Origin of the sequence: Mesorhizobium sp. M0663 (genome assembly GCF_040320585.1) — a bacterium.
GTDB lineage: Bacteria > Pseudomonadota > Alphaproteobacteria > Rhizobiales > Rhizobiaceae > Mesorhizobium.
The window spans coordinates 592,399-646,164 of record NZ_JAMYPX010000001.1; the positions used below are offsets into that span (position 1 = coordinate 592,399).

A 53,766-nucleotide genomic window follows, 5' to 3' on the forward strand; every position below is an offset into this window, starting at 1 on the left:
CCAGGCGTCGGTGACCATCAGGATGCGCATGGCGGTCCCTTGGCGGCAAGCTTGATTGGCTTGCCGCGATGCCTGAACGGCGACCACGCCGCAGCTCTGGCGTCGCACCAGCGCACCCGGGCAGGCGCGGGGTCGAAATGAGGCCGCAGGGCCGAATCAATCAGGATTGCGCGCTTCATTGGCGCTCTTCACCATGGTTTCATGACGGGCCGATGAAGGCCGGGTGTCGCTGCCGTCAAGCGGGGACCTTGATCACCGCCCGAAGGCCGCCGAGCGGGCTGCGTTCGAGGACGATGTCGCCGCCATGGCTGCGGGCAATGTCACGTGCGATGGAGAGGCCAAGGCCGGTGCCGCTGGCGTCGAGGTTGCGGGCCTCGTCGAGCCGCACGAACGGCTTGAATACATCCTCCCGCTTTTCGGGCGGAATGCCCGGACCGTCATCGTCGATGGTGACGAGCAGCGAACCGCGCCCATGATTGGCATTGATCTCCACCGTCTTGGCATAGCGGAATGCATTGCCGACGACGTTGGACAGCAGCCGGGCAAAGGCATTGGGGCGCACGTGCACATGCGGATCGCCGACAAGCACGGTCGACAGCTTGCGCTTGCGCAGCGCGGCTTCCTCGCGAAGCTTGTCGAAGAAGGCTTCGAGATCGAACTGACCTGCGTCTTCCGAAGCTTCGCCGCGTGCAAAGGCAAGGTAGCCTTCCAGCATCGACTGCATGTCGTCGATGTCTTGGTCGAGTGCCTGGGTATCGGCCGCCTTGGTCCCGGCAAGCGCCAATTGCAGTTTGAAGCGGGTGAGGATGGTCCTCAGATCGTGGCTGACGCCGCTCAGCATGGCGGTACGCTGCTCGAGCTGGCGTTCGATGCGTTCGCGCATCTGTATGAAGGCAAAGCCGGCGCGGCGGACTTCCTCGGCTCCGCGCGGGCGAAAATCGCGCGGCATCGGCCGGCCCTTGCCGAAGCTCTCGGCCGCCTCGGCCAGCGTCAGAATCGGCCGGATCTGGTTGCGCAGGAAGGGAATGGCGATCATCAGCAGCACCAGCGAGGTGCCGACCATCCAGATCAGGAAAATATGGGTGTTCGATGCATAGGCCTGGCTGCGGCGCACGAAGACGCGCAGCACCTTGTTCTCGAGCTGGACGCGGACCTCGACGATATTGGAATTGCCGACCGTATCGATCCAGAACGGACGGTTGATCTGGCGGGTGATCTCGGACGAAAGGATCTCGTCGAGGATCGAGAAGAACGGCTTTGGCCCGGGAGGCGGCAGCGGGTCGGGCGGCAGGAGGTCGACCTTCAGCTGCATGCGATCCTGGGCGATGCGGATGACGTTGGCGTAGTCGGCGTCGTGAGGATAGGTCTCTATCAGGTCGATGATGGCGGCGATGTCGCGCACCGTGGCCTGCGACAGGCGCTGCGTCACGGTCTGCCAGTGGCGCTCCATGAAGACAAAGGCGACGACCGACTGCAGCATGATCATCGGCGCGATGACGATGATCAGCGAACGGGCATAGAGCCGCTTCGGCATGTAAAGCGACACCAGGCGCCAGAAACGGTTCCAGGCGCGCGGCACGGCCTTGAGCGCCCGCGTCGCGCGAGCGCTCAAGCCGCCATCTCCCGGCCGTTCGAGTTGCGTGGTCGCCATTCGTCTTTTCGCTCACCGGCGGCCCGGCAAAGGACCGCTGTCGGCGACATTCTATTCCACGCTGAGCCGATACCCAATACCGCGCACTGTCTGCAGCCAGACCGGATTGGACGGATCGCGTTCGATCTTGCGGCGGAGCCGATTGATCTGGACGTCGATCGTGCGCTCGCCGACCTCGGATTCATCGCCGACAAGCTCATGCCGCGGTATCGTTTCGCCGGCACGCGCAGCGAAGATCGCCAGGATTTCCTGCTCGCGGTCGGTCAGCTTGAGCGCCTCGCCGCCGCGCTTCAGCTCACGCCTGGCGATCTGGAACGTATAGGGGCCAAAGACCAGCTGTTCGACCTTAGGCGTTGTCGCGGGGCCGCCGCGGCGCAGGATATTGTTGATACGCAGGATCAGCTCGCGCGGGTCGAACGGTTTAGGCAGATAGTCGTCGGCGCCGGCCTCGAGCCCGGTGATCCGGCTGTCGGTTTCGGACAGTGCGGTGAGCATCAGGATCGGCACGTTTTTCTCCGCCCGCAGCGCCTTGGTGAGGTCGACGCCACTTTCACCCGGCATCATGACGTCGAGCACGATCAGATCGAAGTCGAGGCCGGCGAGCTTGCGCCGCGCCTCGCCGGAATTTCCGGCGACGGTGACGCGAAAGCCGTTTTCGGTCAGATACTGTTTCAGAAGATTGCGGATACGGGTGTCGTCGTCGACCACCAGCAGATGCGGCGCGTCGTCTTCCGGTGCTGTCGGATGATCAACCCTCTCAATGGTCTCCATGGTTTTTCCCTGACATCTTTGCGGGCACAATGTCGATCTGCGCCCTTAGTTCCGGATTGACCATCGCTTCAAGGAACCGTTCGATAACGGCGCGTTCGGTGGCTCCGGAATCTTCCAATGCAGCATGGATGCGGCGCGACTGTGGCCGCGCCAGCGCCAGCGCCAGGGCACGGCCCTTGGCCGTCGGGTAGAGTTCGCGCTGGCGGCGGTCGCGAGGGCCCTGCAATTGCACGATATGGTCGGTGTCGATCAGTTGCTTGAGCACGCGCGCCAGGCTCTGCTTGGTGATCTTGAGCACGTCGAGGAGCTCGGCGACCGTCAGCCCGGGCCGGCGATTGACGAAATGCAGAACCCGGTGATGGGCACGGCCAAAACCGTATTCGGCCAGGATCTGGTCCGGATCGGAGGTAAAGTCGCGATAGGCGAAGAAAAACAACTCGATGATGGCGAAATCGATGCCGTCCTCGTCGGTGATCGCCGTCCTGATCGGTTCTGCGGCTGCGTGGCTCGTCATCTTTTCTCCGTGTGAAGCAGGAAATTATGTCAGCACTATTGACGTATTTTCCGCGCGATGGTAATTTTTGGCAAGCTTTTCGGCGGATTGCGAACGAAAAGGCAAGCGAAGCCGTTTTTTCCGGAACTTCCTGAGTTTGCCAGACCTTAAATATCCGCCTACGCTTTGACACAATGGCCGCCCGCAGCGGCCGAGGCGAAACACGCAACGACACAATGATGTGCGGGCTGCCGCCCGCGGGAGGTTACCATGGCATCCGTTCCCTTCGACCAACTGGACGGCTTTATCTGGATGAACGGCGAGTTCGTCAAATGGGCCGACGCCAAGATCCACGTCTTGACCCACGGGCTGCACTACGCCAGCGCGGTATTCGAGGGCGAGCGCGCTTATGGCGGCGAAATTTTCAAGCTGACCGACCACACCGAACGCCTGCATGAATCGGCGCGCCTGCTTGGCTTCAAGATACCCTACTCGGTCGCCGAGATCGACGACGCCTGCCGCACGCTGTTGAAGAAGCAAGGTTTCCAGGACGCCTATGTCCGGCCGATCGCGTGGCGCGGCAGTGAACAGATGGGCGTTTCCGCACAGAACAGCCGGATCAACTGCGCCATCGCCATCTGGCAGTGGCCAAGCTATTTCGACCCGGCGCAGAAGCTCAAGGGCATCCGGCTCGACATGGCCGAATGGCGCCGCCCCGACCCGCGCACCGCACCGTCGAAATCGAAGGCGGCCGGCCTCTACATGATCTGCACCATGTCCAAGCATGCCGCCGAGGCCAAGGGCTATGCCGACGCCATGATGCTCGACTGGCGTGGCCAGGTGGCGGAAGCGACAGGCGCCAACATCTTCTTCGTCAAGGACGGCAAGATCCATACGCCCAAGCCTGATTGCTTCCTCGACGGCATCACCCGCCGCACGGTCATCGACCTTGCCAAGGACCGCGGTTTGGAGGTGATCGAGCGCGCCATCATGCCGGAGGAGCTTGAAGGCTTCCACCAGTGCTTCCTCACCGGCACGGCGGCCGAGGTGACACCGGTTTCGGAGATCGGTCCGTACCGATTCGAGGTCGGCGATATCGCCAAGACATTGATGAACGACTATTCTGCGGCGGTTCAACCCAACCACGCGATTGCTGCAGAATAACGAAAGTCACAGGTTTTTTATCAAGTAGGGGCGGTTTTCGGGCCGCCCCTTTTATTTAAGCGTTTGCGCATTTGACTTTCATTCAATTCGGCGTCTCATGATGGCGTCGGCCTGGGAGGCTGGCAGCTATGGAGGGACTGGAAATATGGATATGAACACGCTTCTTCCGATCATTATTCAGGTGATTACGGGCATCATCGGTGGCCAGGCGGTGGGTGCGGCTATCAAGAGTGCGGCGATGGGGCAGCTTACCAAAATCCTGGGTGGCGCTGTCGGCGGCGTCGGCGGTGCGGCCATCCTCAACAGTCTGCTGGGTGGCGCGGTCGATCCGGCAGCAGCCGCCACGGCGGCAGGGGCCGGCAGCGCGTTGAACATTTCAAATATCGTTGGCGGTGCCGGCGGCGGCGCCATCCTGACCGGCATCATCGGTGCGGTCATGAACGCGATGAAGAAATAAGCTTCGACGTTTCAGGTTTTCAAATGGGCGGCTTCGGCCGCCCATTTCGTTTGCCGTTTGTGGGAGCGGTGGACGCCGTTCGCGTGTGTCTCTACATCAGGGCCTGGTTCAAGGTTGGAGCTCTCCTGACGCGTTCGAGGGGACGCGCAGCACTCCGACAGCGTGAAAGGACGAATATGGGTCAGCTCAACGCCGGCATCGTGCCGGTCACGCTGTTCCAGCAGAACTGCACCATCCTCTTCGACATGGACGACAGACAAGGCGTTGTCGTCGATCCGGGCGGTGACATCGACAAGGTGCTGGCGGCGCTCGAGGACAATGCGATCACTGCCGGCGCGATCTGGATTACCCATGGCCATATCGACCATGCCGGCGGGGCCATGGAACTGAAGGAGGCGCTCGGTATCGAGATCATCGGTCCGCATGCCGCCGACCGGCCGCTGCTCGCCAATCTCGAGAACCAGGCAAAGCGCTACGGCATCACCGATCCCGTGCGCAACTGTGTCCCCGACCGGTTCCTTGCCGAAGGCGAGACCGTTTCGTTCGGCTCACACGAGTTCGAGGTGCTCCATTGTCCGGGCCACGCACCCGGCCACGTCGTCTACTATAACCGGGCGGCGAAGTTCGCGCATGTCGGCGACGTGCTGTTCCGCGGTTCGGTCGGCCGCACCGACCTGCCGGGCGGCGACCACGCCGCGCTGATCGCCTCGATCAAGGAGAAGCTTTTGCCGTTGGGCGACGACATCGGCTTTATCTGCGGCCATGGTCCCGGCGGCCGTTTTGGTGAGGAGCGGCGGAGCAATCCTTTTCTGGTCTGAAACCGCTTGCCGGAAACAAAAAGCGCGGCCTGTGCGACCGCGCTTTTTTCCGACGGGAAACTGCCTCCGCTAATTGGCGGTGCAGAAATGCTGTTCGCCGTCATAGCCGGTGAACGTGCCGGTACGGGCGTTGAAGCTCCGGTAGCGGTCCGAGCAGTATTCGTACCAGCCGCGGGTCCACGGCTCCGCATAGCTTTCGGCATAGGCCACTCGCGGCTGCACGTAATAACGGCGTACCGGGGCAGGCCTGTAGTATTCATCATCATAGGCCGGGTCGTAATAGCGGGGCTGCGGGTTGGCGAGAGCACCGCCGATCAGGGCACCGGCCGCAAGGCCGAGCACGCCGGCCGCAACGGCGTCGCCGTGGCCGTGGTGGCGGCGGTGATGGCGCCATTCGTCGGCATTGGCCGCGGGCAAGGTCGCAAGCGTGGTCGCAACGACCGCGGCGGACAGGATGGCAGTCTTGAAAATTCGGTTCATGTCGGTCTCCTTCGTGCCGGCCCGGGTCGTTTTCGGGGGATGCGGTCCGGCTTTAACGAAGATTAATATGCGACCGTGGCTGAACGGGGGCTGAACGAAATTTGACCAGGCGGTTCATCTAACTGGGCGGTTCAAGCGTGCGGCAAACACCGCAGGCCAGACCGGCCCACGTCCATTCTGTCCGGGGGTGGTTCAGCCGATCGACAGGTTGACGGCTTTCGGACCCTTGCCGCGCTTGTCCGGCTCGGTGTCGAATGTCACTTTCTGCCCATCCTCAAGACCGGGAAGACCCGACGCCTGCACGGCCGAAATATGGACGAAGACATCCTTTGCCCCGTCGTCCGGCGTGATGAAGCCGAAGCCCTTGGCGTGATTGAAGAATTTGACGGTGCCGGTCTGCGGCATGGGAAGCTCCTTTGATCCCACAAGTCCAGTCTCGGGCCGGCAAATGCCCGGACGGAAATTTGTCCTTTATTTTAGTGCCATCGGCAAGAGAAAGTTTTGCGGGTGCGGGCAAGCATCCCGGAACACAAAAGGCGCGACGAAAACCGCCGCGCCTTTACAGAATTCAAGTTCACTCCAAAAGCCTTGCAGCATCCTCACACCCCGAAAGGACGCGCGGCACGCTGTGGTTTCAGGCAGCGCGGAGATTGACCGCTTTCGGACCCTTGCCCATACGGTCGGGCTCGACATCGAAGGTGACCTTCTGACCGTCGACAAGCGTGCGCAGCCCGGAAGCCTCGATCGCCGAGATGTGGACGAACACATCCTTGGCGCCGCCATCGGGCGTGATGAAGCCGAAGCCTTTGGTAGCGTTGAAGAATTTAACGGTGCCGGTCTGGGCCATTGGGGAAACTCCTTCACCCGTGTCAGTCTTGGTGGTTCCGCCCGCCGCCTGGCGCCGTGGGCAAGTCCCGGTGGTTGCTTCGGCAGTCATGCATTGGCGCATGGGTAAAACCCCCCGCCGAAAACGGGGCTGTCAGAGATTCACAGTATCGGGGAAAGGTCGTCCAAAACGTTCCGCTCTCCGGGTCGCAAATGCCCGAACACAAAATTTATCGCACGGAAACGTGATGCTTGCAAGACACAGCCGCGGGCGGCCCCAACAGGCGCATCCCGACGCATCGCACCGATAGTCCCGGTTCTCTGCGCGGTCATCGGCCAGACTTCACCCAGGCATGGTCCAGCCAACGGGGCAGGTGCTGTCTTGGCTTGCGCCGGCATACCGCCCTGGCTCGCCAGTTGCAAACAGGGGTTGCATCTGGCAGCGGAATGACGAGGATCGGCCTGACCCAGGCACCATTTGTGCAGGCAGGAGTTTCGAGGGAGGGAACATTCATGCGGTTTCTTGCGGCAATCTTTCCGCGGCAGGTTTTTTCCATCCTGTTCCTGTCGGCAATTCTCGCAGCCTGCACCGTCGTGGTGGATGATGAGGGGCCGGGGCCGCGCCCGCCACGGCCGGGGCCGCAATTCTGCACTAGGCAATATGACCCGGTCTGTGCCCGGCGCGGCGGCGACCGCCAGACCTTCGCCAATGCCTGCCTTGCCGAACGGGCCGGATACCGCATCATTCGCGAGGGCGAGTGCCGCGGCGGTGGTGGTGGCGGTGAGGAGCAGACATTCTGCACCCGCGAATACCGCCCGGTCTGTGCCCGTCGCCATGGCGAACTGCGCACATTCCCCAACGAATGCGAAGCCCGCGCGGCGGATTATCGCGTCGTCGATGACGGGCCCTGCTAGCGCACCGACCTACAGCCTGGCCGGATAAGCACCATCTGGGGGCCGGCGTAGAGCTCAGCGCCGTTCCCGTTGGAGATGCGCAGGCGACGCAGATCTGCGGCACCATCAGCATGTGAAGCAGCGTTGCGGCGCGTCGGCTCAGTTGGCCGGGTTGTCGACCGGTTCGAGATTGTCTTCCGTGGTGACCCGCTCATAGGTCTCCTGATCGCTGCGGATGCGATATTGCGGCGAGCCGTCCTTGACCGGCAGCCGGCTCTTGATCTGGAACAGCTCCGCGGTCTTTTGGGCAAGGCCGGTGCGGCTCTTCATGCGGACGGTCTGGCCGACGGTGAAGATATGCGCCGGCGTGTCCGTGCGCCGCGCATTCTGCTGGAAGCGGATCATGTGACATTCTCCTGGTCGTGCCGAAGCGCTGCGTCGAGCTCGGCATGGTCAATGGCGACAAGCTGGCTGGTCGCGCTTTTCACTGTCCTTGCCGGCAGATGGATGAAAGTGGCGACGCGGCGCCAGGCAGGCCAGGACATGCCGTCGATCAGTTCTTCGTCGTGGTCGATGTCATAGTCGCCGGCCGGCTGCACGCCATCCAGCCCGCCAAGCACGAAAGGTGCCGCGAAATGCGCTATGGAATGGGTGGTGCGAGCAGACATTCTTGTGCCTCGAAGTTCTCGCTTGTGCCTTGAAGTTCTCGTGCCTTGAAGTTTCTTTCCGGCCTGCCCCGGAAGCGGAGCCTGCATTGCGGTACCAGGTGTCGGCGATTTGGATAAGTTTGGCGGGCCGAGAATCCCTGACACCGCGGGGCCAAGCATGGCCCAAAACGGTTTCATACCAATAGTCTGAAAATACGGCTTATTCAAGAAGTTTTCGGCCTCTTACCCCTACCAACGTCAAATTACTTTTCTATAGTTATCCGCAGAACGATGATACGGTCCCGGTGCACCTCAAAAATTGTTTGAAGAACTTCCGAAAAAATTCCTCCGGCATTTGTATTTATCTAGCAATGGAAGGAAGAGAGTCATGAACTCCGCAAGAACACCGGATGTCCCGACAGTTGCAGTCAGTCCTGTCGCAAAGCCGATAAAGGTCTTGTCGCCGCGTCTCACGATAAGAAGCGACGAGGCGGCAAGGCGAAGGATTGCCGACACCGACGGCACGGCGCGGCGGGCGCGCCAGCTTGCCGAAAGCAACCGCCTGATTTGACGCGCAAGCCATGACGCTCAATTTTCCCAATCCCAGCCGCTCCTATGACGCGGCGGCCAAGCGCATTCGTTTCGTCGGCCATGACGGCATGCTCGAAGTCCCGTTCTTTGTCGAGGTCGCGGCACTTTCGGCGGCAAACCCGGCAGCAAGCGGAGCCGAGGCCGAATTTCTCAGCGCCTTCGACGCCAAGCGTTCGTCGATCCACGAGATTGCGCGCCAAGCCTACTCGCACGGCCGCAGGAACATGTATGTGCTGACGCCGGCCGACTTTCGGTAGGCTCCCCCCGGGTTCGAAGGTTTGCTTCGCAGCGACCGCCGTCTGCTCTTGCACGCGCCGCAGCGATGGCCTAGATCGCGGCAGGCGGACAACACGGCAGGTTTCCCATCAACAGAGATCCGAGACAACCGGCAGGCGCACGTTACGGCTCAGGCGGACAGCCGCCGCTGGGGCTCGACCAGCACGTGCAGCAGGCGCTGCAGCTGCACCAGGCCGGGCGCCGGCAGGAAGCCGAGGCGCTTTACCGACAGGTGCTGGCGCAAAAGGCCAACCACCCGGCTGCTGCGCATTTCCTCGGGCTTCTGCTGCACCAGACCGGGCGCAGCGCCGAGGGGCTGGCGCTGATCGAACAATCGGTGCGTCTGCAACCGAACAATCCGGATTTCCTCAACAATCTCGGCACCGTGCTGCGCGACCTCGGCCGGGTCGCGGCCGCCGCCGATCTCTTCCGCAAGGTGGTGGCGATTCGGCCGGACCAGCTGGCGGCGCGTGACAATCTCGGCTCGTCGCTGAAGCAGCTCGGCCAATTCGAAGGCGCCGAGGATATTTATCGCGGCACGATCGGCCGCAACCCGTTCCATGTCCGCGCCCGCGTCGGGCTTGCCGAAACGCTGCAGGAAGCGGGCCGGCTGGATGAGGCACTGGCTGTCTTTCGCGAGGCGCTGACGATCCGGCCGAAGGATGCCGATCTTTTACACGGCCTGGGTGTCGGGCTGATGGAAAAGGGCAATCTCGACGAGGCTGCGGATCTTTTCAGGCAGGCGCTGGCTGTGGACCCCGGCATGGCGAGGGCCTGGCTGATGCTTACCCAGGTCAAGCGCCAGAAGGAGCGCGACGCCGAGCTTGCCCGCATGGAGGCGGAGCACGCCAAGGCGCCGCAAGGCAGCCTGGCGCGCATGCAGCTTTCCTTCGGTCTCGGCAAGGCCAATGACGACCTCAGGCAGTATGGCCGCGCCTTCGACTATTTCGCCGAAGGCAACGCGATCCGCCGCCAGGGCATCGACTACGACGCCGGCAAGACGCGCGGCGAGTTCGAGGCGATGAAGGCGGTGTTCGACAAGGCCTTTTTTGAAAGGCACAGGCCGAGCGAGATAGCCGACGACACGCCGATCTTCGTCGTCGGCATGCCGCGTTCCGGCACCACGCTGGTCGAGCAGATCATCGCCAGCCATCCGCAGGTCTATGGCGCCGGCGAGCTCAGCATATTGAAGACGGCGGTCGGCAAGCAGTTTCCGCTCAGCATGAAGGGCGGCTTTCCCTGGGGCATCGCCGACATGCCCGACAAGGCCTATGCCGAGGCCGGCCAGGCCTATCTCGACATGCTGCACGCCCGCTATCCGGGTTCTCGGCACGTCACCGACAAGATGCCCGGCAATTTCCTCTTGGTGGGCTTCATCCATTTGATGCTGCCGAAGGCCAAGATCATCCATTGCTCGCGCGATGCGGCGGCGACCTGCCTGTCGATCTACAAGGTGCACTTCCGAGGCGAAAGCCATCGCTACGGCTACGATCTCGACGAGCTCGCCGATTTCCACAATCTGTACACCGACATCATGGCGCACTGGCACGCCGTGCTGCCTGATGTCGTGCACGACGTTCGCTACGAGGATTTCGTCGCCGACCAGGAAGGCCAGTCGCGGGCGCTGATCGCCCATCTCGGCCTGCCGTGGGACGACGCCGTGCTGTCGTTCCACCAGACCGACCGGCCGGTGCGAACGGCGTCGGCTGCTCAAGTGCGCCAGCCGATGTATCAGGGCTCGGTCGACCTGTGGAAGCGCTATGGCGACCGGCTGAAGCCGCTGCACGACAAACTTGATCGAGGGGCGCCTACAGCTCGATGAAGGGCTGAAAACCGCCAAAGATCATGCGCTTGCCGTCGAACGGCATGGTCTCCCAGTCCGACTTGAGGCGCGGGTCGGCCATCACCTTGGCCATCGCCGCGTCGCGGCTCTGGCGCGATTCGTAGACCACCCATGAGAAGATGACGACCTCGTCGTCCTTGGCCTGTACGGCGCGCGGGAACGAGGTGAGCTCGCCATAAGGGACGTCGTCGCCGACGCATTCGACGTAGGCAAGAGCACCGTGCTCCTTCCAGACGGCGCCGCCGGTTTCCGCCAGCTTCTTGTAAGCATCGAGCTTTGCCTTCGGTACGGCAAGTACGAAACCGTCGACATAGGACATCTGATTTCCTCCATGCGATCGTTTTCCTCTCCCTCTGGAGCGGGAGAGGTGATTTCAGACACAGCCTGTGTGGAATGCTAAGCTGCTTTCACCGGTGCGTTCATTGCCCATTCGACGCCGAACGGATCACGCATATTGCCCCAGCGATCGCCCCAGAACATCACCTGCAACGGCACGACTTCCTTGCAGCCCGCCTCGACGGCTCGCTGCCACCAGGCGTCGATGTCGTCGCTGCCGAGGTGGAGCTGCATGGTGTAGCCCTGCGGCTTCACAGCGGCCATTCCATGCTCGGGATAGAAGTCGGAAAGCATCAGGGTCGAACCGTTGATATGGAGATGGATATGCATGGTACGGCCCTGTTCGTCCGGCGGATAGGCAAAGACCTGCTCGGCACCGAAGGCCTTTTGGTAAAATTCTGCGGCTTTGAAAGCGCCGTCCAGCTGAAGGTAGGGCGTCAATCCGCCAAGCACTTTGGCGGCGGGCTGGGTCTGCGGCTGGTCATTCATGTCATGCTCCTCTTTGCGTCTGGTTTGCCTTTGCGAACCACAGGACGAACGGAACGGCGACGATCCTACACGGCCGATGGTTTTTTGGATTCGAAATGGCGCCTGCCGCGACGGCCAACTGCCACCTTTCAACCTTCGATGCGAATCCGCGGGCTGTTTTGCGCGTCGACGACGATTTCCGGCCAGCCAATATCTTTGCGCAGCTCGATCGGCAATGAAAGGATGGCGCGTTCGCTGCGATAACGGGCGCGAGCCGCCGAGTAACGCGTCACGGCGTGACCTATGGATGACAGAATAGACATGATGCTTTCTCCTCAATTGGCGCCGGCATCACCGTGTCGGCAACCCAAGGACGTGGCATGCGATCATCATCCGACAGAGCGCCGGATTTTTTTCCGCAAGCCTTCAGCCGCCGGCTTCGGCAACCTCCCGGAAGAACACCTCCGGGCTGTCGATCTCGGTCAATCGCCGTTTCTCGATCAGCCAGATGCGGTTGCCAACCGCGCGGATGAAGGAGCGGTCGTGCGAGGCAAGCAGGCAGCTCGCCTGATGTTCCAGCGATTCCGCTTCCAGTGCTTCCTGACCATCGATATCGAGGTGGTTGGTCGGCTCGTCGAGCAAATAGAAGTTGGGGTTGGCGAGCCTCAGCGCCAGCATCATCAGACGCGCCTTCTGTCCGCCCGACAGCACGCCGATCCGACGCTCCTGCATGTCGACGAGCATTATGCAGTCAACGATGAATGGTACCTGAGAAGCCGACGTCCTCTTGCACCCATTGGGGTGTTCGGCAAAAATACTGCCGGACCAGCGTGGTGTTACGCGGCTGCGGATCTTCTGGATGCGACACAGAGAACCACTCTACCGACGGGAAAACACGCGAACCCACGGCGTTCGCCATGGCGGCGGCGACTACAAATTTTCCCGGCATATCAAGAAAGAGGACAAGACGAGCCGCGGCTCCATGCATGGCGAAAAACAATGGGGCCGCGACTACACGCCGTTGTTCAGATTCCTGCTTTCGAAAGTTGGACAGGATTGGTCCGATGTTCACAGTCAGGCAGTGGCGCGACTGGATCGACCGGACCCGATTTTCTGGATCGTTGCACTCAACGATGCCGACAAGCACTCGTTCGTCCGAGTGGGAGAAAATTCATATTACAGTGGCCTGTACTTGGATCAGGACAATCGCCTGGCGCTGGTCGATCCCGAACTCAGGTTGGAAGACATGAAGCCAAGCTGTTCCTGTTGTACACAAACGTTCAATGGTGTTCCATTCATCCGAAAATACGAAGCAGGTTAGGGCAGAGCCTCGCCGCGCCTTTCAGCCTCACCTGATCCCTGCGGCCCAAGCCACAGGTCGTCCTCGCCGCTGCGCAGTCGCTTCATCACGCGTTGCATGGGCCAGCAGGTAACGCCGCTTCCAACTTCGAGAGCCGCGTTGATTTCCCCTTCGGGATCATCATCATTCGTCAGCCAATGCCCACCAAGTTCCCTGCGGAGCACCTCGCCGCAATAGCTGCCCAACGCAAACAAGCGCGGCCCGATATCTTGCGACATCAAACCGGCGGAGATGGGCTCCCCGTCCTTCGTCTGCTCGCGAAAGAAGCGCTCCACCTCCGATATGCTCCGTGGTGTGAAATTCGCGTCATAGCCCGAACTTTGCAGTGCTTTGGATATCCACTGCGCGGCTATCGGAATGTCATCCTGCAAGCGCCGCGGCGCGTTCGTCGTTTGAGACGCCGCGCGGGGCGGCAGGAAAGCTGCGGCGACGGCTGCGAGAAGTCCAAAGAAACGACGCGTCATCATCTGCACCCACCCAAGCGATGGCATGAGAATAGCTGTGGCTTCAAAGGAGCGCCACGGCGGATTGCCGGAGGCAATGGCAATGACGGTTGGCATTCGGCAGGACTGTCACACGGACCTCAAGTGGCCACCGCTTACTCCGTATTCCTTGTTCAAATCCAGCAGGAAATGTCCGAACACCGAGCTTCTGCTGAGATCGACAACGATCACAAGAAGGGCGTTGAACCTGCCGGTGCCAATCAAAACCTGATCAAATCGGTTTTGGGCGTCTCGGTAGACATAGTGGACGTCGTTCAAATATGGCAGCCCGATCTCATCCAGATCCAGCGCCTCGACATATGGCCATATGTCTACTGCAGCCTCTGCCGTGGCGGTGACGTTCGTCATAGGCTCCGCGAAGCAAGCCTTGAATTCGTCTTCCTGAAGTCTGCGAGTGACGACCATCAAGCATTCTAGACACCGGTTGAGAATGCTCGCAACAGGTATGCAGCCCGTTTACCGCCCCGGCCGACCCGTCTTGCCGGGCCGGCGCTTTTCACGGCGGGCGTCGGCGGGGTCTTCGTAGGAGCCGATGCCGGCGCGCTGGCGGACAATGGGTTTTGCAAAATCGCCGTGTTCCTTCGCGCCCCCCTCTGTCCTGCCGGGCATCTCCCCCACTTGGGGGGAGATCGGCTGCGGCTTCGCCGGCACTTTTCCCTCGACCGGCTTCTCGGTCCGCCGCACGGTCATCTCATCGAGCGAGTTCTTCTTGAACAGCGGCTTGGTCGGTTCACCCGGGATGCCGAAGTCGGAGCCGTGCGCTTCTTGCGCCGACTGTTTCTTGAACAGCGAACGCGACACCGCGCCTGACGGCGTCGGCATGTCGGTGCCTGGTCCCATATCGTCCAGCGACGGCTTGGCAAACAACCGCTTCTTCACCGGCACGGCGCCGTCGGCGCCCATTTCGTCGAGCGCCGGCTTGTGGAAGAGGTTGGACCGGGTAGCCTTGGTCGCCTCTTCGGCGGCACGTGCCTCGTCGAGCTTGCGGAAACGCTCCTGTTCCTCTGATGTACGATGTTTGGCCACGCCCTTGTTGTGCTTGCCCTTTTCGCGGCCCGAGACTGGGCTTTCCATGTCGGCATATTTGGCCAGCGGATCGTCGGAGATGGACAGCTCCATCTCGCGCAGCCGCTTGATCTCGTCGCGGATGCGGGCTGCCTTCTCGAAATCGAGGTTGGCGGCGGCGTCGCGCATCTGCTTGTCCAGGGCGTCGAGATGCGCCTTCAGATTGTTGCCCATCATCGCGCCGGCGCTGTCGGTGAACTGCGAGATATCGGCGCGGACATGATCTTTTTCGTAGACCGAGTCCAGGATGTCCGAAATGCGCGACTTGACCGATTCCGGGGTGATGCCGTTGGCCGCGTTCCACTCCATCTGCTTTTCGCGACGGCGATTGGTCTCGGCCATTGCCCGCTCCATCGAGCCGGTGATCTGGTCGGCATAGAGGATGACCTTGCCGTCGACGTTTCTGGCGGCACGGCCGATGGTCTGGATCAGCGATGTCTCGGAGCGCAGGAAACCTTCCTTGTCGGCATCGAGAATGGCGACGAAACCGCATTCGGGAATGTCGAGGCCTTCGCGCAACAGGTTGATACCGACGAGCACGTCGAAGGCGCCGAGGCGCAGGTCGCGCAGGATCTCGATACGCTCCAGCGTGTCGATGTCTGAGTGCATGTAGCGCACGCGAATGCCTTGCTCATGCAGGTATTCGGTCAGGTCCTCGGCCATGCGTTTGGTCAGCACGGTGACCAGCGTTCGATAGCCGGCCCTGGTGGTCTCGCGGATTTCGCCGACAACGTCGTCGACCTGGCTCTTGGCCGGGCGCACTTCGACCGGCGGATCGATCAGGCCGGTCGGGCGGATGACCTGTTCGGCAAAGACACCGCCGGACTGCTCCATCTCCCAACCGCCGGGCGTTGCGGAAACCGCAACGGAAAGTGGGCGCATGGCGTCCCACTCCTCGAAGCGCAGCGGCCGGTTGTCCATGCAGGACGGCAGGCGGAACCCATACTCGGCCAGCGTCGCCTTGCGGCGAAAGTCGCCGCGATACATGCCGCCGATCTGCGGTATGGTGACGTGACTTTCGTCGACAAAGACCAACGCATTGTCGGGGATGTATTCGAACAAGGTCGGCGGCGGATCGCCCGGCTGGCGGCCGGTCAGATAGCGCGAGTAATTCTCGATGCCGGCGCAGGAGCCCGTCGCTTCCAGCATCTCCAGGTCGAAGCGGGTGCGCTGCTCAAGCCGCTGCGCCTCGAGCAACCGACCGGCCCGTTCGAGTTCGACCAGCCTGTGCTTGAGCTCTTCCTTGATCGATTTGATGGCCTGATTGAGGGTCGGACGCGGCGTCACATAGTGCGAATTGGCGTAGATCTTGACGCTCTTCAGCTCGCCGGTCTTCTGTCCCGTCAGCGGGTCGAATTCGGTAATCGCCTCGATCTCGTCGCCGAACAGCGAGATGCGCCAGGCGCGGTCCTCGAGGTGGGCCGGGAAGATCTCGATCGTGTCGCCGCGCACCCGGAACGAGCCGCGGACGAAGTTGATGTCCTGGCGCTTGTACTGCTGGGCGACGAGGTCAGCGAGCAACGCGCGCTGGTCGAGCCGGTCGCCGATCTGCATCTGGAAGGTCATCGCCGTGTAGGTCTCGACCGAGCCGATACCGTAGATGCAGGACACCGAGGCGACGATGATGACGTCGTCGCGCTCGAGCAGCGAGCGCGTCGCCGAATGGCGCATGCGGTCGATCTGCTCGTTGATCGAGGATTCCTTCTCGATGTAGGTGTCGGTCCGGGGCACATAGGCCTCAGGCTGGTAATAGTCGTAGTAGCTGACGAAATACTCGACGGCGTTTTCCGGGAAGAATTTCTTGAATTCGGAATAGAGCTGCGCGGCCAACGTCTTGTTGGGCGCCAGGATCAGAGCGGGGCGCTGCGTCTCCTCGATCACCTTGGCCATGGTGAAGGTCTTGCCCGAGCCCGTGACGCCGAGCAGAACCTGGGTGCGGTCGTTGCTGCTGACGCCCTCGACGAGATCCTTGATCGCCGTCGGCTGGTCGCCGGCGGGCTCGAAATCCGAGACCATCTTGATGGCGATGCCGCCTTCGGATTTTTCCGGCCGGGCGGGACGGTGCGGCGTCCACAGCACGCCGTCCTTATGCAACGGATTGCCGGATTCGATCAGCGCCGACAGCGCCGCGACGGTGGCGGTGACGCCGCCCGAGGCCATTGTCTCGGCCTCTTCCAGTGAGACATCGAGGCCGGCGACAGGGTTGAGACCGGCCGCAGTGCGCTCCCGCGCCGAAGCCGCGCCGCCCATCGAGGTACCGCGTGCCGTACGGCCGGGGGAAGAGGAGCGCTCGGGGATTTTCTTCGCCGGCTTCGGCGATTTGCCGCCGTCTTTGCCGGAAACGCGCCCTTCCTTCTCGGCTTCCTGCTCTATCTGCTCGGCCCAGTCGGCGATCGAGCCGGTCAGCGGCGCGCCGGTGAACTCGGCCTGCGGCGCCTCGGCAAAGCCGCCCTTGTACAAGGGCTCCGACGCATCGAGGAAATCGGTCAGCGGACTGCGCCGCTTGGGCGGCGAAGCGCGCTCGTCATTCGCCGGCGGAGGCGTTTTCTTGTCGGACAGTCTGGCCATGGCCCGAATATGGGAGGTATCGGCCAAAATGGAAAGAGCGGAGTGGCGGGTGGCGCGAGGCGCAATCCAGCTGCTGACAGAAGGGTGTCAGGAGCACCCTCCACGTTTCCCGCTCAATTAAACCAAAGCGCGAACGTCAGAAACCCGGCGCCGCCGAACTGGCGCTGGATCTGGTTGAACTCCTCGCTGGTGAGAATCTTCCCGCGCTCGAGATAGGGCGCGATGGCCGGGCCGGTGATCGACAGCACCAGGTCGAAGGTTTTTGGCTCATCAAAGAAGCGTTTCATGTTGATGCCTTTGTCGGCGATGCGGAAATGCGGCAGCAAGGTGCGTCCCTCCAGCAGATCCTCGGCCATGGCCAGGGCGGCGAGCCAGGCCTGTACCTGCTGCTCACCAACTTCGAGACCGGTCAGCGGGCTGGCGCCTTTCTGCTGCGGCCCGGGCAGCCATTCGCGGTCATTGTCGGTTTCGGCGCGGATGGCTTTCCAGTCCTCGCGCGACAGCCGGATCATTTCCATGAGATGGCGGCGCGCCGCCTGCCGGCGCTCCGGCTCGACCACTTGCCAGTTGATGAGATGCACCAGCGAGATGAAATCGGCGATGCGCCATTCGGACGACAGAATGCCGCCGCTCATGCCGCCGTCCGGCGGAACGAGCGTGTCCTGCAGCGGTAGTTTGGCGCGCGGGAACAGCATATGGAAGGAGCCGTCGAAGGTGTTGCTGAAGTCATGCGCCAGCCAGAAGTCGGCCTGCGCCATCAGGAACTCGGCATAGCCCTGCAGCCAATAGCCGTCGGCGCGGTCGAAGCGGAAGATGAGGGCGGGTGCGGCCGCGTCTGGCGCACCGCCGCCGCGTGACAGAGACGCCATGATCGCCGCGGCGCTTTCGTCCGGCGCGATCGTGCCGTCCTCGTTGAGGTCGATGCCGAGGCGGGTGAGGTCGATGACCATGCCGATGTCCGCGTCGGCGGGTACCGAACCCAGCGTGGCTGCGGATTTCTCCAGCCGGTCGCGGAAGGCGACGAGAATGGCGCGGAATTGTTCGTAGGTCAGCGGCTCGGGATTGGCATTGTCCGGCACCGGCAGCCGCATCAGCGGCAGCATGAACGATTGCGGGCTGTCGAAACCGTGGCGGTGCAGACCGCCGGCCAGGACCTCCAGCGCGGTGAAGAATTGGCCGGCGCCGGCGGCGTAGGCGGCTGCCGGATCGCTTGGTGCGGTGGCTTCCAGGGCGGCAAGAGCGCGGTCGCGTTCGGCTGCGGTTGTTGCCTCGAACAGGGCCGCCGCTTCGGGAGCCGCGGCGCTGGGTGAAGCCAGCGGCAGGAGAAGAATGATGGCGCACGCCACCAGCCTGGAAAAACGCGTCATCGTGATCGCCCCTTTTGTCGCTCCGCAGTGGATCATACACGCATTTGGCTCACGGCGCCTGTTACCTTCGGACGGGCCGGTCATCATTTCATTTATGCTAACAGTCGAAGCTTCAATCAATCCGGCAGACGGTCTACACAGGGCAAACCATTGGGCGTCGCGTGTCGAACTATCCGCTTTCCTACAAACTGTCGTGGCTGCCGCGCTTCCTCCGGCCTTCGCTCAATGGCGACGCGCGCGGCTTTGCGCCGGCGGCTGCAGCCCTGCTCGAACCACCGCCGGCGCGGACGGTGCGGCTGGCTTTCGTCGGCGATATCTCGGCGGTGGCCAATCGCCGCGCGCCGGACTGCGATCCGGCGATTGCGGCGCTGTTCGCCTCGGCCGATCTGGTGGTCGGCAATTGCGAAAGCCCGGTGGTGGAACGGCCGAGCGCTGTTTTGGGCACCAGGCTTGGCACGCACCACGCGATGAGCGAGCGGTTCCTTGCCGAGGCGCTGGCCGCCGTCGGCATTTCGCGTGAAAAACTGGTGCTGTCGCTGGCCAACAACCATGTGCTCGACCAGGGCATCGCCGGTTTCGATGAGACCGTCGCCGCGCTGGCGCGGCTCGGCATCCGTACTGTAGGCGCCGCGGCTCCGGTCGAGCGGTTTGCGGTTGGTTCGCTGACGATAGGCCTTGCCGCCTTTACCTTGTGGCGCAATACCGACGAGGCTCAGTTCGCGGGCCGAGTCTCGATGCAAGCCGATCCGACGCAATGGCCGCACGCTGCCGCTTCGGGTGTCGACCTCCTCTGCGCGGTGCCGCATTGGGATTGGGAATTCCGGCATTTTCCACGTGCGAAGACGCGGGCAATGGCGCGACTTCTGGTCGAACATGGCGTCGGCCTGATCGCCGGACATCATGCCCATGTCGTGCAGCCGATCGAGCGGATCGGCAAGACGCTCGTTGCCTATGGGCTCGGCGATTTCATCGGCACCGCCTTCGCGCGGCAGCCATGGCCCGGCCGCATCGGCGCCATTCTCGTCGTCGACATCAGCGACGATCCCGGCACGCGCGGGGCCATCGCCGCCTACCGGCTGCATGCCTTCATGCGGCTGCGCGCCGGCGATCACGAGCGGCTGGTCCCGGTTGAAACGCTGGCGGGAAAATCCAGGCAAAGGGTTCTAGCCCGCCTCGATGCGGTCTTCGGTGCCGTGCGCTGACGCAGTCCACCAAACCGGCTATCATGCCCAGCGCGGGCAGGCTTGTGGCGGCGGGTGGGTGATGGAAACTGCGGATTTCATGCCGAGCGAAGCGGTGATCGCCGGCCTCAGGAAGAACATCGAGGCCTATGAGGCGCAACGAGCTTCGGCCCATCGCCGGACGCGCTGGCGGGTGCCACTTTTCATCGGGCTGGTGCTGGTGTTCGTGGCGCTTGTGGCCTGGCTCTTCAACGGGGTTGCCGACCCCAACGAGCAGTGGTTCTCGACCCCGCATGTGTTCCTCTATATCGGCGGATTCCTGGCGGCGATCCTGCTCTATTTCCAGGCGATCAAGCCGGCGAGCAAATTGCAGCAGTCGTTTCGCAGCACGCTGTTGCCGATCATCTTCGGCTTCATCGACGAGATGCGGTACCGGCACAACGTCAAGCCGAATTCGTTCGACGGGCTGCCGCGCGAGACGGTTGGCCCGTTCAACCGGCAGTCTTTCGACGATGTTTTCTCCGGCCGCTACGACGAGTTTCCGTTCGAGCTCTATGAAGCAGATCTCCGGGAAGGGACGGGCGGAAGCATGACGGCGGTGTTCAAGGGCGTCATCGTCGCCTTCGAGACGATCGCGCCGTTCCCCGGCACATTGGTGGCCGCGCGCCGGACCAACAAGGCCGTCGGCTTCCTCCGCGGCATCTTCGGCAGCAAGATGCAGGAACTGTCCAGCGGCGTGCCGGAGCTCGATGCCGCCTACGAGTTCCGCACCGACAACATCGAAGCGGCGCGGCCGCTGGTAACCGGCCGGCTGGCGCAGGCGCTCGAATGGCTTGGCGAAACCCGGCCGAACGATCCGGCGCGCGTCGCGCTCAGCGGCAGCGACGGTTTCCTGCTGCTGCCGCAGACGAAGAACTTCTTCGAGCTGCCGGACATCTCTGTGCCGCTCGACTATGTCGAGCATGTTGCACCGATCATCGCCGACATGGCCACGATCCTGGCGACCGCGGCGCTGGTGCGCAAGATTGGGGCGCAGGACGAGGAGGCGGGGTAGCGGCTAAAGCGCCTCGCGCTCGGACATCAGCAGTCGAAGCCGTAATTGTCGCGGAGATAGTCCGCGTCTTCCTTCGACATCTTCTTGAGCATCACACAGACGGTAAAGCTGCCCACCTGATGGCCGTTCTTGGTGTATCCCCAGTCCGAAATTTCGTCCCGGGTGAATTCGATCTCCTGGCCGGCGACGACGTTGTGCACGGCCTGCGGCTCGTTTGCTAAAATTCCGGCAAATCCGCTCGCCGTTCGGTGAAAGGGAATGATCCAGAAATGTTCCGTCGCGGTTCCGTCTTCGATCCTTACCTTCAATTTGAACGTGGCTGTTCCGGACGGCGGCGCCTCGGACAGGATCAGGAAGTCATCCAGGCTGGCGCGGGCCTGCTCAATCGCCGCCGCCATCTCCGGATCGTCCCTTGCCACACCGAGGACTCCCTTCTCACCGCTTTGGGCGTCGGCTGAGACCGGAGCAGACGCGAGTAGCAGGGCAATCGTGGCACGGACGGCAAGCTTCATGGTGCGGCTGCTTTCGACGCTTTCGCCAGAACGACTGTGATCATCATTTGCCGAACGTCTGATGGCAACTGGTTTTTGTCTCCATCAGGCGCTATTCCTGGGATAGCGGGGGTGGGGCTATGATCGAGGAACGCAAGGGGTTTCGCCTGTCGCGGCGGCTGCTGCTGGGTGCGGCGGTGGTCGGCGGGGCGATGCTGTGGGGCGGGACAACCGTGGCGCGGCTGGCGCGCGGTCCGTCGGGGCAGAAGAATTCCGGGCGCATCGCCGACATTGACGGGATCGACCTGGCGCAGAAGCCGCTGGAGGGCCCGCCAGCCTACGATCCGTCGCTGCCATGGCTGACCAAGGGCGGCGACATCAACGATGCCAGCGGCCTGTCGATGACGCCGGTCTACGGCGTCGTCGAAGTCAGCGAGGAAGACCACATTGCAAGCGCGCTCGCCTTTGCCCGCACCAATGGCCTGAAGGTCTCGGTCGCGGCGGTGCGCCATTCGATGGGCGGCCACGCCTTCGACGATAACGCGCTGGTCCTCGACATGCGCAAATTCAACAAGGTCAGTGTCGACCCGACGGCGAAGACGATCACCTTGCAGCCGGGCGCGCGCTGGCACGACATCCAGAACCTTTTGCACCCGCGCTTCGCGGTGAAGGCGATGCAGTCGACCGACATCTTTTCGGTCGGCGGCTCGCTGTCGGTCAACGCGCATGGCATGGACCACCAGGCCGGCTCGGTCGCCGGCTCGATCCGTTCGATGCGGGTGATGCTGGCCGACGGCTCGGTGACGACCTGCTCACCGGCCGAAAATACCGAGCTGTTCCGCCACGTCGTCGGCGGCTACGGCCTGTTCGGCGTGGTGCTGGAGGCGACACTCGACATCGTCGACAACGCCGTCTACCGGACCTCGCGCGAGATCATCAAATCGGACGATTTCCCGACGTTCTTCGCCGAGGTTCTGGAGCCAAACAGGGCGATCGGTCTGTTTTATGGGCATCTGTCGACTGCGCCGGGCAATTTCCTCGAGGATATGATCGTCTACCGCTATGACAAGGTGGCCGACCAGCCGCCGGCCGACCAGCCGGCAATCGGTGAACCGGGTTCGGTCGGGCTCAAGCGGGTGATCATCAACCTGGCGAAATGGGGCAGCCTGTTCCAGGAGCTGAAATGGTTCACCGAAAAGACGCTGGAGCCGCAATTCGAGAGCTGCACAGTGGCGCGGACGACGGCAATGGCCGAGGGCGAGGCCTGCCTCGTCACGCGCAACAATCCGATGCACGATTCAGTGCCCTATCTGTTCAACGATCTGCTCGATGAGACCGACATCCTGCACGAGTATTTCATCCCGCGGGCGGCCTATAACCCGTTCATCGCGGAAGCGCGCGAGATCCTGCGCAACCAGACCCTGCCGGTGCTCAACGCCTCGGTGCGCATCGTCCACAAGGAGGATGTGGCGCTGAATTATGCGCCGGAGCCGGCCTATTCGCTGGTGCTCTACATCAATCAGCCGACAGACGCCGACGGCAATGCCAGGATGCGGGCACTGACAAGGGCGCTGATCGACGTGACGATCAAGCATGGCGGGCGTTTTTTCCTGCCCTACCAGCTCCACTACACAGGCAAGGAACTGCTTGCCTCCTATCCGGAACTGCCGTCCTTCCTGGCGAAGAAGCTGCAATACGATCCGGGCGAGCTGTTTTCGTCGATTTTTTATCGCGCCGTCAAGGCATTGATCGGCACGGCCTGAAGCGGCGGCTACAGACCGTCAGGCAGCTTCGCCGCCAGCCAGTTCGCCGAACGCCTGGCGATGCCGATCGTTGCCGATGCGGCGCGGCCGAGATCGGTCTTGACCACGGCGTAGCCGGCCTTCGTGCGGTAGAGCAGGGCGCTGCCGCCATCGACCGCCGCTTCATAGGCGACCGGCCGGACGGCTTCCGTTTCCGTCGCCGTGGCCTGCGTTCCGACCGCAGCACTGGGCCGATGGCTCAGTTCCGGTGGCAGCGGGTCTGTCGCTGCGGTGCTGGCCGTCGTCAATTCAGGCTCGGAAGCGGTCGCAGCGAGCTGCGATGACGAAGACGAGTTCTGTGTCCGGCAGATGCCGGAGACCAGCGGATAGTCGAAATTGCGCTCGTGCAGCATCTGGCTTTTCATCGCCGCTTCGCATTCGGCGATGGTCGACCATTTGGCGGGCGTCTCGCCGATATATTCGCAAAGCCTGGCGTCGCAGTCGCAGCCGACGATGGTCATGGCGACAAGGGCGGTCTTGATCACGGTCTTGTCCCTCCGAGTTGCCTGGCACATGTGCGCAAGACAACGTGTCTACGGCATCATCAATCGTTGCGGAACAAGGCGGGATTTGGCCGCGATTGTGGAATGAGCGTGGCGGAGCATCACGCAACGTCTTGCCGAGGCCGGCTGTGACCGAAAGGCCTCAGTAATCGTAGACATGCTCGAGCCTGGCGCCCGCCGTCATCAGCGCCGGCAGCACGATGTGCAGCTTGCGCACGGCGACGGTCAGGCCAGTGCGGCGCGTGGAGGGTTCCGCCGGAAGCGGGTAGCTGAACAAGGTGCGTGCACCTTCGGGAACATTGATCTCATCATTGGAAAGCATGGTGACCATGATCTCGTCATTGCCGCCGATCTCGACGAAGGAGACGCCCTTGCCGATCAGGCGCGGGATCATGTCGGTGAACACCTGATAACGCCTGGTGACGAAGATCGCGCCGTCGGCGCCGAGATCGCGCTCCAGCAAGGTGTCGGGTTCGTTGCGCGTCACCTCGCCGACCGGACCCTTGGCCCAGACATGAATATCGAGCAAGGCGGGATCGGTGGTGGCGGCGAGCGCCGACTTGATCAGATCGGCATAGCCCTGCTTGATGGTGTCGGCGAGGCCGAAGGCGAGCTTGCGTTCGCCGGTGCGGGCGGCGCTGTCGTCCGCTGCCGGCTGGACGGCAAACAGGCCGGCACGCTTTTCGGCATAGGGAAACTGGTACCACGGCACCTGGTCGAGAAAACCGGCATAATCGGCCGCCACCTTGGCCTGGTAGATGTCGACGGCGGTGCGCTTGCCGGCTGTCGCTTCGGTGACGCGGCCGATCGTATTTTCATAGGCCCACTGGATGGCGTGCTCGATCGTGTGGCTGGTGCCGATGATCACCAGCATCTGGTGGTTGTCGAGGTTGAACTTATAGGTGGAACTGGCGCGGGTGACCATCGCGTAATCCTGCCAGAAGCGGCCGATATAGGAGAGATAAGGGAAGCCGCTCGGCTGGTTCTTGTCGACAAAGCCGGCATATTCGCGGGCGGCGTAGACGATGGCCCATTCCGGATAGGTGAGAAAGGTCGATTCCTCCGGCCGCTGGTAACCGGGGATCTCGGCGCGGACCTTGTCGGCCAGCGCCTTGGGCGGGGCGCCATCGGCGACGCCCGGCATTAGTGTTGTGTCGAGCGACGGCGTCGTCAGGAAACCGTAGGCCAGCCCGGCGATCGGGATCAACACGACAATGACGACGAGCCAGAGGATCGCCTTGATGATGCGCTTCAGCCAGCGGAACAGGAACATGGCCGGTCAGGCCGTGGCGAAATGGTCGTACACACGTTTCGACAGCCAGAACCCGACGTAGACGGCGAAGCCGCCGATGAAGATGTGCGGCAGGTTGGCGAAGAAGCGGGCCGGGAATTCGATGTCGTTCAGGGAGCGGAAGCCGTTGATGAAGATGCCGCCATCGAGGCAGCCGGAACCGGTGACCAGGCCGAGCACGCCGTCGAACAGATAGACCGAGCCGAACAGCTTGAAATAGAACACCGCCTGGCGGTGCGAGATGAAGGCGGCGGCCAGCGCCCAGACGCCGGAGAAGGCGTGCAGCAAATCGTCGTACCATTGCAGCGAGAACAGGCCGAACAGATTGCCGCCGGCGTCGTTGAAAGCCGGCACATAGCCGATGGCAACAACGCCGAAGAACAGGAAAGCATAGGCAACAGCAAGCTTCTGGATGAGCGTCATGAAATGTCCCCCTGCCGTCAGCCCCTTTAAACGGCCCCCGACGACAAATGGATAGTAGCTGATTTTGGCGCAGCGTGAAGCGTCGCCGGCAAAATCGTCAGGCGGGGCCACAAAGACAGTCGGCGCCGGGATTTCTCCCAGCGCCTCCCTGTCAGATCAGGACACGGTCGCGGCAGCAACTCCCGAAAGATGTCGCGCCATGCCGGCCTTGATTTTGACGGTCCTGCCAGTCGCCACCCGAGGGCAGCGTCCGTTCCGGACCACGCCGGTCTCCACTCTTGCGAGCTTTGCCCAGCGCGCCATCGAAGGTTTTTGCCGTCCTTCATGGCAGCATCGGTCCGCCGTCGGCGTTCGCACGCTTTCCGCGGCCCCGTAGGTCTCGGCGTCCATCCCTCCAACAAGCAAGCCTGTTCTCGTTCAGGGCCGTACGGGCCTCAGGAAATCCGCCGTTCCGCTTTGCCTTTCGGCGTGGCGATCGGTAGCCGCCTGAGATGGGTTTTAACGTACGTCGGATAAGCGTTTGGCGGAACTGCCGCATGCCTGTGGATAGCGGGATTATCGGGGACTGACCCTGCCAAAATAGCGACTTTCCGATCTCTGCCGCCGCCGGTCGGGATTTGCCGCCTCGATGCCGAAGCCGCATTGTCGGGTAATCGACCCTTGCCCCGCAGGCCGGCGCGGGCTTCAATGCCGGCAAATGATTGGAAGGCGTGTTCGATGGCCTTGGGGAGGCAGGCTTGAAGGTCGCGGTGGTTCTCAATCCGATCGCCGGCGGCGGCAGGCTCAAGCGGCATTGGCCCGAGGTTGCGGCTTCGCTGAAAAGACATTTCGGTGATTTCGAGCTGCGTGAAACGCAGGCCGAGGGGGATGCCGAACGGCTGGCGCTCGACCTTGCCGCCATCGGCTTCGAGCTGGTGATCGCGGCCGGCGGCGACGGCACCGCAAGCGAAGTCGCCGACGGGCTGCTGAAGGCTTTCCGGGAAAGCGGCCGGACGGCCGAACTCGGGCTGCTGCCTTGCGGCACCGGCATCGACTTTGCCCGCGGGCTCGGCCTGTCGAACAATGTCGATCTGACGCTGAAGCGGATTGCCGAGGCCAAGCCGCGCAAGGTCGATGCCGGCTGCATCAGCTATGTCGACGACCATGGCGCACTGGCCAGCCGCCATTTCATCAACATCGCCAGCCTCGGGCTTTCCGGCGCTACCGACCGTGCCGTCAACGCCGACAGGCGCAAGGGCAAGGTTTCGGCCAAGGCACTGTTCTACTGGCGCACGGTCTGGGAATTCCTCCGCTATCGGTTCCAGGAGGTTGCGATCACCATCGACGACGGTGCCCCGGTTGAGGCGCGCATGGCATTGGTGGCGGTGGCCAACGGCAAATTCTTCGGCGGCGGCATGATGATCGCGCCCGACGCCGAGCTTAACGACGGCGAGTTCGACATCGTCATCCTGCGCGCCGCCGGCAAGCTGAAGCTGATCTGGGACATCCGCCTGCTCTATGGCGGGCGGCACCGCAACCATCCTGCGATCACCATCCTGCGCGGCAAGAAAGTGGTTGTCGAGCCGCTCGGCGATCTGCAAAAGAACGCCGCGCTGATCGACATAGACGGCGAATCGCCGGGTCGCATACCAGCGACCTTCGAGATCCTGCCCGGCGCATTGACGCTGAGATATTGAATCAAGGCGTTGAGACTTTGAATCCGGTCGTTACCGCCTTGATTCCGGAGATACATTCAGCGCTTTGAAATTGCTGATATTCTGCCTGATGTCAGACAACCCCGGTCGGGCCAGTTGAAACGGACATGAATGTTCTCGATCATTGAATACACCGACAGTCATTTTGACGGGGTTGATACGCTTTGGCGGGACGCATTCCCCGATGACAGCCCTTGGAACGCGGCTCATATTTCGATTCCCGAGAAGCTGAGATATCAGCCGAACCTCTTTTTGGTTGTGCTTGAATCTGGCCGGGTCGTCGGTTCGATTATGGCCGGATACGATGGCCACCGGGGCTGGATCTCCCGGACCGCCGTCCTGCAATCCCATCGCCACAAGGGGATCGGCGAGGCCCTCATCCAGGAAGTCGAAAAACGGCTCGCTGCCCTTGGCTGCGTAAAGATCAACCTCCAAGTTGTCGCTTCCAACTCAGCGGGCCTCGGATTCTACCGCAAGTGCGGGTATGAGGTCGAGCAGCGCGTGAGCATGAGCAAACTGCTCTCCAAGGCCTGAGCTGGCATGGACGGTGACGGCAAAGCCGTTGTGGATCAGGTTGGCGGCGAGCTGGCCGCCGAGATGGCCAAGACCGACGAAGGCATAGCTCTGACGCGCGCTCACGGCATCAACGGCGTCTGCATCATCTGCAAATGCAGGTCCTTGCCGGTCCAGGGATGCGCCTCGCAGACGGCTTCGTCGAGTTCGACGCCGAGGCCCGGCTCCTTTGACGGGATGACGTTGCCGTCCTGCCATTCGATCTTCTTCTTGAGCAGCTTCGCGTGAAAACCGCCCCACTGTTTCAGCGATTCCAGAATGAGGAAATTGGGCAGCGTCACCGCAAGCTGGATGTTGGCGGCGCCGACGATCGGTCCGCAATAGCAGTGCGGCGCGACCTGGATGTGGTAGGCTTCGGCCATGGCGGCGATCTTCTTGGTTTCGAGAATGCCGCCGGAGCGGCCAAGGTCGGGCTGAAGAATGGTCGCCGCACGGTTCTCGATGACGCGGGCGAACTCAAATTTGGTTGTTAGCCGCTCGCCGGTGGCAATCGGGATCGAGGTCGCGCGGGCGACCTGCGCCATCACCTCGGGCATGTCGGGCGGCACCGGCTCCTCGAACCACAGCGGATCATAGGGCTCGATGGCGCGGGCGAGGCGCAGCGCGCCCGATGCGGTGAACTGGCCGTGCGTACCGAACAGGATGTCGGCTCTTGTGCCGACCGCCTCGCGGATCGCCTTGACCATGCGGGCGGAGAGGTCGATGTCGACGAGGCGCGGCTGGTGGCCGTCGAAGGCGGTGTAGGGGCCGGCTGGGTCGAGCTTGACCGCGTTAAAACCCTGCTCGACATATTCGAGCGCGCAGGCGGCGGCCAGATCGGGGTCGTTGTAGACGTTCTTGCCGCGGGCGTCCTCCGAATGGACGCTGCCGCTGTGCGGGTAGAGGTAGGTATAGGAACGCAGCGTTTCGTGCACCTGGCCGCCAAGCAGCTTGTAGACCGGCTTGCCGGCCTCCTTGCCGATAATGTCCCAGCAGGCGATTTCGAGCGCCGAGAAACAGCCCATGCCCGACACGTCGGGGCGCTGGGTGAAGCCGGATGAATAGGCGCGGCGGAAGAAGTTTTCGACGTCGTGCGGATCGCGGCCGACGAGATAGCGCTCTGCCATGTCCTCGACCATTTTTGCGGTGACATGTGCCGAGAAGGTGGCGTTGTAGGCCTCCCCATAGCCGACGACGCCGCCATCGGTGGTGAGCTTGACGAAGATGAAATACTTGCCGCCGATGCCGGGCGGCGGATTGCCGACCACCCAGGTCTTGACGTCGGTGATTTTCATTTCTGATCCTCCAGAACCAGTTCGGCGCCCTTCCATCCGGTCATGATCGCGGCGGCGTTGGTGTTGCCGGTTATGTTGTCGGGAAAGATCGAGGCGTCGATGACGCGCAACGCCTGGATGCCGTGTACCTTGAGGCGCGGATCGACGACGGCGTGCGCCGCGTCCGGCCCCATGCGGCAGGTCGAGACCGGGTGATAGACGGTGCCCGAGCGCTTCCTGAAATCCTGAATGAGATCCGCGTCGGAGGTGATCGAGGGACCGGGCAAAACCTCTTCCTCGATGATCTCGGCCATCGCCGGCATCGAGGCGATCTTCCTGACGAATTTCACCGCCGCCAGCATTTCAGCGACGTCCGCCTCGGTCGAAAAGGCATTGGCGACGATTTTGGGATAATCGCGCGGATTGGCGGAACGGATCATGATTTCGCCGCGGCTCGACGGACGGCAATTGGACAGCCCGATGGAAAAGCCCGGCCATGGATCGGGTGTCAGGATCGGGCGTTCGCCGCTCTTCGGAATGACGGTTGAAAACGCCTGGAAATAGAGCTGCATGTTGGGCCGTGCCGTGGCCGGATCGGTGCGAAAGAAGCCGCCGGCATTGTTCATCGACAGCGACAGCGGGCCTGAGCGCAAAAACACGTATTGCATGCCGACCAGCAGCTTGCCCCACCACGGGCGCAGGATCTGGTTGAGCGTCGGCAGCCTGCCCTTGAACGTGTAGTTGATGCCGACATGGTCCTGCAGGTTTGCCCCGACATTCTCGTTGGCGTGAACGACGGGAATGCCGAGCGCGCCAAGAAGCGCCGACGGGCCGACACCGGAAAGCTGGAGAAGTTGAGGCGAATTGACCGAACCGCCCGACAGGATGATCTCGCGGCCGGCGCGGGCGGTTTTCGTCGCGCCATTCTGGAGATATTCGATGCCGACGGCGCGTTTGCCCTCGAACAGGATTTTTGTCGCTAGGGCGTTGATCTCGACGCGGACGTTTTTGCGCTTCATCGCCGGGCGCAGGAAGGCGCGCGCCGCCGACATGCGGCGGCCGTTCCTGGTGGTGATCTGGTAGGCGCCGACGCCTTCCTGCGAGGCGCCGTTGAAATCCGGGTTGAGCGGCAGGCCGGCCTGGTTGGCGGCGGCGAGATAGCGCTTGGTGAGCGGATGGACGGAGGTCGAGCAGTCGGTGACATGCAGCGGCCCGCCGACGCCGCGCCATTGGTCGGCGCCGGCCTGGTTATCCTCCAGCGCCTTGAACGCAGGCAGCAGGTCGTCGAAGCCCCAGCCGGGATTGCCGGCCGCTGCCCAAGCGTCGAAATCCTCACGCGCGCCCCTGATCCAGACCATGGCGTTGATCGAGCTCGAGCCGCCGAGCAGCTTGCCGCGCGGCCAGTGGTCGACATTGCCGGCCAGGCCCGAATCCGGCTCGGCCTTGTAGTTCCAGTTGACCGCCGGGTCGAAGAAGGTCTTGCCGTAGCCGAGCGGCATCTGCACGTAGAAGCGACGGTCGCTGCCGCCGGCCTCGAGCACCAGCGCCGAGAAGCGGCCGGAAGCCGACAGTCTCTCGGCCAGGACCGAGCCGGCCGAACCGGAGCCGACGATGATGAAATCATAGGTCTGCATGATGGATGCGGCTGGCTCCGAATTTCAGGCTGCAGCCTAGACGCCGCAAGCCGCCGTCATCACCGGAGCTTCCGGCATCGCTTGTGAAAAAAGCGACTGGCGATACCCGGTTTGGATTTCGGCGTGTTGCCGGAGCTGGTTTGGAAGCTCAGCTATCAGAATCGCATCTGCGCCCATCCGGGTCGAACAAGGCCGCAACCTCATTGGCTTCTTCCAGCAGGAAGGTGAACACGCTTGAGTAGGAGTTGATCGAACCCAACAGAGGATCATCACTCTCCCAGCGAAAGACCCTCCCGTCCGGATTCATGGCAATTAAATTCCTATTATCCCCGAGTGAACCAATAAAGAGAACATCGTCTGGTGCATTGCCTGGCCGTCTCTGTACATTCGGTTCCAGTATGGAGAAGGGTTGTTGACCCGCCTCCACTAAATTTGTGCGTGACCAGCTGCGTCGCAGCCCATAGACGTTTATATAATTCGCAAACAGACCTATCCCGTTGTGGAGCATGAGAAAGCAACGGAAATTATCTGGGAGTCGACGCGAAATTTCAGACTCCATCTGCCCAATTCCTATGGCGTCAAGCGGCGCATACAGTTGATGCAAATACGCTTCAGGCGCTCGATCAGGAGTATGCCCGATCCACTCTGTTCCATCCGGATATGTCTTCGTCCCGAGGCGTTTCCATTTATCGACTAGGGTTCGGAGCTCTCTGTATGCACGAGCGTCTTCATTGCTTGACCATTCTTCCTGCGAACGCATTGTCCCTAATAGCTCCATTTACCCACTTTTGACGGGTTCTAGGGTCTACCTTGTCAACCTGATCTATCACATCGAAAACAACGGGCGAACATCACAGAGTTGGTAATCACGCCCGACGGTGACTTTCGCGCCTACAACCTAAGGTCGCCAGCCAGTTCGTTCGGCCGGAGACGTGAGACTTGCCAAGCTGCGATCCGCTGCGGAAGTCTAGTCTTGCTGTTGCAATGTCGGTGAGCCTCGCTACGGCTTTGATTAATCTGTTTGCGTTCAGTAATGTTCGCCGGTGACAGCGAAGCGGGCGCAATAGCGGCTGGATGGCAACTTTCCACCCATAGCCGAAACTTCAAGCTGCGATCACAGGCGATGATCGGCAATCTGCTTGAAATCATAGCGCATGATCGGGCGGGCCGGCGTTCTGCGAGCGACGACCCGGAACCCGGCGCGCGCGAAGGTGGAGGCATATCCGCTGCCGGAAGCACTCGGCGATACGTCGGCCTCGAAAGGATAGGCTTCGAGTGCCGGAGCATTTGCGCGCCTTGCGACTTCCAGTGCTTCCGCAATCAGCTGGAATGTTACGCCCCGCCTGCGGTATCGTTTTCGCACGTAGAGGCAGGACAGGGACCAGACCGGCCTGTCGTCCACGCGCTTGAGCTGCCATAGCCGATCGAGCCAGGGCAGGGCATCTCGCGGCGTCAACTGGCACCAGCTGACAGCGGTATCGCCGTCGAAGGCGAGGATGCCCGGAGGCGGACCATGCTGGACGGCCTGCCGGAACGCGGCCTTGTTTTCCTCGCCGGGTCGCTTTCGATAAGAACTGCCGATCCGTCCGTACATACACCAACAGCGACTGCAGACGGCGCTGTCACCGAACAGGTCCTCGAGCGCCGGCCACAGATCGGGCGTTAATGGGCGAAAGCCAAGTTCCATGTTAGCCGTCATCCGCTATCGATATTGCCCAGTCTAGCCTGAGCTACGCGTTAGTGCATCATAGGTTGCGGTCCATGCGGGTGATGTTCGAAACGGGGTTCACTCAGCATCCCCGTCGTGCTCCGGCTCAGCGCAGAAAACCGAGCACGGCCTGCATGAACTCGGCAGGATACTCGACATTCGACAAGTGGACCGCGGGCAGGACAACCAGTTTCGCGCCGGGCACCGTCGCCGCGATCAGCTCGCTATGGCTGGCGGCTGTCACAGTGTCGTGCCGGCCGGCGATCACCAGCGTTGGCCTGGAAATCAGCGCTACGGTTCGGCGAAGGTCCGCATCGCGAACCGCCGCGAACAAGCCAGCCAAGCCTTGCCGGTCGATGGCCAGCAGCATGGTGCGAAATTCTTCGATGACGGGCTCGTTGGCCGCCAGCATACGCGCAGGAAACCAGTTGCCCAGGAACATCTCGGCGGTTTCGGACATATCCGGCGCCTGCAGCACGGCGGCAATCCGCTCGTCAAACTGCTTTGCCGGTCCGAGGTAGGATGAGGTGTTGCTCAGGATCAAGCGCTCGATCCGCTCGGGCGCGTGGATGCCGAGCCACTGCCCGACGAAGCCGCCCAACGACAGACCGAGGAAGTGTACGCGTTCAATGCCCAGGGCGTCGAGCAACTCGATCACGTCGCGGCCAAGCCGGTCGAGCGAATAAGCGCCGGCCGGAACGCTCGACCCTCCGTGGCCACGAAAGTCATAGCGCAGAACACGGAAATGCTTCGACAGTTCGTTGACCTGCATTTCCCACATCCGCAGTGTGGTGGCGATTGAATTCGACAGCATCAGCACGGGCTTCCCGGCGTCGCCGTCGATGCGGTAGGCGATGCGGGTACCATCGCCGACGGTCACGAAATCCAGCTCATTCATGGTGAATACACCTTCCTTCTTGGAGCGTTGAGTGTGGCAAAGCCTAGCTGCGGCGCGCTTTTGATGATATTACAAAGATAGGACTATCTCTGTAATAGAAGCTGACATGGCCGAATTCACCCTGCACGACCTGCAATGCTTCGATGCCGTGGTCCGCTGCGGCGGCTTTCAGCCTGCGGCGGCCATGCTGCATCGCTCGCACCCGGCGGTGTTCGCAGCCGTCGCAAAGCTGGAGCGGCAACTCGACCTCGTTCTTTTGGATCGCAGCGGCTATCGCGTGCGCCCCACCGAGGCAGGGCTGTCGTTCCATCGCAGGGCACAATCGCTGCTGCGCGAGCTCGAGGGCTTGCGGCTTCATGCTGCTCAGCTGTCAATGGGCGAAGAAAGCGAGATCCATGTGGTGATCGGCGACCTTTGCCCGCGCCCGCAGGCACTGGGCATGCTCGGACGGTTCTTCGCCCAGTGTCCGGGCACACGCCTGCACCTGCATTTCGAGGCGGTGGGCGGCCCGTGGGAGCGCCTCTTCGATGACGAAGCCGATTTGATCCTGCACTGGATCGACAAGAGCGATCCGCGGGTGGAATGGATCGATCTGTGCAAGGTGCCATTCGTTCCCGTGGTGGCTTCGGGCTTTCTGCCGGAGCGCATCAAGCACCCCATCACGCCGGATCAGATGCACGCGTTCACCCAATGTGTCATGCGCGACACGGCCCGCCATTCACCGCAACAAGACTACTTCATGATCGAGGGTGCGCCTCAATGCATGGTGGCCGATCAGGGCATGAAGAAGGAAATCATCCTGCAAGGCCTCGGATGGGGCCACATGCCCCGCTTCCTGATCGAGGAAGAACTGCGCGACGGACGCCTGCAATCCATTGCCGGTCGTCATCTGCCAGGCCGCACCGAGGAGTTGGTGGTGGCGCGCCGCCGCGACCGGCCGCACGGGCCGATCTCGAACCGTCTGTGGGATCATATCGAGCAAGAGGCGCCGACGTTGCGCCGAGCGCTCGAACCCCGGCAACCTGTCCAGTAGGCGAAGCCAGGGCTCGGCGAGGCCGTTTAGCGGACGGCCGACCCAGCAGCCTTACCCGCTTAAGTCGATTGCTGCATAAGCTGCAGCAGTGAACTGCATCCCATCGCTATTCCCGCTGTTTATGAGGCGGATTATTGATGTCGCAAGGAGTTGGCCATGACCCGCGCCGACCACCGCCGAAGGGTGGGTCCGAGCGGTCGGCATCCGCCCCGGCAGCGACGACGTCTGGGACTAGCTTCATCTGCAATTCGAAGGACAAGACCATGAATATCGACCGTCGAACGTTCGGCATCGGCACCTTTAGTGCCGGCGCCCTGCTGCTTTCCCCGATCAGCCTCTTTGGGAGCAACGCTGCGGCTATCGCCGCCCGGTCTCCGGCTTCGCTTGCGAGCGCCCACAGGTTCATGCTCGGCGACCTCGAGATCACAGCACTGAGCGACGGCTACCTCAATCTCGGCCTCGAACTCTTCCCTTCCGCAGATACGGCTGCCGCCGAAGCGCTGCTGGCAAAGGCATTCCTGCCAAAACCACTCCCGACCTCGGTCAATGCTTACCTTGTCACCAAAGGTGACAGACGGGTGCTGATCGATACCGGCACGGCATCGGCGATGGGGCCCATACTGGGACATATACCTGAGGCGCTCGCCGCCGCTGGCGTCAGGCCGGAAGAAATCGACACGGTAATCATCACCCATCTCCATCCCGACCATGCCAACGGCCTTGTCGGTATTGGAGGCAAGGCCGCCTTCCCGGCAGCGGAGGTCGTGGTTGCCGCGCCGGAATTCGCTTTCTGGCACGATGACGGGATCCGGTCCAAGGCGCCCGACCAGATGAAACCGTACTTCGAAATAGCGCGCAAATCGCTGGTGCCTTACCATGGCAAGGTCCGGAAGATCGAAGGCGAAGTCGAGATCGCGCCCGGGATCAGGGCGTTGCCTGCGCCTGGACACACGCCGGGGCATCTCGCGCTTCGAATTGGCTCTGGTGACGCCAACCTGCTGCTCTTCACTGACGTAATCCACGCCTCCGCGCTGCAATTGGCGCATCCGGAATGGGCAATCGCCTTCGACGTGGACCAGGAGGCCGCAATCGCCACACGCAAGAAGGTGCTCGACATGGTGTCGGCGGATGGCCTGCTCGTCGCAGGCATGCACCTGCCCTTTCCAGGCATCGGTCATGTTATTCGCGAGGGCAACGCCTATGGCTACGTCCCGACGCCCTGGCCCGCTTTGTGAAGCACGCCTATTGGTAAGCTTTCTTACCTCGACCATGGAATGCAATCCTGCTGGTGCGCTCGTCTAGCTCCGCACAGCATCTTTCAACACTGTCGACCGATAGCCGAACCTCAGGCCGCGACCTGTTCAGTGGCGCGTTGACCTGTCCGTGCCATGACGATACGGGATCGGGACAATCGGCTTCGAGAGGATTGGCCAAATGGTGCATTACGCGGACGGGCGGCCGATCGGCGATCTGACGCTCAGGACGCTGGCCATGCCTTCCGACGCCAATGCGGCAGGCGACATTTTTGGCGGCTGGGTGATGGCGCAGATGGATCTCGCCTGCGGCATCCGTGCCGCCGAGCGCGCCAAGGGCCGCGTGGTGACGGCGGCGGTGAAGGAAATGTCCTTCGCCAAGCCGATGAAGATCGGCGACACGCTGTGCATCTATACGCATGTCGAACGCGTCGGCCGCACCTCGATGACGCTCAAGGTCGAGGCCTGGGCGCAGCGCTATCTCTCCGACCTGATGGAGAAGGTCACCCATGCCGACTTCGTCATGGTGGCGCTGGACGGCGAAGGCAAACCGAAGGCGGTTCCGGCCGAAGGCTGACCCGGCCTGATTCCAGAAGACGGATTTAAACAGCCGTCTCTCCCGCGCGGGGGATGCGGACAGCGATCCCGCGTGGTCTTTGGCTAACGGGTTCCCGCATGCGCGCCTGCAGCGCGACCGACGGGATCTTGGGAGGAAAGACAATGCGTCAACACATGCTGAACGCTGCCCTGGCGGGTGCCTTTGCAGCCTTGCTCTGCCTGTCGTCCGCAAGCGCTTTGGCCGAGGTCAAAAAAGGCGATCCAGGCGCCACCTGCACGTCGGAAAACCGCACCATCAACGGGCAGGCGGCCAAGTGCGAGATCTGCTCGGCGACGAAATGCGACACCAGCGGCACGACGGTGAGCAATTGCCGCAAGGAGACGACCACGACCTGCACGATTGGCGGCAAGGTGGTCAGTCCCAACCCGAAATGGAACCGGATCGAGAAGCTGCCGAAGAGCAAGATGCAGTTACAGCAGTAGCGCTCATCCGGAGGCTCCCGGGCAGGTTCAAACCCTTGCAGCACAAGGGTTCAGCTGTGCATGGCGTCGAACTTCTCGCGCGCCGCCTTGACGCGCTCGGTGTTCTTGCGTGCCCATTCGCCGAGCGCATCGACCGGCACCAGCAGTTCGTAGCCAAGATCGGTCAATTCGTAGTCGACCCGCGGCGGGATGGTCGGGAACACGGTGCGCGTAACGAAGCCGTCGCGCTCGAGCCCGCGCAAGGTCGTGGTCAGCATCTTTTGCGAAATGCCGCCGACCGCGCTGCGCAACTCGTTGAAACGCAGTGGCCCGTTGCCAAGCTTGCCGACGACGAGCACCGTCCATTTGTCGCCGACGCGCTGCAGGATTTCCGAGATGGCGCGGCAGTCCTCGGTGCGGTGCGGGTGCCTTGGTAACAAAAAAGTGCCTCCTTGCACATTGAGCGGCCAGTTACTCATATAGCTCAGGTATCTAAACGATACCAGTATTCCCGTAAGGAGAGCCCCCTCTATGTCAAAACCCAAAATCGCCATCATCATTGGTTCAACCCGCGCGGCGCGCTTTGCCGACGTCCCGACCCAATGGATTGCCAAGATCGCCAAGTCGCACGCCGACATCGACGTTGAAGTCGTCGACCTGCGCGATTTCCCGCTGCCGTTCTTCGATGAGGTCGCATCCTCCGCCTGGGTGCCGTCGCAGAACGAAGTGGCGCAGCGCTGGCAAAAGAAGGTCGCCGGATTCGACGGCTTCATCTTCACCGCCGCGGAATACAATCATGGCCCGACGGCTGTGCTGAAGAACGCCATCGACTACGCCGCCAACGAGTGGAACAAGAAGCCGGCCGGCTTCGTCGGCTATGGCAGCGTCGGTGGCGCGCGCGCGGTCGAGCAGCTGAGGCTGCATGCGGTCGAGCTGCAGATGGCGCCGGTGAAGTCCGCCGTACACATCGCCTGGGCCGATTTCCTTGCCGTCAAGCAAGGCGACAAGAAGCTCGATGAGTTCGAGCACCTCAACCAGGCGGCAACCGCGCTGGTCAACGACATTGCATGGTGGGCCAGGGTGCTGAAGACGGCGCGTCAGGCCGATGCCGTCGCCGAGGAAGTCAAGGCGGCCTGAGCACAGGTTCGAGCAGTCCTCCCAAGGATTAATTCTCCCAAGCATTGGGGCGGCGCATGCGCCGCCCTTTTTGTTCACACGGCATGGGCGTCCTGGGCTTGCCGTGGTCTGATGACGCAATCGGCAAGGCGGTCCATCTCATTCAGCTCGTCGGCGTGATGCTGGCCCCACTGGCAAAGTGCCAGCAGGATCGGCTCGAGGCTGAGGCCGAGCCGCGTCGCCGAATATTCGACGCGCGAAGGTATCTCGGCAAAGATCTCGCGGCGGACGAGGCCGTGCTCTTCCATTTCGCGAAGCTGCTGGATCAGCACTTTCTGGGTGATATCGGGCATCAGCGCCTGCAGCGCCGACAGCCGCCGGGGCCCGTCGAAGAGATGGTACAGGATGACCGCCTTCCAGCGGCCCGAAATCACTTTCAGCGCGCGCTCCGCCGGCAGCGTCGGCAGTCTCTTGATCAGCTTGGCCATGGTCACCTCCCGGTCAGCAGCGGACAAATCGGTGTGTAGTCGAAGCCAGGCAGATAGTGGCAAACAGCGGCCGATGCCAACAGCGATCGGTGCATGCGATGAGAGCCATTCAACTGAGCCGCTTCGGCGGGCCCGACGTTCTCGACATAGTCACGGTGCCGAAGCCTGAGCCGCAAGCCGGCGAGGTCTTGGTCCGCGTTCATGCGGCCGGGGTGAATTTCTTCGAAGTGCTGATGCGCGCGGATCGCTATGCGGTGACGCCGCAACTGCCGATGATCCCTGGCGTCGAGGCCGCCGGGATCGTGGAGGCGCTTGGGCAGGGGGTGGACGCTTCCTTGCTCGGCACGCGCGTCGCCGCGCCGTTGTTCGCCTCGAGCCGCCCGTTTGGCGGCTATGCCGAGTATGTGACGATCGACGCAAGCCTGGCCGTGCCCTTGCCGGATTCGCTCTCGTTCGAAAACGCGACAGCATTGATGGTGCAAGGACTGACGGCATTGTATCTATCGCGGCAAAGCCCGCCGGCCGGCAGATCGGTGCTGGTCGCCGCTGCCGCGGGCGGCGTCGGTTCGTTGCTCGTCCAGCTTGCCAAGCGCGCCGGCGCAAGCCGTGTCATCGCGGCAGCCGGCAGCAAGGCCAAGCTTGACCTTACTTTGTCGCTGGGAGCCGATGCTGCCGTCGACTACAGCAACACGGATTGGCCGGTGCACGTCCGGGCAGCCACAGACGGCGCCGGCGTCGACATCATCTACGACATTGTCGGCGGCCGGCTGACGGCGGTTGCGCTGGAGGCTCTGGCACCTCGCGGAGAGTTGGTGTTTGCAGCACTCGGCAGATACGCGCTCGGCGCCCCGGAGATGGAGGCGATGATCGGCCGCAACCAGTCGCTGAAGGGTTTTGCCCTGCTGCCGTTGCTGTCTAGGGACGGGCTCCGTGACGGCCTTTTGGAGCTTTTCGATCTGGCCGCTGGTGGTCAGCTTGTGGTGACCAAAGGTGGCCGCTTCCCGCTCGACCAGGCCAGCCAGGCGCATCGCCTGCTGGAGGAGCGCGGCGCGACCGGCAAGGTCGTCTTGATACCTTAGTAGGTGCTCCGCAAGGATCCGGGGTTGTGCCGTACAGGCCGTCAGCGAACCCGGTAGAACGGATTTGGCAGCAGGAACAGCCTCTCGGCATGCCCGCCGAACAGGTCGGATGGCTGGTCACCGACATTGGCAATTATCGTGTAGCCGGCCTTTTCGATTTCGGCCCTTATGGGTGACTTGAAATCTGCGGCGGAGCCGTATTTGGCCCCAGGCTGGACCATGTAAAGGTGCTCGTAGCCGGCATAGCCGGCCGACTGCAGGTTCTGTTCGGTTGCCTGACGCTGGTCCTCCGGACGTCCGGTGATGAAGAACACCGCGACTTTCGCCGTTCGCGCCTGCCGGAAGACCTCCAGCACCGGGTCGATGGCCGGATCCTTCGCAAGCTGGTCCCAGGCGGCCCAGCCACAGGGACCGTCGATTGCGATGTCGCAGGCGCCGCCAATCGGGCGGCCGAAATTGTCACGTGTGATCACTTCCCAGTTGGCCAAAGCCGTCTCGTCGATATCGAGCACCAGTGCGGGCCGAGGCACCTCCATTGCGCGCTTGATGACCCAGTCGCCTGCCTGCTTCGCCACAGTGGCCAGGTCGCGGTCATAGTCGCCGGAATCATGATAATTGGCAGCCGCCAGCATCGCATCGCCGACATTGGCTGGCTGGGACGGGCTTGTGAGAAGGAGCGAGTCGGAACGCGCCGGCGCAGGAACATTTGTGCCGATCATCAGCACGATTGCCCCGGCACGCGCAATTCTATTCCAGCCAATCGCCCGCATCACGAGACTTTGCTGTCACGAGAAGTCGGCTGTCAAGCGAGGTCTTCCACAGGTCCTCGAAACTGCGACGCTGAATTGGACATTCCAGATGCCGAATGTCTCTATGGGTTGGTGTAACACGATTTCCGCCGTCGCGGTCTTTCCCTCCGACAGGTGACGCACCGCCGAAACCGCTAGCAGAAGCGCGTCACCCGAAATCATAGCCACCGCGGCCTTGGCCGTGTCCTACGCCGCCTGAACGATCTCGACCAGTTCAACGTCGAACACCAGATCCCGTCCGGCCAACGGATGATTGCCGTCGAGCTTGACGCTGGTGTCGTCCACGCCGACGACTGTTACCGGCATCGGGCGCCCTTCTGAGGTTCTGACCTGCAATCGAGTGCCGATATCGACGTTGATGTTGTCTGGCACGCGGCCGCGGTCGATGGTCATGACCGCTTCGGGGCGGTGGGGGCCATAGGCGGCCTCGGCGGGAACAGTCACGGTGCTTTTCGCGCCCACCTCCATGCCCTCGACATGGGTTTCAAGACCAGGGATCACTTGTCCTTCACCCAGCGTGAATTGCAGCGGTTCGTTGCCGGAAGAATCGAATTGGGTGCCGTCTGCCAGGCGTCCATTGTAATTAATGCGCACGGTGTCGCCATTCTTGGCCTGTGTCATGATAGCCATCCTTTGAAAGTTTCGAGGGGCCGGCCAAAGCTCACGGTCCCGTCCTCGATCATCCACGCACTTAGGTGCGCGGCGCGAAACGCTAAAACTAGGGACCTGGCTGCCGATGTAAACCCCGATTGAGCGACGCCGGCATGACCCGCCGGCGTTCGTCGCCTTCGGCAGCAGTGCACCGGACTAGCGGTCATGCCGGCTCAACCCATTCAGGCGGCGTGCAAATGGCGGCTAGATCAGGTTATGGCCGCCATCGATGCGGATCGTCTCGCCGGTGGTGAAGTCGCTTTCCATGAGGTAGAGGTAGGCGGCGGCGACGTCCGCAGCGGTCGGAATTTTTCTCGATGGCAACCGGGCAGCCATGTCGGCAAAGAAGCTGGATTTGGCTTCTCCAACAATGTCCCACATCGGTGTGTCGACCCATCCGGGCGACACGACATTGACGCGCGTCGGGGCCAGTTCGAGCGCCAGGGCGCGGGCGAAGTAGCTGAATGAACCGGCAATCGCGGAGACGACCGAGCCTCCCGGCACCGGCGGCCGATCCTTATTTATTCCCGAGGTGAAGGTCATCGAGCCGCCGGCTTTCAGGGTGCGCACAGCGTGCTTGGAGAGCAAGACGGCGCCAATCAGCTTGTTATCGACGAAGCCTCGCACAGCCTCCATGTCGGTACTGCCGATGGGATCGCCGGGCGGCAGTGTTCCGGCGGTCGATACGAGGTGATCGAAGGGACCGACCTCGTCGAACAGGCGAGCGACGTCCGCTTCGTCGGTCATGTCGGCGACCACGCTTGTCACGCGGCCCGCATTGAGCGTCCGTTCGGCAGCCAGCAGTTTCTCGGGCGAGCGTCCGACGATCACGACCTTCGCTCCGCCGTTGAGAGCAGCTTCCGCGACGCCGAGACCGATGCCGGAACTACCGCCGACGACGATGACTTTCCTGTCCACGAGCGATGTCATGAGGGTTCTCCGTTCGTTGCGATTGCGGTGGGAGAGTCAGGCCTTGCCGGCGTAGGCGGCTTCGAGCTCGGCGATGATGATCTTGCGCATCCCATACATCGCCTGCCGGACGCGGTTGGCCTTTTCGCGATCCGGATCGGCACTGAGCCGCGGCAGGATTTCCGGGATGACCTGCCAGTAGACGCCGTATCTGTCGGTGAGCCAGCCGCAGGGTTGTGCCCTGCCGCCGCCGGCGGTGAGCGCCTCATAGTAGTAGTCGGTCTCGGCCTGGTCCCTGGTCTCGATGTAGAGCGAGAGCCGCTCGTTGAAGGGCGGCTGCGGCCCGGCATTGAGCGCAGTAAGGTGCAGTCCTTCGAGCTCGAAATCGAAGGTGGCATGCGGGACCGTCTTGTTGGTTCCGGACACCCAGTCGGTGTATTCGATGGTCTGGAGCGCTTTGCTGTTCTTGAAGACCGAGAGATAGAAGTCGCGGGCTTGCTCCGCATCGGTGTTGAACCAGAGGAATGGGTGGATGGTGGCCATGTCCGTTCTCCGTTAATTCCTTGCGACAGCGATCTTTTGCGAAGAGCCTGTCCGCTGTTGCTTTCGTTCAGGCTAGCGGTAGTCCGACGGCCGATGGACCGAGCCGTCCCAGTCGCGGGCAAATCCGAGGTCTTCGAGCCGGCGGGTCGAGAAGCGTGCAATCTGCCGCCCGGTCCGGCGCCGGCTGCTCGAGGCGAGGATGCGGCCGGCCATGCCGGTCAGGACGTCGACGATGGGTTCAACTCGTTTGGCGTTCATGGTGCTCTCCCAGAGTGGCGGCAGTTTTGGTTTCAGCAGTTGCCCCGCGACTTTCGTCAGCGAGAGTATCAGTCACATCAAACTCGCCTTTTGCAGCGGTGGTGAATGACTGATTACGCGAGCAAACATGCCGGCTTCTGGCCTGGACGACAAACGACTTATCGGCGACAATGTGTGAGCATCACTCACACGTACAGGTATCGATCCATGCCCCGGAAGCTGCCTCCCCTCACCACCTTGCCAAGTTTCGAGGCCGCGGCGCGCCTGTTGAGTTTCTCCAAGGCGGCAGAGGAACTTCATGTCACCCACGGTGCGATCAGCCGGGCGATCAAGAATCTTGAGGATCAGCTCGGTGTGCAGCTGTTCGAGCGCGGTACGCGTTCGGTGAGCCTGACAGCCGTCGGCGAACCCTATGCGCGGGCGGTGCGCGAGGCGCTCGCCCAGTTGGCCACCGCCACCGCTGCAGCAACAGCCCGCTATTCGAGCTCGACATTGAACGTCAGCACCTCCGATGGCTTTGCGGGGAGATGGCTGGTGCCGCGCCTCTATCGCTTTCACCGTGCGCATGGCGACCTCGATGTGCGGGTTTCGACGAGCGGGAAGCTGACCAACTTCCTCGGCGACGGCATCGATGTTGCCGTCCGTTATGGCAACGGAAACTATCCGGGGCTAACGTCGGAGTTCCTCACCGGCGAGGAGGTGTTTCCAGTGTGCAGCCCAAAGCTTCTTGAGGGTGCACATCCGCTCCGCACGCCTCAGGACCTCAAACACCACACGCTGATCCGTGACAGCTTTCCGATCGACTGGGCGACCTGGCTAGCAAGCGCCGGGGTCGAGGGCGTTGACCCGCAGAGCGGGATTACCTTTGACTCTGCCACCTTTGCCATGGAGTCGGCCGCACAAGGCGAGGGGGTGGTGCTCGGCCGGACCATGCTCGTTGCGGCCGACCTTGCCGCCGGGCGGCTCGTCCGCCCCTTCGGCCACGCCCTGAAATCCCCCTCCAGCTTCTATTTCGTCTACCCGCCAGAGGCGATCCGTCAGCGCAAAGTCAAGGCTTTTCGGGATTGGCTGCTCTCAGAAGTCGCGCCGCAAATGGACTGACGGGAAGGCCGAGAGAACAGGATCGTCTACATCGCGCAGTCACCATCGGCTCGCCCGAAACGCGGTGACGATCCAGGCACGCGAGTCGAAAAGCACACCGTCCGCGGTCAAATGCGCGTCGAGCAGATCGCGCAACCGCCGCAGCGGCGCGTCGACATCCACATCTGCGCGGGCGAGCGGATCCTTGACCAGTTGCAGGCCAAGCAAAGCGTCATAGGCCACATCGACGTCCTGGCCGTAGAAGACCGGCTCATGCACTTCGGCAAAGTCGACCGAAACAAAACCGGATGCACGCAAGATCTCCGCGGTGATGGCGGGGTCGCCAAGCGAAAACGGGGTGGCGGCGCCCCCCGATATGGCGGTCCCCGGCGCAATTGCCCGCTGAATGGCAGTTGCCCACTCGTTACGGTCCTGGCATCGCCATACCATCCACACAAGACGTGCCCCTGGTCGCATCGCCCGGGCGATATTGGCGAACGCCGCCGCCGGATCGGCAAAGAACATCACTCCAAATCGACTAATGCACAGATCGAAGCCGGCAGGCGGAAATACCAGCAATTGCGCATCGCCGCGCTCAAAGGCGAGGTTTCGCAATCCCTCTTTCGCGCTACACTTCCGGGCGATCTCGAGCATCTCGGCCGATACGTCCACGCCGAGCACGCTGCCTTCCACCGCGACACGGGCAGCATCACGAGAGGATTGTCCCGAACCGCATCCGATATCGAGCACGCGATCGCGCGTTCCCACCTTGACCGCAGCCCTGAAGACCTCGTTGTGCCGTCGCAGTTCGGCGTCGTAAAACGCAGCGCAGTTCAGCACCATCGCACGCCTGCCTGGAGATGATGGGCCGGCAGCATTTCCGGCCGCTCTGCCCTGATCTTTTCGCGTCGGGCCACCCCCGAACTGTCAGCCGCGCCGCGCCGCCTCGATCGCTGCAACGTCGATTTTCTTCATCTCCATCATCGCCTCGAATGCGCGCTTTGCTTCATCGCCGCCGGCGGCCATCGCTTCGGTCAGCACGCGCGGCGTGATTTGCCAGGAGATGCCCCATTTGTCCTTGCACCAGCCGCAGGCACTTTCCTGGCCGCCATTGCCGACGATGGCGTTCCAATAGCGGTCGGTCTCCTGCTGATCGTCGGTGGCGATCTGGAAGGAGAAGGCTTCGTTGTGTTTAAACGCGGGCCCGCCATTGAGGCCGAGACAGGGGATGCCGGCGACCGTGAACTCGACCGTCAGCACGTCGCCTGCCTTGCCGGACGGGTAGTCGCTGGGAGCGCGGTGGACGGATTTCACCGAACTGTCGGGAAAAATCTCGGAATAGAAGCGGGCCGCAGCCTCGGCGTCCTTGTCGTACCAAAGGCAGATCGTGTTCTTGGCGATTGTCATTGCTGGTCCCTTTGCTTTCGAAATCAATCGGGGCTTTTGAAATCAACCCGGGTTTTTCACAGCTGGCCTCGGCGTTGCACCGGACATGGAAATGCGCTCGTGCCATCGACGTTCCGGCAGCAGCAGCTGCCCGGAATCAAGGTACCACGGCTGGTGCTTTCAGGACCAGATGCGGGCAGTGACTCGAATCGGCGATGGTCCGCCTGCTCCGACCGGCGGCCTCACTCTTTGCGTAGGGCAGCGCCGCTTTGCTCAAGGTCGCGCTGGCTTTCCGTTGGCGCGCCGTTGCCTCAGAAGGCGCATGAGCAAGTTCCGTCTGTCCTTGCGCGGGACGAGTTCGATATCGCTGACAAGTTTTGCGCCGCCCTTGTGCCGCTCCAATGTGATCTTGCGGCTGTGGAAGGCCTCCAGCTCGGCGCGGTGCGCTACGCTTATGATGGTGACCTTCGGCAGTTCGCGAATAATCATCTCCATCATCTTGTCCTGGCTCTTCTCGTCGAGTGCCGACGTTGCCTCGTCCAGCACGATGATATCGGGGCGGTGCAGCAGAAGACGCGCGAAGGCGAGGCGCTGCTTTTCGCCACCCGACAAGGTCTGGTCCCATGGCGCGTCCTCCTCGATCCGGTCGTTGAGGTAGTCGAGTCCCACCTTGTCGAGGGCAGCCTTGATCTTATCCAGCGTCCAGTTGTCGGCAGCGCCTGGATAGGCGACAGCGCGGCGAAGCGTCCCGGTCGGGATGTAGGGCCGTTGCGGCAACATGAACAACCGTCTGTCGGCGCGGATGTTGACGCTGCCGCTACCCCATGGCCACAGACCCGCGACGGCCCGCACCAACGTACTCTTGCCCGAGCCGGATTCGCCGGCGACGAGCACCCGCTCGCCTGGTTCGATCACGACCTCGGTTTCCTTGACCACGGCGGTGCCGTCGTCGAGCGACACGGAGAGATTGTTCAGGCTGAGCATCGCATCGCCGCCGGTCTCGCCGCGCTTTATGCGTCCCAGCGTGTTGCTCTGTTCCGCGCGCTCGAGCCCGTCGAGCGACATCATCAGCGAGGCGATGCGCCGTGCACAGGCGTTCCAATCGGCGAGACGGGGATAGTTGTCGACCAGCCATCCGAACGCGCCCTGCACGATGGCAAAGGCCGAGGCAGCCTGCATGACCTGTCCAAGTGTCATGCTGCCTTCGAGGAACTTTGGAGCGCAAAGCAAGACCGGCACGACAGGCGCAAACAGGCTCGACCCCTGAGACACCAGCGCCGTGCGCATGTGCTGGCCTGCAAGGAGCGCCCATTGCCTGAGCACATGGGCAAATGTCTTGTCCATGCCGCTGCGCTCCTCCTCCTCGCCGCCGAGCAATGCGATGCTCTCGCCGTTTTCCCGCACGCGCGTCAGCGTGTAGCGGAACTCGGCTTCCGCCTGATTTTTTCCCTCGGAGAGGTGGACGAAATGGCGGCCAATGACCGCCATCGAAGTGGACGTGATCGCGGAATAGAGCACTGCGGTGATGACCAGGAAGCCGGGAATGGTGACCGTCGAACCTGCAATCGTCAGGGTCAGGGCGCCGCCGATCGTCCACAGCACCACGATGAAGGTCGAGGCCGACAGAAATGCGACGATGACACCGGCGATGAAATCGACGGGCGATTCGGTGGCAATCCGCAAATCCTCGGCGATGCGGGCTTCGGGGTTGCTATGATCGCCGCCGACGAGGTTCAGCTGATAGTAGCGGCCGCTTGCGAGCCAGCGCGCGATGACCGCGGTGGTGAGCCAGGACCGCCAGCGGCGCTGTATCCTCATGCGAAAGAAGACTTGTGCCACCACAAGGCTGGCGCTTCCGATCACGAGTGGCAGGAATACGGCGCTCAGCCAATATACGGTGTGGGCATTGCGTTGCTCAATGGCGTCGAAAATTGCGCGATTCCAGACATTGATCCCATACTGGAAGCCGACATTGGCGACGATCAGGACCAACAGCCCGATCGTCAACGGCCAGGCGACCCTGTCGCCACTGCCGCTCCAGTAACCGCGCGCGCTGATCCAGAAGCGCTTAAGCAGGTATCTCTTGCGCGCCCGCTCGGCCTCTTCAGGTGTCAGCTCAGGATCGGGTTCGGTAACATCCGGCGGCGGCGCGGGCTCGCCGACGACCTCGGACGCGACTTCGACGGTCGACTGTTTCTCGCGGCGCGACTTCTCGGCATCGCGCGATTGGGCGCCGTCAACCGATTTCAGCTTAAATTTAGCCTCGGGCATCCGGCGATAACGGCTTAAAAATCAGAAGGTTTCATAGCGTCCGCTCGAGATCCCAGATGCCAACAACGCCAAGGCTTCTCAGCTGTTCCGGTGCTCGCAGCAGCCTATGGTCGTTCTCGATGACAGGCTTTGATCGTTGCGGGGCAGACCGCCGAGCGTCGGCTGCGGGTCAGTCTGCAACAAAGCATCACCTGCTGCGGTCTCGAGAATTCGCTTCAGGCTCTCAAGATTTGTCCGCATGCTGCATTCGAAGAGGCTGGACGCAAGCGGCGCGAGAAGTGCCATCGGCCCGAGTCAACAGGATCGAGGAGGAGAGATCATCTCGATTGCGATTGCGAGCATCTGCTGCCCAGCCGGACCGCGCCAGCCCCGAGTTCCGGAACAAGGGTGCGATTTTGCCGTTGAGCCAGAAACTGGAAGCGACCCGCATGTCCGAATTGCCGAATGAAGAGATCGAAGGGCGGCTGAACGCCCAGCGCGAGACTCTGGCGCTGGTCGTTGCGCTGCTTGCCAGCAAGGATACGGCACCCGAGCGAATATGGGCCGAACTGGAGGCCCGTTTTCAGTTTCAGAACAGTCAGGAGGACCCTGGCGTCCTGCCAAGCCGCGCATTCGCCATCGAAGCTGCGAAGATGCGGGAGTTCAAGCTGATCGCCGAAGAGGCGCAGGCGCGCAATGCGGAATGGAACCGCAGGGACAAGCCACAGGGCGCCAGCTGAAACCCCGGAGAGTGGATGCAGGACCGGCTATTTTACGATGACTGAGCAAGCGTCAGCTTTGCTGCAAAAGTGTACGTGCCAACTCTTGCCATTCCTCGTCAAGCGTTAAGGTCGACGGCGCCGCGTTGCTGCGGCGATACCAATATTCCGCATTCGACTGGTCGCCTTCCTTGCGGTGGAGATAGGCATGCACGTGCATGCCCGCCGTATCGTCGCGCTGCTGCGCGCACTCGTGCGCCTTAGCCCAATCGCCCTTTGCATCCCACCACAGCGCCTGCAGGGCAGGGCTCAAGCCGGCTGGCGGCTGTGGTTTCGCAATCGAATCCCTGAAGGCTTGCAGATCCATTTTTCCACCTCGGTAAGATGCAGAGCGCCAATAATACCCGCACCGGCAGCCGACCGAAAGCGTGCTTTGGGCGGGATGACCGGAATGGGCGGAAGTCCGATAACCGAACGGCCAGACGGTTGATTCGATGACGTGCATGAAATAGTGCGCGCCACGACACCATGACGCCTGAGACAGCGAGGATGAGCCGATGACAGCCTCCGACAAGCCGCGCCAATTCTACCACGGCACCCGGGCCGACCTTAAACCGGGAGACCTGATCGAAGCCGGTTACAGCTCCAATTACGGGGCGCGAAAGCAGGCAGCCTGGGTCTATCTAACCGGCACTCTGGATGCGGCTATCTGGGGTGCAGAACTGGCCGCCGGTGACGGACGCGAAAGGATCTACATCGTGGAACCAACCGGCCCGGTCATGGACGACCCCAATCTTACGGACAAGAAATTTCCCGGCAATCCGACGCAGTCCTATCGCTGCCGCGAGCCGCTCAGGATCACGGGCGAGGTCACCGAGTGGCAGGGCCACTCCCCCGAGCGGCTGAAAGAGATGAAGGACCATCTCGAACGGCTGAAGGCACAAGGCATCGAGGCAATCGATTGATCGCTGAGTTCTGCGATTGCCAAGCTTGGCTCTGACCTACGGTCGGCGGCAGTCCCCGCGAAATACGGCTCCACGTCCGCAATGGGTCCGCGAGTTGTCGTTGCTTGCAGGGCTGGAGAGCGGATGCTCCTTTTCATCTCGTCGCGAACGTGATGATCTCTGGGCTCGAAGGGCCAAGTGGGCTGCCGTCAAAGCCGCCGAATTGCTGTTCGATCCGTAGCCCCGCGTTCCCCAGCAGGCTCGATAAGGCGTCCGTCTCGAGGAATCGCAAGGTGCTGCGACTAACTTGCGGAAGGCTCGGATGCTTTCCGCCGAACCTGTGGGTGAATGTCACCGTCTGTCCATCGAACCGCATGATCACCTCTGTTGTGATCTGCACCAGCGACCCGTCAGGCAGCTCAACGACGACCGCATTTTCGGGTGTCCAGTGCTCCCACGCCCGCACCGAAGGGTTCCGCGTTTCGAACGCGAAGCATCCGCCTGGCACAAGGGCGTGTCGGACAGCCGCCATGAAATCCCTCAGGTCTTCGTCGCTGACAAGGGCCTGGAATGCGTGCCCCGTCATCACAATGAGATCAAACTCGGCTGTCCAGCCGGCCGATTGGAGATCGCCGAGAACCCATTCGATATCCGCGCGCGTTCGTGCGCGATTCAACACGCCGGGTGCTGGGTCGATGCCGCAGAGCCGCCCTGAATGTCCGGCCAGGCGTGCCTCGTGAAGGAGGGTGCCCGTTCCACATCCGACATCAAGCACCGCGTCTGCTGTTAGAATGCGGGGCAGGTAGAAATCATAGTCGTCGCGCGCAGATCTCGGGTGCCAGGCGTCGTAGACGGCAGCGAGATATGGGTCGGCGAAAAGGTGGTCGACCATAGGCGGTATTCCCAATCAACTTTGACTGTGCGAGCGGCGTCGCCGCGAGCATATAGCCCATAAGTCGCGTCGATCGTTACCGCACGACCTCGCGGTGGCGGCCGGGCAGGCGGGTGGCGATGAGCTTGTCGATGCGGCGGCCGTCGAGGTCGACGACCTCGAAGCGCCAGCCTTGCGCGTCGACACATTCGCCGGTCGCCGGCAGATGGTGCAAATGCGACAGCACATAGCCGGCGACGGTTTCGTAATCGCGGCTCTCAGGCAGGTCGATGCCGAGGACCTCTGCCATCTCGTCGGCCTGCATGTAGCCGGCGAGCAGCCATGAGCCGTCCTCGCGCTTGACGGCGTTTTCCTCGTCGCCGGCGTCGAGATCCGAACGGAAGACGCCGGTGATCGCTTCCAGAATGTCGGCCGGGGTGACGATGCCTTCGAAATGGCCGTATTCGTCATGCACCAGCGCCATCGGCACGTCGGATTCCTTCAGCGTCGCAAGCACGTCCAGCGCGTCGGCCTGGTCATGCACGATCGGCGCGGCGCGCACGTGCCGGCGCGGGTCGAGAGCGCGGCCGCCGAGCATTGCGGCCAGCACGTCGCGGGTCTGGACGACGCCGATCATGGCGTCGACGCCGCCGTCGCCGGCCGGCAGGCGCGAATGCTGGGTGTCCATCAGCAGCTTCCTGATGGCCGCCTCGTCGGATTGCAGATTGATCCAGTCGACCTCGGTGCGCGGCGTCATCACCGCGCGCACGGCACGGTCGCCGAGCCGCATGACGCCGGCGATCATCCGCCGTTCGTCGGATTCGATGGTGCCGTGGTGCTCGGCTTCGGCGACCAGCATCTTGATCTCCTCGTCGGTGACCTTATCCTCGCTCTGACCGCGCTGGCCAAGCAGCCACAGGAGGGCGCGGCCGGAAAAATCGAGCAGGAAGACCAGCGGCGCCGAGACGCTGGCGAGGATGGTCATTGCCGGGGCGACCCTGACGGCTACCCGTTCGGGGTCGCGCAATGCGATCTGCTTGGGCACCAGTTCGCCGATGATCAGCGAGCCATAGGTGATGAGGGCGACGACGATGCCGACGCCGAGCGGATCGGCGAGGCTTTCGCGGATGCCGGCCGACGCCAGGGAGGTGGCCAGCCGCTCGCCGAGCGTGGCGCCGGAAAAGGCACCGGACAAGACGCCGACCAAAGTGATGCCGATCTGCACCGAGGACAGGAATTTTCCCGGATTGGCGCCGAGCGCCAGGGCCCGGCCGGCGCCCTTGACGTTGCGGTCGATCATCGTCTTGAGGCGCGCCGGCCGCGACGAGACGATGGCGAGTTCGGACATCGACAGAAGGCCGTTCACGCAGATGAGGACGACCACGATGGCAATTTCAGCATAAAGCATGCCGGGTCCATAGCATTGCCGCGCGGTTTTCGAAAATAGGACGGTCGCGCTTTTTAAATTTAGCGAGCCGGGCAATCAGGCGGCACCCATGCCGCATCCCAGGGCGGCGCGGAAAAATGCTCGATCAGGGCGTCGACGACGACGCGCACCTTTGGCGCGAGATTGCGTGTTACCGGCCAGATGGCATGCACCACGGTGTTTTCGACAAGACAGTCCGACAGAACCATTTCGAGCTCGCCGCGCCTGATGCTGTCGGCCGTCAGCCATGTCGGCAGATAGACGATGCCGCAGCCGGCCAGTACCGCATCGAGCATCGGTTCGCCGTGGCCGAGCACCAGCCGCGCCTTGGGCGCGAATTTTTCGAGACGGCCGTCGACATGCCTGACTGTCCAGGGATGGACCGTGCCGTCGCGGCCGTAGCCGATGAGGCTGTGCCTGGCCAGGTCCTCGATCGATAGCGGCCTGCCATGGGCGTCGAGATAGGCGGGGGCGGCGCAGATGGCCGAACGTTGGGCATAGATGCGGCGCGCGGCGATCGACAAGCTGTCGTCGAGGTCGCCCATACGCACCGCCAGGTCGATGCCTTCCTCGATCAGGTCGACGCGCCGGTCGTTGAACGAGATTTCCATCGTCAGGTCCGGGAATTTTTTGGAAATGTCGAACAGCAGCGGGGCGACGCACCGCCGGCCGAAGGCCAAAGGCAGGTCGACGCGCAGCCGCCCGGAAGGCACCTGCTTGCGCGATGCCAACAGCGACCGGGCGGCTTCGATCTCGGCCAGTGCCCTGACGCAGGCTTCGTAATAGCTCAGGCCCTCGCTGGTCGGGCTGAGGCTGCGGGTGGTGCGGTTGAGCAGGCGGACGCCCAATCGCTGTTCCAGCTGCGCGATCGACTTGCCGACCGCCGATTTGGTGACATGCAGCCGTGCGCCAGCGCCGGTGAAGCTGCCGGCCTCCACCGCGTGAACGAATGCGACGATGCCTTGCAAATTGGCCGATTCCAATGAAGCGCTCCTATTGTAGAGTTTTGCTCCTTAATCTGTTGCAGAACATGCCACATGGAAGCACTTTTCTCCATAGTGAAACGGCGTAAATGTCTCGCGCAATCATCAACCACGGAGCGCGAACCAAATGAGCACCGAAAACAGATCCTGGCAGATGAACGGTTTCGGCCTGTCCAGGTTGAAGCCGGCTGATGGAAAGCTGCCCCAACCCGGGCCGCATGATCTTCTGGTACGCGTCACAGCGGTATCGCTGAATTACAAGGACAGGATGATCGTCGATGGCGTGCTGATACCGGACCTCAGCTTTCCGTTCGTGCCGACATCGGACGCGGTGGGCGAGGTGGTGGCCATCGGCAGCAAAGTCAGCCGCTTCGGCATCGGGCAGCGTGTGCTCGGCCAGGTGATCGCCGACTGGCCGGACGGCGACGCCCCGCCGGTGCTGCACAAGCACACGTTGGGATCGTCGCTGCCCGGCACTTTGTCCGAGCATGTGCTTTTTCACGAGGATGCCGCCGTGGCGGCGCCGCTATCGCTCAGCGATGTCGAGGCATCGACGCTGCCGATTGCGGCACTCACGGCGTGGTTCGCGCTGGTCGAGGCGGCAAAGCCAATCCCGGGCGAGACCGTTCTCATCCAGGGCACTGGCGGTGTGTCGCTGTTTGCGCTGCAGTTCGCCGCCGCCTTCGGCCTGCGCGCCATCGTCACCTCGAGCAGCGACGAGAAGCTCGAACGGGCGAAGGCGCTCGGCGCCTGGCAAGGGATAAACTATCGCAGCCGGCCGGCGTGGGACGAGGCCGCGCGCGAGCTGACAAACGGCGCCGGCGTCAGCCATGTGCTGGAAATGGTCGGCGGCGACAATGCGCGGCGCTCGCTCAATGCGCTGGGCGCCGACGGCCGGCTGTCGGTTATCGGCTTGCTGGGCAGCATGGAGCTCAATTTTCCGATCTTGCCGTTCATGCGCAACCGGATCGTCGTCCAGGGCATATCGATCGGTCACCGTCGTGCTTTCGAACGGATGAACCAGGCGATCGAGACGCTTGCCATCAAGCCGGTAATCGACAAGGTGTTTGGCTTCGACGAGGTGCCGCAGGCATTTGAGCGTCTGGAGACGGGACCGTTCGGCAAGATCGTGATCACCGTGCCCTGAGCCGGTCGGAAATGGGTCAGACGGGAAGGCTGATCGCGCGCCTACGGCAGTTGCAGCAGGACGCCGATGATGGCCTTGCCGTCGGTGAAATAGGGATCGCCTTCGCCGTTGCGCCCGGTCTTCGTGGCGCCGACGCCTGGTATCTCGCTGGTCGAGATCAGCATGCCGGCGGCGGAGAGGTCGCGCATCAGCCCATCGCGCTCGGCGTCGATGTTGGCGCCGATATGATGAGTGATCGCGCCGGTGTCATGGCTGAGGCCGACGCCGCGGTCAAAGCTTGCCGAGCCAAGCCAAAGCGGCCGGCCGTCGTCTCCGGTCGCATCGGTCTGCCAGAAGCGGACGTGATGGCGCCGGTCGGCACTGTCGCCGACCGGTTTTTCGAAGGCGAGGTCCTGGACGCGGCCTTCGAACAAAAGCCGGCTGACCGGCGCGTCGGGATAGGGGCGGTTAAACAGCACGCTTTCGCCGATCTCGATGGCAGTCTTCAGCGTGATGGCGTCTGCCGTATCCCAGCCGGCGACGGCAAAAGCATGGACAAGCTCCTTCTTGGTGCCGACAAGGCCGACATTGATCGGATCGCCCGGAATGCCTTGCGGCGTGTGCGTCATCATCTCGAATTGCTGATTGCGAAAATTGCGGTCCCGCAACGTCCAGAACTCAGGCGCGGCGAAATAGGCGAGCGAAAGATAAGCGGCACAGCATGCCACCAACCAGGTCGT

The 53,766-nt window shown here is 62.4% G+C and carries 64 protein-coding genes (2 of these 64 cut by a window edge); 23 read left to right on the forward strand and 41 right to left on the reverse strand.

The features are described 5' to 3' along the window. The 4 genes from NKI54_RS02890 to NKI54_RS02905 form a co-directional block, all read right to left on the reverse strand. Window positions 1-30 carry the 5' end (the start) of a glycosyltransferase family 4 protein gene (locus tag NKI54_RS02890; RefSeq protein ID WP_352568002.1) on the reverse strand. 993 nt of this gene lie to the left of the window's left edge, so the window shows 30 of its 1,023 coding nt (coding positions 1-30); it begins with the start codon at window positions 28-30; its stop codon lies off the left edge, out of view. Window positions 31-235: 205 nt separating this feature from the next. After that, the gene (locus NKI54_RS02895) at window positions 236-1,651 is read right to left on the reverse strand and encodes an ATP-binding protein (RefSeq protein WP_023678416.1); all 1,416 of its coding nucleotides are present in this window, start codon (window positions 1,649-1,651) and stop codon (window positions 236-238) included. A 51-nt stretch (window positions 1,652-1,702) separates the two neighbouring features. Beyond that, a complete protein-coding gene (locus tag NKI54_RS02900; RefSeq protein ID WP_023678415.1) occupies window positions 1,703-2,422 on the reverse strand; it encodes a response regulator in 720 nt (239 codons plus the stop codon). Continuing rightward, window positions 2,409-2,936, reverse strand: coding sequence for a MarR family winged helix-turn-helix transcriptional regulator (locus NKI54_RS02905; RefSeq protein ID WP_023678414.1), 528 nt, complete (start codon window positions 2,934-2,936; stop codon window positions 2,409-2,411). The genes NKI54_RS02900 and NKI54_RS02905 overlap by 14 nt, the downstream gene beginning before the upstream one ends. A gap of 249 nt (window positions 2,937-3,185) precedes the next feature. Here NKI54_RS02905 and NKI54_RS02910 point away from each other — a divergent pair, with 249 nt between their 5' ends. From NKI54_RS02910 to NKI54_RS02920, 3 genes are all read left to right on the forward strand, one after another. Then, a complete protein-coding gene (locus tag NKI54_RS02910; RefSeq protein WP_352568001.1) occupies window positions 3,186-4,079 on the forward strand; it encodes a branched-chain amino acid aminotransferase in 894 nt (297 codons plus the stop codon). A gap of 145 nt (window positions 4,080-4,224) precedes the next feature. Then, window positions 4,225-4,536: a hypothetical protein gene (locus tag NKI54_RS02915; protein WP_023678412.1), complete on the forward strand. Its 312-nt coding sequence runs from the start codon at window positions 4,225-4,227 to the stop codon at window positions 4,534-4,536. Window positions 4,537-4,712: 176 nt separating this feature from the next. Further along, window positions 4,713-5,354, forward strand: coding sequence for an MBL fold metallo-hydrolase (locus NKI54_RS02920; RefSeq protein WP_352690630.1), 642 nt, complete (start codon window positions 4,713-4,715; stop codon window positions 5,352-5,354). 69 nt (window positions 5,355-5,423) lie between these two features. On the opposite strand, the gene NKI54_RS02925 is transcribed toward NKI54_RS02920, so the two are convergent. The 3 genes from NKI54_RS02925 to NKI54_RS02935 form a co-directional block, all read right to left on the reverse strand. After that, entirely contained in the window at window positions 5,424-5,834 is a 411-nt protein-coding gene (locus tag NKI54_RS02925; RefSeq protein ID WP_352690632.1) for a BA14K family protein, read from the reverse strand. 192 nt (window positions 5,835-6,026) lie between these two features. Then, window positions 6,027-6,239 carry a cold-shock protein gene (locus NKI54_RS02930; protein ID WP_006202521.1) on the reverse strand — a complete coding sequence of 71 codons (213 nt, stop codon included), beginning with the start codon at window positions 6,237-6,239 and terminating at the stop codon, window positions 6,027-6,029. A 229-nt stretch (window positions 6,240-6,468) separates the two neighbouring features. Further along, a complete protein-coding gene (locus NKI54_RS02935) occupies window positions 6,469-6,681 on the reverse strand; it encodes a cold-shock protein (protein WP_006202520.1) in 213 nt (70 codons plus the stop codon). 491 nt (window positions 6,682-7,172) lie between these two features. Between NKI54_RS02935 and NKI54_RS02940 the strand changes: the two genes are divergently transcribed. Continuing rightward, entirely contained in the window at window positions 7,173-7,574 is a 402-nt protein-coding gene (locus NKI54_RS02940; RefSeq protein ID WP_023678409.1) for a Kazal-type serine protease inhibitor family protein, read from the forward strand. Between the two features lie 138 nt (window positions 7,575-7,712). Here the strand turns inward: NKI54_RS02940 and NKI54_RS02945 are convergent, their stop codons facing one another. Next, on the reverse strand, window positions 7,713-7,958 hold the full coding sequence (locus NKI54_RS02945) for a hypothetical protein (protein ID WP_023678408.1): 246 nt from the start codon (window positions 7,956-7,958) through the stop codon (window positions 7,713-7,715). Beyond that, entirely contained in the window at window positions 7,955-8,221 is a 267-nt protein-coding gene (locus tag NKI54_RS02950; protein ID WP_023678407.1) for a hypothetical protein, read from the reverse strand. The genes NKI54_RS02945 and NKI54_RS02950 overlap by 4 nt, the downstream gene beginning before the upstream one ends. Window positions 8,222-8,588: 367 nt before the next feature. Here NKI54_RS02950 and NKI54_RS02955 point away from each other — a divergent pair, with 367 nt between their 5' ends. From NKI54_RS02955 to NKI54_RS02965, 3 genes are all read left to right on the forward strand, one after another. Then, window positions 8,589-8,771, forward strand: coding sequence for a hypothetical protein (locus NKI54_RS02955; protein WP_023678406.1), 183 nt, complete (start codon window positions 8,589-8,591; stop codon window positions 8,769-8,771). 10 nt (window positions 8,772-8,781) lie between these two features. Then, on the forward strand, window positions 8,782-9,048 hold the full coding sequence (locus tag NKI54_RS02960; RefSeq protein WP_023678405.1) for a DUF1488 family protein: 267 nt from the start codon (window positions 8,782-8,784) through the stop codon (window positions 9,046-9,048). A gap of 185 nt (window positions 9,049-9,233) precedes the next feature. Then, the gene (locus NKI54_RS02965; protein ID WP_352690634.1) at window positions 9,234-10,889 is read left to right on the forward strand and encodes a tetratricopeptide repeat-containing sulfotransferase family protein; all 1,656 of its coding nucleotides are present in this window, start codon (window positions 9,234-9,236) and stop codon (window positions 10,887-10,889) included. Here NKI54_RS02965 and NKI54_RS02970 read toward each other — a convergent pair. The 4 genes from NKI54_RS02970 to NKI54_RS02985 form a co-directional block, all read right to left on the reverse strand. After that, entirely contained in the window at window positions 10,876-11,229 is a 354-nt protein-coding gene (locus NKI54_RS02970) for a DUF1428 domain-containing protein (RefSeq protein ID WP_352690636.1), read from the reverse strand. The genes NKI54_RS02965 and NKI54_RS02970 overlap by 14 nt on opposite strands. A gap of 77 nt (window positions 11,230-11,306) precedes the next feature. After that, a complete protein-coding gene (locus NKI54_RS02975; protein ID WP_023678402.1) occupies window positions 11,307-11,735 on the reverse strand; it encodes a VOC family protein in 429 nt (142 codons plus the stop codon). Window positions 11,736-11,863: 128 nt separating this feature from the next. Continuing rightward, window positions 11,864-12,037, reverse strand: a complete 174-nt coding sequence (locus NKI54_RS02980) for a hypothetical protein (RefSeq protein ID WP_023719167.1) — start codon at window positions 12,035-12,037, stop codon at window positions 11,864-11,866. Window positions 12,038-12,140: 103 nt separating this feature from the next. Next, complete coding sequence (locus tag NKI54_RS02985; protein WP_352690695.1) at window positions 12,141-12,584, reverse strand: ATP-binding cassette domain-containing protein; 444 nt, start codon at window positions 12,582-12,584, stop codon at window positions 12,141-12,143. Between NKI54_RS02985 and NKI54_RS02990 the strand changes: the two genes are divergently transcribed. Beyond that, window positions 12,574-13,035, forward strand: coding sequence for a hypothetical protein (locus NKI54_RS02990; protein WP_352690638.1), 462 nt, complete (start codon window positions 12,574-12,576; stop codon window positions 13,033-13,035). The two genes, NKI54_RS02985 and NKI54_RS02990, sit on opposite strands and share 11 nt — an antisense overlap. Here NKI54_RS02990 and NKI54_RS02995 read toward each other — a convergent pair. The 4 genes from NKI54_RS02995 to NKI54_RS03010 all read right to left on the reverse strand — a co-directional run bounded on the left by NKI54_RS02995 (window position 13,032) and on the right by NKI54_RS03010 (window position 18,577). Further along, window positions 13,032-13,634, reverse strand: a complete 603-nt coding sequence (locus NKI54_RS02995) for a hypothetical protein (RefSeq protein ID WP_352690640.1) — start codon at window positions 13,632-13,634, stop codon at window positions 13,032-13,034. The two genes, NKI54_RS02990 and NKI54_RS02995, sit on opposite strands and share 4 nt — an antisense overlap. 12 nt (window positions 13,635-13,646) lie before the next feature. Continuing rightward, window positions 13,647-13,925, reverse strand: a complete 279-nt coding sequence (locus tag NKI54_RS03000) for a hypothetical protein (protein WP_352690642.1) — start codon at window positions 13,923-13,925, stop codon at window positions 13,647-13,649. Window positions 13,926-14,033: 108 nt separating this feature from the next. Further along, the gene (uvrB, locus tag NKI54_RS03005) at window positions 14,034-17,210 is read right to left on the reverse strand and encodes an excinuclease ABC subunit UvrB (protein ID WP_352690644.1); all 3,177 of its coding nucleotides are present in this window, start codon (window positions 17,208-17,210) and stop codon (window positions 14,034-14,036) included. Window positions 17,211-17,323: 113 nt separating this feature from the next. Next, entirely contained in the window at window positions 17,324-18,577 is a 1,254-nt protein-coding gene (locus tag NKI54_RS03010; RefSeq protein ID WP_352690646.1) for a hypothetical protein, read from the reverse strand. A 161-nt stretch (window positions 18,578-18,738) separates the two neighbouring features. Between NKI54_RS03010 and NKI54_RS03015 the strand changes: the two genes are divergently transcribed. Then, window positions 18,739-19,779: a CapA family protein gene (locus NKI54_RS03015; RefSeq protein ID WP_352690647.1), complete on the forward strand. Its 1,041-nt coding sequence runs from the start codon at window positions 18,739-18,741 to the stop codon at window positions 19,777-19,779. Window positions 19,780-19,840: 61 nt separating this feature from the next. Then, window positions 19,841-20,812, forward strand: a complete 972-nt coding sequence (locus NKI54_RS03020) for a DUF3137 domain-containing protein (protein ID WP_352690650.1) — start codon at window positions 19,841-19,843, stop codon at window positions 20,810-20,812. A gap of 26 nt (window positions 20,813-20,838) precedes the next feature. Here NKI54_RS03020 and NKI54_RS03025 read toward each other — a convergent pair whose 3' ends face one another. After that, complete coding sequence (locus NKI54_RS03025; protein WP_352690652.1) at window positions 20,839-21,324, reverse strand: YegJ family protein; 486 nt, start codon at window positions 21,322-21,324, stop codon at window positions 20,839-20,841. A gap of 119 nt (window positions 21,325-21,443) precedes the next feature. Between NKI54_RS03025 and NKI54_RS03030 the strand changes: the two genes are divergently transcribed. Beyond that, window positions 21,444-23,066, forward strand: coding sequence for an FAD-binding oxidoreductase (locus tag NKI54_RS03030; protein ID WP_352690654.1), 1,623 nt, complete (start codon window positions 21,444-21,446; stop codon window positions 23,064-23,066). 8 nt (window positions 23,067-23,074) lie between these two features. On the opposite strand, the gene NKI54_RS03035 is transcribed toward NKI54_RS03030, so the two are convergent. The 3 genes from NKI54_RS03035 to NKI54_RS03045 form a co-directional block, all read right to left on the reverse strand. Beyond that, a complete protein-coding gene (locus NKI54_RS03035; RefSeq protein WP_352456941.1) occupies window positions 23,075-23,590 on the reverse strand; it encodes a hypothetical protein in 516 nt (171 codons plus the stop codon). Window positions 23,591-23,750: 160 nt separating this feature from the next. Beyond that, on the reverse strand, window positions 23,751-24,881 hold the full coding sequence (locus NKI54_RS03040; RefSeq protein ID WP_352690656.1) for a hypothetical protein: 1,131 nt from the start codon (window positions 24,879-24,881) through the stop codon (window positions 23,751-23,753). A 6-nt stretch (window positions 24,882-24,887) separates the two neighbouring features. Next, window positions 24,888-25,322 carry a hypothetical protein gene (locus NKI54_RS03045; protein WP_352690658.1) on the reverse strand — a complete coding sequence of 145 codons (435 nt, stop codon included), beginning with the start codon at window positions 25,320-25,322 and terminating at the stop codon, window positions 24,888-24,890. Between the two features lie 737 nt (window positions 25,323-26,059). On the opposite strand from NKI54_RS03045, the gene NKI54_RS03050 reads away from it, so the two are divergent. Then, window positions 26,060-26,998: a diacylglycerol/lipid kinase family protein gene (locus NKI54_RS03050; RefSeq protein WP_352683501.1), complete on the forward strand. Its 939-nt coding sequence runs from the start codon at window positions 26,060-26,062 to the stop codon at window positions 26,996-26,998. 129 nt (window positions 26,999-27,127) lie between these two features. Next, the gene (locus NKI54_RS03055) at window positions 27,128-27,550 is read left to right on the forward strand and encodes a GNAT family acetyltransferase (protein ID WP_352690659.1); all 423 of its coding nucleotides are present in this window, start codon (window positions 27,128-27,130) and stop codon (window positions 27,548-27,550) included. Window positions 27,551-27,651: 101 nt separating this feature from the next. Here NKI54_RS03055 and NKI54_RS03060 read toward each other — a convergent pair whose 3' ends face one another. The 5 genes from NKI54_RS03060 to NKI54_RS03080 form a co-directional block, all read right to left on the reverse strand. After that, complete coding sequence (locus NKI54_RS03060) at window positions 27,652-28,863, reverse strand: mandelate racemase/muconate lactonizing enzyme family protein (protein ID WP_352690661.1); 1,212 nt, start codon at window positions 28,861-28,863, stop codon at window positions 27,652-27,654. Further along, window positions 28,860-30,476, reverse strand: coding sequence for a GMC family oxidoreductase (locus NKI54_RS03065; RefSeq protein ID WP_352690663.1), 1,617 nt, complete (start codon window positions 30,474-30,476; stop codon window positions 28,860-28,862). The genes NKI54_RS03060 and NKI54_RS03065 overlap by 4 nt, the downstream gene beginning before the upstream one ends. Before the next feature lie 148 nt (window positions 30,477-30,624). Beyond that, the gene (locus NKI54_RS03070) at window positions 30,625-31,236 is read right to left on the reverse strand and encodes an SMI1/KNR4 family protein (protein ID WP_198023585.1); all 612 of its coding nucleotides are present in this window, start codon (window positions 31,234-31,236) and stop codon (window positions 30,625-30,627) included. Between the two features lie 354 nt (window positions 31,237-31,590). After that, a complete protein-coding gene (locus NKI54_RS03075; RefSeq protein ID WP_352690665.1) occupies window positions 31,591-32,175 on the reverse strand; it encodes a GNAT family N-acetyltransferase in 585 nt (194 codons plus the stop codon). 115 nt (window positions 32,176-32,290) lie between these two features. Further along, window positions 32,291-33,082: an alpha/beta fold hydrolase gene (locus NKI54_RS03080; protein ID WP_352690667.1), complete on the reverse strand. Its 792-nt coding sequence runs from the start codon at window positions 33,080-33,082 to the stop codon at window positions 32,291-32,293. Between the two features lie 106 nt (window positions 33,083-33,188). On the opposite strand from NKI54_RS03080, the gene NKI54_RS03085 reads away from it, so the two are divergent. The 4 genes from NKI54_RS03085 to NKI54_RS03100 all read left to right on the forward strand — a co-directional run bounded on the left by NKI54_RS03085 (window position 33,189) and on the right by NKI54_RS03100 (window position 36,409). Continuing rightward, window positions 33,189-34,115: a LysR family transcriptional regulator gene (locus tag NKI54_RS03085; RefSeq protein WP_352690669.1), complete on the forward strand. Its 927-nt coding sequence runs from the start codon at window positions 33,189-33,191 to the stop codon at window positions 34,113-34,115. Window positions 34,116-34,378: 263 nt separating this feature from the next. After that, window positions 34,379-35,350, forward strand: a complete 972-nt coding sequence (locus NKI54_RS03090; protein WP_352690671.1) for an MBL fold metallo-hydrolase — start codon at window positions 34,379-34,381, stop codon at window positions 35,348-35,350. 199 nt (window positions 35,351-35,549) lie between these two features. Beyond that, window positions 35,550-35,945, forward strand: a complete 396-nt coding sequence (locus NKI54_RS03095) for an acyl-CoA thioesterase (protein WP_023678380.1) — start codon at window positions 35,550-35,552, stop codon at window positions 35,943-35,945. Window positions 35,946-36,088: 143 nt separating this feature from the next. Then, entirely contained in the window at window positions 36,089-36,409 is a 321-nt protein-coding gene (locus NKI54_RS03100) for a hypothetical protein (protein ID WP_352456951.1), read from the forward strand. A 50-nt stretch (window positions 36,410-36,459) separates the two neighbouring features. Here NKI54_RS03100 and NKI54_RS03105 read toward each other — a convergent pair whose 3' ends face one another. Next, complete coding sequence (locus tag NKI54_RS03105) at window positions 36,460-36,828, reverse strand: winged helix-turn-helix transcriptional regulator (RefSeq protein ID WP_023678378.1); 369 nt, start codon at window positions 36,826-36,828, stop codon at window positions 36,460-36,462. Window positions 36,829-36,919: 91 nt separating this feature from the next. On the opposite strand from NKI54_RS03105, the gene NKI54_RS03110 reads away from it, so the two are divergent. After that, window positions 36,920-37,525: an NADPH-dependent FMN reductase gene (locus NKI54_RS03110; RefSeq protein ID WP_023678377.1), complete on the forward strand. Its 606-nt coding sequence runs from the start codon at window positions 36,920-36,922 to the stop codon at window positions 37,523-37,525. A 74-nt stretch (window positions 37,526-37,599) separates the two neighbouring features. Here NKI54_RS03110 and NKI54_RS03115 read toward each other — a convergent pair whose 3' ends face one another. Further along, on the reverse strand, window positions 37,600-37,992 hold the full coding sequence (locus NKI54_RS03115) for a winged helix-turn-helix transcriptional regulator (RefSeq protein WP_352456953.1): 393 nt from the start codon (window positions 37,990-37,992) through the stop codon (window positions 37,600-37,602). 98 nt (window positions 37,993-38,090) lie between these two features. On the opposite strand from NKI54_RS03115, the gene NKI54_RS03120 reads away from it, so the two are divergent. Further along, entirely contained in the window at window positions 38,091-39,071 is a 981-nt protein-coding gene (locus NKI54_RS03120) for a quinone oxidoreductase family protein (protein WP_352690673.1), read from the forward strand. A 41-nt stretch (window positions 39,072-39,112) separates the two neighbouring features. Here the strand turns inward: NKI54_RS03120 and NKI54_RS03125 are convergent, their stop codons facing one another. From NKI54_RS03125 to NKI54_RS03145, 5 genes are all read right to left on the reverse strand, one after another. Then, on the reverse strand, window positions 39,113-39,841 hold the full coding sequence (locus tag NKI54_RS03125; RefSeq protein ID WP_352690697.1) for an HAD family acid phosphatase: 729 nt from the start codon (window positions 39,839-39,841) through the stop codon (window positions 39,113-39,115). A gap of 225 nt (window positions 39,842-40,066) precedes the next feature. Further along, complete coding sequence (locus tag NKI54_RS03130; RefSeq protein WP_352567973.1) at window positions 40,067-40,501, reverse strand: FKBP-type peptidyl-prolyl cis-trans isomerase; 435 nt, start codon at window positions 40,499-40,501, stop codon at window positions 40,067-40,069. A 234-nt stretch (window positions 40,502-40,735) separates the two neighbouring features. Next, a complete protein-coding gene (locus tag NKI54_RS03135; protein WP_352567972.1) occupies window positions 40,736-41,461 on the reverse strand; it encodes an SDR family oxidoreductase in 726 nt (241 codons plus the stop codon). Between the two features lie 36 nt (window positions 41,462-41,497). Next, window positions 41,498-41,983, reverse strand: a complete 486-nt coding sequence (locus tag NKI54_RS03140) for a VOC family protein (RefSeq protein ID WP_352456958.1) — start codon at window positions 41,981-41,983, stop codon at window positions 41,498-41,500. A 72-nt stretch (window positions 41,984-42,055) separates the two neighbouring features. After that, the gene (locus NKI54_RS03145) at window positions 42,056-42,241 is read right to left on the reverse strand and encodes a DUF1127 domain-containing protein (RefSeq protein WP_352456959.1); all 186 of its coding nucleotides are present in this window, start codon (window positions 42,239-42,241) and stop codon (window positions 42,056-42,058) included. A 207-nt stretch (window positions 42,242-42,448) separates the two neighbouring features. On the opposite strand from NKI54_RS03145, the gene gcvA reads away from it, so the two are divergent. Further along, window positions 42,449-43,342 (forward strand): transcriptional regulator GcvA, encoded by an 894-nt coding sequence (gene gcvA / locus NKI54_RS03150; protein WP_352456973.1) that lies wholly within the window; start codon window positions 42,449-42,451, stop codon window positions 43,340-43,342. A gap of 39 nt (window positions 43,343-43,381) precedes the next feature. Here gcvA and NKI54_RS03155 read toward each other — a convergent pair whose 3' ends face one another. From NKI54_RS03155 to NKI54_RS03165, 3 genes are all read right to left on the reverse strand, one after another. Further along, complete coding sequence (locus tag NKI54_RS03155; RefSeq protein ID WP_352690675.1) at window positions 43,382-44,164, reverse strand: class I SAM-dependent methyltransferase; 783 nt, start codon at window positions 44,162-44,164, stop codon at window positions 43,382-43,384. An 84-nt stretch (window positions 44,165-44,248) separates the two neighbouring features. Continuing rightward, window positions 44,249-44,722, reverse strand: a complete 474-nt coding sequence (locus NKI54_RS03160) for a VOC family protein (protein WP_352450557.1) — start codon at window positions 44,720-44,722, stop codon at window positions 44,249-44,251. A gap of 258 nt (window positions 44,723-44,980) precedes the next feature. Next, window positions 44,981-46,978: an ABC transporter ATP-binding protein/permease gene (locus NKI54_RS03165; RefSeq protein WP_352456961.1), complete on the reverse strand. Its 1,998-nt coding sequence runs from the start codon at window positions 46,976-46,978 to the stop codon at window positions 44,981-44,983. 428 nt (window positions 46,979-47,406) lie between these two features. On the opposite strand from NKI54_RS03165, the gene NKI54_RS03170 reads away from it, so the two are divergent. Continuing rightward, a complete protein-coding gene (locus tag NKI54_RS03170; RefSeq protein ID WP_352456962.1) occupies window positions 47,407-47,697 on the forward strand; it encodes a hypothetical protein in 291 nt (96 codons plus the stop codon). Between the two features lie 52 nt (window positions 47,698-47,749). On the opposite strand, the gene NKI54_RS03175 is transcribed toward NKI54_RS03170, so the two are convergent. After that, complete coding sequence (locus NKI54_RS03175; protein ID WP_352450453.1) at window positions 47,750-48,043, reverse strand: hypothetical protein; 294 nt, start codon at window positions 48,041-48,043, stop codon at window positions 47,750-47,752. A gap of 190 nt (window positions 48,044-48,233) precedes the next feature. Between NKI54_RS03175 and arr the strand changes: the two genes are divergently transcribed. After that, window positions 48,234-48,641 carry an NAD(+)--rifampin ADP-ribosyltransferase gene (arr, locus tag NKI54_RS03180; protein WP_352456964.1) on the forward strand — a complete coding sequence of 136 codons (408 nt, stop codon included), beginning with the start codon at window positions 48,234-48,236 and terminating at the stop codon, window positions 48,639-48,641. 133 nt (window positions 48,642-48,774) lie between these two features. On the opposite strand, the gene NKI54_RS03185 is transcribed toward arr, so the two are convergent. From NKI54_RS03185 to NKI54_RS03195, 3 genes are all read right to left on the reverse strand, one after another. Then, window positions 48,775-49,512 (reverse strand): class I SAM-dependent DNA methyltransferase, encoded by a 738-nt coding sequence (locus NKI54_RS03185; RefSeq protein ID WP_352456965.1) that lies wholly within the window; start codon window positions 49,510-49,512, stop codon window positions 48,775-48,777. Window positions 49,513-49,588: 76 nt separating this feature from the next. After that, complete coding sequence (locus NKI54_RS03190) at window positions 49,589-50,899, reverse strand: hemolysin family protein (RefSeq protein ID WP_352623125.1); 1,311 nt, start codon at window positions 50,897-50,899, stop codon at window positions 49,589-49,591. A gap of 59 nt (window positions 50,900-50,958) precedes the next feature. Then, on the reverse strand, window positions 50,959-51,900 hold the full coding sequence (locus NKI54_RS03195) for a LysR family transcriptional regulator (protein WP_352456967.1): 942 nt from the start codon (window positions 51,898-51,900) through the stop codon (window positions 50,959-50,961). A 127-nt stretch (window positions 51,901-52,027) separates the two neighbouring features. Between NKI54_RS03195 and NKI54_RS03200 the strand changes: the two genes are divergently transcribed. Next, the gene (locus NKI54_RS03200; RefSeq protein ID WP_352690676.1) at window positions 52,028-53,047 is read left to right on the forward strand and encodes a zinc-dependent alcohol dehydrogenase family protein; all 1,020 of its coding nucleotides are present in this window, start codon (window positions 52,028-52,030) and stop codon (window positions 53,045-53,047) included. 41 nt (window positions 53,048-53,088) lie between these two features. Here NKI54_RS03200 and NKI54_RS03205 read toward each other — a convergent pair whose 3' ends face one another. Next, window positions 53,089-53,766, reverse strand: partial view of an LssY C-terminal domain-containing protein gene (locus NKI54_RS03205; protein WP_352690678.1) — the 3' portion only. The gene runs 30 nt beyond the window's last position; the window shows 678 of its 708 coding nt (coding positions 31-708); its start codon lies off the right edge, out of view; its stop codon occupies window positions 53,089-53,091.

Coding starts and splice junctions, on each gene's coding strand:
- NKI54_RS02895 (WP_023678416.1), bottom strand. CDS start 1,651: ATGGCGACCACGCAACTCGAACGGCCGGGAGATGGCGGCTTGAGCGCT.
- NKI54_RS02900 (WP_023678415.1), bottom strand. CDS start 2,422: ATGGAGACCATTGAGAGGGTTGATCATCCGACAGCACCGGAAGACGAC.
- NKI54_RS02905 (WP_023678414.1), bottom strand. CDS start 2,936: ATGACGAGCCACGCAGCCGCAGAACCGATCAGGACGGCGATCACCGAC.
- NKI54_RS02910 (WP_352568001.1), top strand. CDS start 3,186: ATGGCATCCGTTCCCTTCGACCAACTGGACGGCTTTATCTGGATGAAC.
- NKI54_RS02915 (WP_023678412.1), top strand. CDS start 4,225: ATGGATATGAACACGCTTCTTCCGATCATTATTCAGGTGATTACGGGC.
- NKI54_RS02920 (WP_352690630.1), top strand. CDS start 4,713: ATGGGTCAGCTCAACGCCGGCATCGTGCCGGTCACGCTGTTCCAGCAG.
- NKI54_RS02925 (WP_352690632.1), bottom strand. CDS start 5,834: ATGAACCGAATTTTCAAGACTGCCATCCTGTCCGCCGCGGTCGTTGCG.
- NKI54_RS02930 (WP_006202521.1), bottom strand. CDS start 6,239: ATGCCGCAGACCGGCACCGTCAAATTCTTCAATCACGCCAAGGGCTTC.
- NKI54_RS02935 (WP_006202520.1), bottom strand. CDS start 6,681: ATGGCCCAGACCGGCACCGTTAAATTCTTCAACGCTACCAAAGGCTTC.
- NKI54_RS02940 (WP_023678409.1), top strand. CDS start 7,173: ATGCGGTTTCTTGCGGCAATCTTTCCGCGGCAGGTTTTTTCCATCCTG.
- NKI54_RS02945 (WP_023678408.1), bottom strand. CDS start 7,958: ATGATCCGCTTCCAGCAGAATGCGCGGCGCACGGACACGCCGGCGCAT.
- NKI54_RS02950 (WP_023678407.1), bottom strand. CDS start 8,221: ATGTCTGCTCGCACCACCCATTCCATAGCGCATTTCGCGGCACCTTTC.
- NKI54_RS02955 (WP_023678406.1), top strand. CDS start 8,589: ATGAACTCCGCAAGAACACCGGATGTCCCGACAGTTGCAGTCAGTCCT.
- NKI54_RS02960 (WP_023678405.1), top strand. CDS start 8,782: ATGACGCTCAATTTTCCCAATCCCAGCCGCTCCTATGACGCGGCGGCC.
- NKI54_RS02970 (WP_352690636.1), bottom strand. CDS start 11,229: ATGTCCTATGTCGACGGTTTCGTACTTGCCGTACCGAAGGCAAAGCTC.
- NKI54_RS02975 (WP_023678402.1), bottom strand. CDS start 11,735: ATGAATGACCAGCCGCAGACCCAGCCCGCCGCCAAAGTGCTTGGCGGA.
- NKI54_RS02980 (WP_023719167.1), bottom strand. CDS start 12,037: ATGTCTATTCTGTCATCCATAGGTCACGCCGTGACGCGTTACTCGGCG.
- NKI54_RS02990 (WP_352690638.1), top strand. CDS start 12,574: ATGCGACACAGAGAACCACTCTACCGACGGGAAAACACGCGAACCCAC.
- NKI54_RS02995 (WP_352690640.1), bottom strand. CDS start 13,634: ATGCCAACCGTCATTGCCATTGCCTCCGGCAATCCGCCGTGGCGCTCC.
- NKI54_RS03000 (WP_352690642.1), bottom strand. CDS start 13,925: ATGACGAACGTCACCGCCACGGCAGAGGCTGCAGTAGACATATGGCCA.
- uvrB (WP_352690644.1), bottom strand. CDS start 17,210: ATGGCCAGACTGTCCGACAAGAAAACGCCTCCGCCGGCGAATGACGAG.
- NKI54_RS03010 (WP_352690646.1), bottom strand. CDS start 18,577: ATGACGCGTTTTTCCAGGCTGGTGGCGTGCGCCATCATTCTTCTCCTG.
- NKI54_RS03020 (WP_352690650.1), top strand. CDS start 19,841: ATGGAAACTGCGGATTTCATGCCGAGCGAAGCGGTGATCGCCGGCCTC.
- NKI54_RS03025 (WP_352690652.1), bottom strand. CDS start 21,324: ATGAAGCTTGCCGTCCGTGCCACGATTGCCCTGCTACTCGCGTCTGCT.
- NKI54_RS03030 (WP_352690654.1), top strand. CDS start 21,444: ATGATCGAGGAACGCAAGGGGTTTCGCCTGTCGCGGCGGCTGCTGCTG.
- NKI54_RS03040 (WP_352690656.1), bottom strand. CDS start 24,881: ATGTTCCTGTTCCGCTGGCTGAAGCGCATCATCAAGGCGATCCTCTGG.
- NKI54_RS03045 (WP_352690658.1), bottom strand. CDS start 25,322: ATGACGCTCATCCAGAAGCTTGCTGTTGCCTATGCTTTCCTGTTCTTC.
- NKI54_RS03055 (WP_352690659.1), top strand. CDS start 27,128: ATGTTCTCGATCATTGAATACACCGACAGTCATTTTGACGGGGTTGAT.
- NKI54_RS03060 (WP_352690661.1), bottom strand. CDS start 28,863: ATGAAAATCACCGACGTCAAGACCTGGGTGGTCGGCAATCCGCCGCCC.
- NKI54_RS03065 (WP_352690663.1), bottom strand. CDS start 30,476: ATGCAGACCTATGATTTCATCATCGTCGGCTCCGGTTCGGCCGGCTCG.
- NKI54_RS03070 (WP_198023585.1), bottom strand. CDS start 31,236: ATGCGTTCGCAGGAAGAATGGTCAAGCAATGAAGACGCTCGTGCATAC.
- NKI54_RS03075 (WP_352690665.1), bottom strand. CDS start 32,175: ATGACGGCTAACATGGAACTTGGCTTTCGCCCATTAACGCCCGATCTG.
- NKI54_RS03080 (WP_352690667.1), bottom strand. CDS start 33,082: ATGAATGAGCTGGATTTCGTGACCGTCGGCGATGGTACCCGCATCGCC.
- NKI54_RS03085 (WP_352690669.1), top strand. CDS start 33,189: ATGGCCGAATTCACCCTGCACGACCTGCAATGCTTCGATGCCGTGGTC.
- NKI54_RS03090 (WP_352690671.1), top strand. CDS start 34,379: ATGAATATCGACCGTCGAACGTTCGGCATCGGCACCTTTAGTGCCGGC.
- NKI54_RS03095 (WP_023678380.1), top strand. CDS start 35,550: ATGGTGCATTACGCGGACGGGCGGCCGATCGGCGATCTGACGCTCAGG.
- NKI54_RS03100 (WP_352456951.1), top strand. CDS start 36,089: ATGCGTCAACACATGCTGAACGCTGCCCTGGCGGGTGCCTTTGCAGCC.
- NKI54_RS03110 (WP_023678377.1), top strand. CDS start 36,920: ATGTCAAAACCCAAAATCGCCATCATCATTGGTTCAACCCGCGCGGCG.
- NKI54_RS03115 (WP_352456953.1), bottom strand. CDS start 37,992: ATGGCCAAGCTGATCAAGAGACTGCCGACGCTGCCGGCGGAGCGCGCG.
- NKI54_RS03120 (WP_352690673.1), top strand. CDS start 38,091: ATGAGAGCCATTCAACTGAGCCGCTTCGGCGGGCCCGACGTTCTCGAC.
- NKI54_RS03125 (WP_352690697.1), bottom strand. CDS start 39,841: ATGCGGGCGATTGGCTGGAATAGAATTGCGCGTGCCGGGGCAATCGTG.
- NKI54_RS03130 (WP_352567973.1), bottom strand. CDS start 40,501: ATGACACAGGCCAAGAATGGCGACACCGTGCGCATTAATTACAATGGA.
- NKI54_RS03135 (WP_352567972.1), bottom strand. CDS start 41,461: ATGACATCGCTCGTGGACAGGAAAGTCATCGTCGTCGGCGGTAGTTCC.
- NKI54_RS03140 (WP_352456958.1), bottom strand. CDS start 41,983: ATGGCCACCATCCACCCATTCCTCTGGTTCAACACCGATGCGGAGCAA.
- NKI54_RS03145 (WP_352456959.1), bottom strand. CDS start 42,241: ATGAACGCCAAACGAGTTGAACCCATCGTCGACGTCCTGACCGGCATG.
- gcvA (WP_352456973.1), top strand. CDS start 42,449: ATGCCCCGGAAGCTGCCTCCCCTCACCACCTTGCCAAGTTTCGAGGCC.
- NKI54_RS03155 (WP_352690675.1), bottom strand. CDS start 44,164: ATGGTGCTGAACTGCGCTGCGTTTTACGACGCCGAACTGCGACGGCAC.
- NKI54_RS03165 (WP_352456961.1), bottom strand. CDS start 46,978: ATGCCCGAGGCTAAATTTAAGCTGAAATCGGTTGACGGCGCCCAATCG.
- NKI54_RS03170 (WP_352456962.1), top strand. CDS start 47,407: ATGTCCGAATTGCCGAATGAAGAGATCGAAGGGCGGCTGAACGCCCAG.
- NKI54_RS03175 (WP_352450453.1), bottom strand. CDS start 48,043: ATGGATCTGCAAGCCTTCAGGGATTCGATTGCGAAACCACAGCCGCCA.
- arr (WP_352456964.1), top strand. CDS start 48,234: ATGACAGCCTCCGACAAGCCGCGCCAATTCTACCACGGCACCCGGGCC.
- NKI54_RS03185 (WP_352456965.1), bottom strand. CDS start 49,512: ATGGTCGACCACCTTTTCGCCGACCCATATCTCGCTGCCGTCTACGAC.
- NKI54_RS03190 (WP_352623125.1), bottom strand. CDS start 50,899: ATGCTTTATGCTGAAATTGCCATCGTGGTCGTCCTCATCTGCGTGAAC.
- NKI54_RS03200 (WP_352690676.1), top strand. CDS start 52,028: ATGAGCACCGAAAACAGATCCTGGCAGATGAACGGTTTCGGCCTGTCC.